Below are 56,115 nucleotides of genomic sequence, written 5' to 3'. Positions count from 1 at the left end.
TGTCGCCCTTCTTCACGTTCCCGCCCGGGATCGCGTCCTTGACGGTAGCGACGACGACGTCACCGACGCCCGCGTAGCGCCGGCCCGAACCGCCGAGCACACGGATGGTGAGAATCTCTTTCGCACCCGTGTTGTCGGCGACGCGCAGCCGGGACTCCTGCTGGATCACGTCTATCTCCTGATCGTCTGCCGGTTCCCGGCAGGGTCAACGCCCGAGCGGGGCGTGCCCTGCCGAGCCTGGCGGAACTGTCCTGGGGGTTCCCAGGCTGATTTGCCGAGCCAGCTCCGTTGCGGAACTGCCTACTTCGCCTTCTCGAGGATCTCGACGATGCGCCAGCGCTTGGTCGTGGACAGCGGCCGGGTCTCCATCAGGAGGACACGGTCGCCGACCCCGGCGGCGTTCTGCTCGTCGTGAGCCTTGAGCTTGTTGGTACGGCGGATGACCTTGCCGTACAGCGCGTGCTTGACGCGGTCCTCGACGGCGACGACGACGGTCTTGTCCATCTTGTCGCTGACGACCAGACCCTCACGGGTCTTGCGGAATCCGCGCTCCTGGCTCTTCTCAGTCACATTCGTCTCGCTCATCAGGCGCTCTCCACCGTCTCGATGCCCAGCTCGCGCTCACGCATCAGGGTGTAGATCCGGGCGATGTCCTTACGGACGGCCTTCAGCCGGCCGTGGTTCTCCAACTGCCCGGTCGCCGCCTGGAAGCGGAGGTTGAACAGCTCTTCCTTGGACTCGCGAAGCTTGCCGAGAAGCTCCTCGTCGCCCAGCTCACGCAGCTCGGAGGCCTTGGTCCCGGCCGCCATCACGACTCACCTGCCTCGCGCCGAACGATGCGGCACTTCATCGGAAGCTTGTGGGCGGCGCGGGTGAGCGCCTCCTTGGCAATCTTCTCGTTCGGGTAGGACAGCTCGAACATCACGCGCCCCGGCTTGACGTTCGCGATCCACCACTCCGGAGAACCCTTACCGGAACCCATGCGGGTCTCGGCGGGCTTCTTCGTCAGCGGACGGTCCGGGTAGATGTTGATCCAGACCTTGCCGCCACGCTTGATGTGACGGGTCATGGAGATACGAGCTGCCTCGATCTGCCGGTTGGTCACATAGGCCGCGGTGACGGCCTGGATCCCGTAGTCCCCGAACGTGACCTCGGTGCCACCCTTGGCCATGCCCTTGCGCTTCGGGTGGTGCTGCTTACGGTGCTTGACCCTGCGCGGGATAAGCATGGCGTCAGCCCTCCTTCCCGGCAGCGCCGGGCTCTGCCGCCGCACCGGCGGGCGCCACGGCCTCGGCCTTGGGGGCCTCGGCAGGAGCACCCTGCTGCTGCGGCTTGCGTCCGCGACCGCCACGCTCGCCACCACGACGGGGGCGGTCGTTGCCACCGCCACGCGACGGGCGGTTGCCCGCACGGGCTGCGGCGTTCTCGGCGCGGACCTCAGCGATGTTCTTGACGTCACCCTTGTAGATCCACACCTTCACGCCGATACGGCCGAAGGTGGTCCGGGCCTCGAAGAAGCCGTAGTCGACGTTCGCCCGGAGGGTGTGCAGAGGCACACGGCCCTCGCGGTAGAACTCCGAGCGGGACATCTCGGCGCCGCCGAGACGGCCACCGCACTGGATCTTGATGCCCTTGGCCCCGGCCTTCATCGTCGTCTGCATGCTCTTGCGCATCGCACGGCGGAAGGAGACGCGGGAGGAGAGCTGCTCGGCGACGGCCTGGGCCACCAGCTGCGCATCGGTCTCGGGGTTCTTGACCTCGAGGATGTTGAACTGGATCTGCTTGCCGGTCAGCTTCTCCAGGTTGCCCCGGAGCCGGTCTGCCTCCGCACCGCGGCGGCCGATGACGATGCCGGGACGCGCGGTGTGCACGTCGACCCGGACACGGTCACGGGTGCGCTCGATCTCCACCTTGGAGATGCCGGCCCGCTCCATGCCCTGCGTGAGCATCTTGCGGATCGCGACGTCTTCCTTGACGTAATCCTTGTAGAGCTTGTCGGCGTACCAGCGCGACTTGAAGTCGGTGGTGATACCGAGGCGGAACCCGTGCGGGTTTACCTTCTGGCCCATTACCGGGTTCCTTCCTTGCTGCTCACGACCACGGTGATGTGGCTCGTCCGCTTGCGGATCCGGTAGGCGCGGCCCTGGGCGCGCGGCCGGAACCGCTTCAGGGTCGGGCCCTCGTCGACGTAGGCCTCGGAGATGACGAGGCTGTCGGCGTCCGGGTGGTCGTAGTTGTGGGCGGCGTTGGCGATGGCGCTGTCCAGCACCTTGCCCACCGGCACGCTCGCGGCCTGCGGGGCGAAACGCAGGACCGCCTGAGCCTCCGTGGCAGGCATGCCACGAACGAGGTCCACCACCCGGCGGGCCTTCATGGGCGTGACGCGCACATAGCGCGCCTGGGCCCTGGCTTCCATGGTTGTCCCTTCGGTGTCAGTCATAGTCTTCACACCCCGCCATCAACGACGACGTGACTTGCGGTCGTCCTTGACGTGGCCGCGGAAGGTGCGGGTCGGCGCGAACTCGCCGAGCTTGTGGCCGACCATCGACTCGGTGACGAACACCGGGACGTGCTTGCGGCCGTCGTGCACCGCGATCGTGTGGCCGAGCATGGCCGGGACGATCATCGAGCGGCGGGACCAGGTCTTGATGACGTTCTTGGAGCCCGCGTCGTTCTGCACGTCCACCTTCTTGATCAGGTGGTCGTCGACGAAGGGCCCCTTCTTGAGACTGCGCGGCATCTAAAACCCGCCTCCTAGCGCTTCTTGTTCGTCTTGCGGCGGCGGACGATGTACTTGTTGCTGGCCTTCTTCGGCGAGCGCGTACGGCCCTCCTTCTGACCCCACGGGGAAACCGGGTGGCGGCCACCGGAGGTACGACCCTCACCACCACCGTGCGGGTGGTCGATCGGGTTCATGACCACGCCGCGGACGGTCGGGCGGACGCCCTTCCAGCGCATGCGGCCGGCCTTGCCCCAGTTGATGTTCGACTGTTCGGCGTTGCCGACCGCGCCGACGGTGGCGCGGCAGCGGACGTCGACCAGGCGGATCTCACCGGACGGCATGCGCAGGTGGGCCATGCGGCCCTCCTTCGCCAGCAGCTGCACGGAGGCACCCGCGGAACGGGCGAACTTCGCGCCGCCGCCGGGCCGCAGCTCGATGGCGTGGATGGTCGTACCGACCGGGATGTTGCGCAGCGCCAGGTTGTTGCCCGGCTTGATGTCGGCCCCGGGACCGTTCTCGACGCGGGTGCCCTGCTTGAGGCCGGCGGGCGCGAGGATGTAGCGCTTCTCGCCGTCGGCGTAGTGCAGCAGCGCGATGCGCGCGGTGCGGTTGGGGTCGTACTCGATGTGCGCGACCTTGGCCGGCACGCCGTCCTTGTCGTGCCGACGGAAGTCGATCACACGGTAGGCGCGCTTGTGGCCACCGCCCTGGTGGCGAACGGTCACACGACCGGCGTTGTTACGGCCGCCCTTGTTGTGCAGCGGGCGGACCAGCGACTTCTCCGGCGTGGACCGCGTGATCTCGACGAAGTCGGCGACACTGGCGCCACGACGGCCCGGAGTCGTCGGCTTGTACTTGCGGATACCCATTTCTCAGTCCTCGTCCGATATCGGACAGTCCTGCCTCCGTCAGGAGACCGGACCGCCGAAGATGTCGATACGGTCGCCCTCGACGAGGGTCACCACGGCGCGCTTGGTGTCCGCGCGCTTGCCGTAACCAGTGCGGGTGCGCTTGCGCTTGCCCTGCCGGTTGAGCGTGTTGACCGCGCTGACCTTGACCGAGAAGACCGACTCGACGGCCTGCTTGATCTGGGTCTTGTTCGCGCGCGGGTCGACGATGAAGGTGTACTTGCCCTCATCCAGCAGTGCGTAGCTCTTCTCCGAGACCACCGGCTTGATCAAGATGTCACGGGGGTCCGTGAACGTCTTGCTGGTGACGGTGGCCGTGCGTGCCTCGGCGGCGGTGCTCTCGCTCATCAGGCGTCGCTCCCTTCGAGCTCAGAGGTGGCGGCCTTCTGCGGGCCGGCCACGAAGGACTCGAAGGCGGCCTTGGTGAAGACCACGTCGTCGGAGACCAGTACGTCGTAGGTGTTCAGCTGACCCGGCTCCAGGGTGTGCACCTGGGGCAGGTTGCGAGCCGACAGCCACGCGTGCTCGTCGCCGCGCTCGGCGACCAGGAGCACGTTCTTGCGCTCGCTGACCTTGCCCAGCAGCGTCTTGGCGGCCTTGGTCGAGATCTCGTTCTCGACCAGCCCGGAGACGACGTGCACCCGGCCGTGACGGGCACGGTCGGAGAGGGCACCGCGCAGGGCGGCGGCCTTCATCTTCTTCGGGGTCCGCTGCGAGTAGTCACGCGGCACGGGGCCGTGCACGATGCCACCGCCGGCGAACTGCGGGGCGCGGGTCGAACCCTGACGGGCCCGGCCTGTGCCCTTCTGGCGGTAGGGCTTGCGGCCACCGCCGCGCACCTCGCCACGGGTCTTGGTCTTGTGCGTGCCCTGGCGGGCAGCTGCCAGCTGGGCGACGACGACCTGGTGGATCAGCGGAACGCTGACCTGCACGTCGAAGATCTCCGAGGGGAGCTCGACGGTCCCGGTCTTGTCGCCGGCCGGCGAAAGGATGTCAACGGTAGTCATGGTTTACCTCAGGCCCCCTTGGCCGCGGTACGGACCAGGACGAGGCCGCCGTTCGGACCGGGAACCGCGCCCTTGATGAGCAGCAGGCCCTTCTCCGCGTCAACGGCATGGACGGTCAGGTTCTGGGTGGTGACCCGCTCGTTGCCCATGCGGCCGGCCATCTTGGTGCCCTTGAAGACACGGCCGGGGGTGGCGCAGCCGCCGATGGCGCCAGGCTTGCGGTGGTTGCGATGCGCGCCGTGCGACGCCTTGGCGCCGTGGAAACCGTGACGCTTCATGCCACCGGCGAAGCCCTTGCCCTTGGACTTGCCGGTCACGTCCACCTTGCCGCCGGACTCGAAGGTCTCGGCGTTGATCTCCTGGCCGAGGGTGTACTCGCCGGCGTCGGCGGTACGCAGCTCGACGAGGTGACGGCGGGGAGTGACGTCGGCCTTGGCGAAGTGGCCCTTGAGGGGCTTGTTCACCTTGCGCGGGTCGATCTCGCCGAAGGCGATCTGGACGGCGTTGTAGCCGTCCCTGTCTGCGGTGCGGACCTGGGTCACGACATTGGGCCCGGCCTTGACGACGGTCACGGGCACGACACGGTTGTTGTCGTCCCAGACCTGGGTCATGCCGAGCTTCTCGCCCAGGACACCCTTGATCTGCTTAGCCATCTTCTTCCCGCACCCCTCAGAGCTTGATCTCGATGTCGACGCCGGCCGGGAGGTCCAGGCGCATCAGCGAGTCAACGGTCTTGGGCGTCGGGTCGAGGATGTCGATCAGACGCTTGTGGGTACGCATCTCGAAGTGCTCGCGCGCGTCCTTGTACTTGTGCGGCGACTTGATGACGCAGTACACGTTCTTCTCAGTGGGCAGCGGCACCGGGCCCGCGACCGACGCACCAGTGCGGGTCACCGTCTCGACGATCTTCTTCGCCGAGTTGTCGATGACCTCGTGGTCGTAGGCCTTGAGCCGGATGCGGATCTTCTGTCCCGCCATGGCTACTTCGTAGTCCTGTCTCTCGTAACGCTCTGGAACCCATGAGTCCCGTCCTCCGCCGACTTCCGACCCACGCGGTCGGGCGTGTCGACTTCCTTCCAATAAGCAGAGCCTTCCCGCGACGAACCGCGGAGATTTCTCTGGAGAGAAAGGATTCGGGGGTACGGACCCACCGGGTGCCTGGTTGGAAGCCCCTCCTGCACTTCCCGGAAGATTCCCGTACTTCCACCCCTGACGAGGGGCGACGAATACGCTGGGACTCGCTTCCGGTCCTCCCGGCGGGAGGCGCGCAGCATCGGCACTCAACCGAGCAACCTGGACAGTGTGCCACAAGGCGTTTGGCTCATGCCAATCGGGGGGACCGTCCCGCCCCCGGCGCTCCCGCCCGAGGTGAACACCCCGCGGAACGGCCTCACCGGTGCGAAGAGTTCAGCACTTCGAGTGTCCGGTCGATGTGCTCGCGCGTGTTGGAGAGATGTGGCGAGAGTCTTATGTTGCCTTCCCGGACGGCCACGTGTATGCACTCGGCGGCCAGGGCCGCGGCCGTACCGTCCACCGCGTCACGCCGGTGCCGGAGCACCACCAGAGTGGAGCGCTCCTCTCCCGGCGCTTCCGGCCCGACCACTTCGTACAGATTCCGGTCCAGACCGTCCAGCAGCCGCCGCACGAGCCGCAGGCCGTGAGTATGCACTGCCCGCGCACCCAGCGCGGCGAGCAGCTCGACCGAACTCCGCCAGGCGGCGTTGTTGAGGAAATCGGCCGGGCAGAAGATGTCGAGCCCGCGTACTCCGAGATCCTCGATCGTGTATCTGCGCATGTGCCCGAGGCTCCGTCCGCGCTGCTGGGCGAGCCAGTAGACGCGGCGCGGCTCGATCATGCCCGCCAGCACCGGGCTGAGCCAGCTGAAGCCGGTGCCGTACGGACCGCACATCCACTTGTATCCGCACGAGACCAGCGCATCGAGCTGCGCCCCGGCGACGTCCACGGGGCGCGCACCCACCGCCTGTGAACCGTTCACCACGAAGAGGACACCGGCCTGCCGACAGAGCGCTCCCAGCCTCTCCAGGTCCGCCACCGCACCCGTGAAGGAATCGACCCATGTGAGCGCGAGCACCCGCGTGCGCGGCGTCAGCGCCCGCACCACCCGTTCGGGATCGATTCGTCCGCGCGGGCCGCGCCGCACGAACCGGACCCGCACTCCGTGGTGTTGCTGCGCGAGCCAGGGCAGCACGGTCGCCGGATAGTCGCCGTCGACGCACAGCACCTCGTCCCCACGCCTCCACCCGAGCCCGTAGGCGATGAGGTTGAGCCCGTGGGACGTGCTGTCGCCGAGCACGATCTCGTCCGGGCGTCCGTTGACGAACGCGGCCAGCAGAGAACGCAACTCCTCCGGGCGCTCGGTGAACGCCTCGTCCGGGATACGGTGCGGGACGGACTTCTCACGCGCCGCCTCCGCCGCCGCACGTACGGCAGCCGCCGGCATCGGGCCCTGGTGCGCGGTGTTCAGCCACACGTGCTCGCCCGGATCGCTGAAGTACTGCGTGTAGTCATGCTGTTGTGCCTGCGCTGACGGACCCGCCGACGGGGGCTGCTGCTCCATGCCGTCCCCGCTCAGACACCGTCCGCCGCGGACCGCGCGGCGCACGAGACGAGGCAGTCAACGCCACGGCACACCGCGTGCTCGCACAGGCGGCAGATACGGCGTGCGGCGGCGGGGTCACGGGGCAGCAGCGGGAGCAACCCCCGCAGCGCCTCGAGAAGTCCGGATGCCTGATCGGGCGGCAGGCGCCTCACGACGCCCTCCAGCACATGCCGCCTGGCGCGCAGCATTCCTTCGGCGGCGGACTCGCCGGTCGCGCTCAGGCGCAGCCCGCGGGTACGGCCGTCCGGTCCCGGCCCGCGCAGGAGCAGCTCCGCCTTCACCAGCCGCCCCACCACCCGCACGCATCCGGAATGCGTCATACCCAGCGTCGCCGCCAGGTCCGAGACGGACTGTCCCGGACGTGCGCCGACCGTGAGGACCGCCGCCACGGCCGCCGAGTCGAGACCGGAGGACTCGCGCAGAGCCTCGTCGAGCAGATCGTTCAGGCCCACCGTCAGGGCACCGAGCCAGTTCGCCGTCAGTGTCGTCACGAAGGAAGCATGACACAAACATATGTCTGGCGCATACATCTCGGCCGGAGGCTCCGCCTGTGTGTGCTACGCGCGCAACTCCACCGCCTCCGCCGCGCCCGGGCTTCGGGCCGTGTCCGTACCCGGCACCGGTTCCGCGGCGTCCGCGCCGAGCCCGACGATCCGGTTGTCCCTGTCGACGTGCACCACCGAGGGCCGCAGCGCCCGCGCCTCGGCGTCGTCGACCTGCGCGTAGCTGATGAGGATGACCAGATCACCGGGGTGCACGAGGTGGGCGGCGGCACCGTTGATGCCGAGGACGCCGGAGCCCCGTTCGCCCTCGATGACGTACGTCTCCAGCCGTGCCCCGTTGGTGATGTCGACGATGTGGACCAGCTCGCCCGGGAGCAGGTCGGCGGCGTCCATCAGTTCGGCGTCGACCGTGACCGAACCGACGTAGTGCAGGTCGGCCTGGGTCACCGTGGCCCGGTGGATCTTGGACTTGAACATGGTGCGCAGCATGATCGCTCCCGCGGGAAGAAAGGTCGCGCCCTGTGAGCGAGGTGCGCGCCGGCCCGTCCATCGTAGGGGTGTTCCCGGCGCGAACAGCAGCGCGCGGGGCGGATCTCACACTCCACGCAAGCGAAAGAGGGCCCGTACGACCGGAGTCGTACGGGCCCTCTCCCCCGGCCGGAGCCGGGAACGCTCAAGGCACCGGGATCACTTGGTGATCTTGGTGACCTGGCCGGCGCCCACGGTACGGCCACCCTCGCGGATGGCGAACTTCAGGCCCTCTTCCATGGCGACGGGCTGGATGAGCTGAACACTCATCTCGGTGTTGTCGCCCGGCATGACCATCTCGGTGCCCTCGGGGAGGGTCACGACGCCGGTCACGTCGGTGGTGCGGAAGTAGAACTGCGGGCGGTAGTTGTTGAAGAACGGGGTGTGCCGACCACCCTCGTCCTTCGACAGGATGTACGCCTGCGCCTCGAACTCCGTGTGGGGAGTGACCGAGCCCGGCTTGATGATGACCTGGCCGCGCTCGACGTCCTCACGCTTGATGCCACGCAGGAGCAGACCGACGTTCTCACCGGCCTGGCCCTCGTCGAGCAGCTTGCGGAACATCTCGATGCCGGTGACGGTCGTCGAGGTCTTGGTCTCCTTGATGCCGATGATGTCGACATTCTCGTTGACCTTGAGCACACCACGCTCGATACGGCCGGTGACGACCGTGCCGCGGCCGGTGATGGTGAAGACGTCCTCGATGGGCATCAGGAACGGCTTCTCGACGTCACGCTCGGGCTGCGGGATCGCACCGTCGACGGCGTCCATCAGCTTGACGATGGCGTCGCCCCACTCCGCGTCGCCCTCGAGGGCCTTGAGCGCGGAGACCTTGACGACGGGAACCTCGTCACCCGGGAACTCGTACTCCGAGAGCAGCTCACGGACCTCGAGCTCGACGAGCTCCATGATCTCCTCGTCGTCCACCATGTCCGCCTTGTTGAGGGCGACCACGATGTAGGGAACGCCGACCTGGCGGGCCAGGAGCACGTGCTCCTTGGTCTGCGGCATGGGGCCGTCGGTGGCGGCGACCACGAGGATGGCGCCGTCCATCTGCGCGGCACCGGTGATCATGTTCTTGATGTAGTCCGCGTGACCCGGGCAGTCGACGTGCGCGTAGTGACGGTTCTCCGTCTGGTACTCGACGTGGGCGATGGAGATCGTGATACCGCGCTGGCGCTCTTCGGGCGCCTTGTCGATGTTCTCGAACGCCGAAGCCTGGTTCAAGTCCGGGTACTTGTCATGCAGCACCTTGGTGATCGCCGCGGTAAGAGTGGTCTTACCGTGGTCGATGTGACCGATGGTGCCGATGTTGACGTGCGGCTTAGTCCGCTCGAACTTCGCCTTCGCCACTGGGGTCCTCCTGTGGACTGGTGCTGTACACCCCCCACATTCTGCGGAGGGGTTCAGGTGGTCGAAATGAACTGGCCAGGACCCCGAGGGGGTTGCCCTTGACCCGTTCGCTTGGGGGCGGGCGATCGGGGCCCGGCACAGACCACGGACGAACCGTACGGTCTGTACCGGAGTGCCCCGAATGCCTTTGCTACAGCCTAAGGGTTGAGGAACGCGGAGTTACTCGCCCTTGACCTTCGCGATGATCTCCTCGGCGACGCTCCTGGGAACCTCGGCGTAGGAGTCGAACTGCATGGAGTAGTTGGCACGGCCGGAGGTCTTGCTGCGCAGGTCTCCGACGTAACCGAACATCTCCGACAGCGGGACCAGGCCGGTGACGAGCTTGGCGCCACTCCTGTCGTCCATGGACTGAACCTGGCCACGACGGGAGTTGATGTCGCCGATCACATCGCCCATGTAGTCCTCGGGCGTGGTGACCTCGACCTTCATCATCGGCTCCAGCAGTGCCGGGCTCGCCTTCCGCGCGGCCTCCTTGAACGCCATCGAACCGGCGATCTTGAAGGCCATCTCGGAGGAGTCGACGTCGTGGAAGGCACCGTCGAGCAGCGTCACGCGTACGCCGGTCAGCGGGTAACCCGCCAGCACACCGAACTCCATGGCCTCCTGGCAGCCGGCGTCCACGGACGGGATGTACTCCCGCGGGATGCGGCCACCGGTGACCTGGTTGACGAACTCGTAGCCGTCACCCTCGAGCGGCTCGACGGAGATCTGCACCTTCGCGAACTGACCGGAACCACCGGTCTGCTTCTTGTGGGTGTAGTCCACCTTGTCGACCGTCTTGCGCAGCGACTCGCGGTACGCGACCTGCGGCTTGCCGACGTTGGCCTCGACCTTGAACTCACGCTTCATACGGTCGACCAGCACGTCCAGGTGCAGCTCGCCCATACCCGCGATGATGGTCTGGCCGGTCTCCTCGTCGGTCTTGACCTGGAAGGACGGGTCCTCCTCGGCCAGCCGCTGGATCGCGACGCCCAGCTTCTCCTGGTCGCCCTTGGACTTCGGCTCGATGGCGACCTCGATCACCGGAGCCGGGAACTCCATCGACTCCAGGATCACCGGGTTGCTCGCGTCGCAGAGGGTCTCACCGGTGGTGGTCTGCTTCAGACCCATGACGGCGACGATGTCGCCGGCGCCCACCGACTCGATCTCCTCACGCTTGTTCGCGTGCATCCGGTAGATCTTGCCGATGCGCTCCTTCTTGCCCTTCACCGAGTTCATCACCTGCGAGCCGGTGACCAGCCTGCCGGAGTAGACGCGGATGAAGGTGAGCTTGCCCAGGTGCGGGTCGCTCGCGATCTTGAAGGCGAGCGCCGACATCGGCTCCTCCTCGGAGGGCTTCCGCGAGAGGACCTCTTCCGAGTCCTTCACGGAGTGCCCCTCGATGGCCTCCACGTCGAGCGGGGAGGGGAGGTAGCGGGCGATCGCGTCCAGCAGGGGCTGCACGCCCTTGTTCTTGAACGCGGTCCCGCAGAAGACCGGGGTGACGGTGATCGTGCCCTCGGCGCCGGTGGAGGCGAGGGTGATGCGGCGGATCGCCGTGTAGAGCTGGTCCTCGGTGGGCTCCTGGCCCTCGAGGTACAGCTCCATCATCTCCTCGTCGTTCTCCGCGACGGCCTCGAGCAGCTTGCCGCGCCACTCGTCGGCGGCCTCGGCGTGCGTGGCCGGGATGTCGACGGTGTCGTACATCTCGCCCATCTTCGCCTCGGGCGACCAGACCATGGCCTTCATGGTGACGAGGTCGACGACGCCCTTGAAGTCCGACTCGGTCCCGATCGGGATCTGCATCACCAGCGGCACCGCACCGAGGCGGTCCACGATCATGTCGACGCAGCGGTGGAACTCCGCGCCGGTCCGGTCGAGCTTGTTGACGAAGCAGATGCGCGGCACGCCGTACCGGTCCGCCTGGCGCCAGACGGTCTCGGACTGCGGCTCGACGCCGGCCACACCGTCGAACACCGTCACTGCACCGTCGAGCACACGCAGCGCACGCTCCACCTCGACGGTGAAGTCGACGTGGCCGGGAGTGTCGATGATGTTGATGGTGTAGTCGACGTCGTTGAGCGGCCAGTGAGTGGTCGTCGCGGCGGACGTGATCGTGATGCCGCGCTCCTGCTCCTGGGCCATCCAGTCCATCGTGGCAGCGCCGTCGTGGACCTCACCGATCTTGTAGCTGCGACCGGTGTAGAAGAGGATCCGCTCGGTGGTCGTCGTCTTGCCCGCGTCGATGTGGGCCATGATCCCGATGTTCCGGACCTTGGCCAGGTCAAGTGAAGTGGTAGCCATAAGGCTTCAGTCTTCTCTCGGTCTCGATGGGGTCTGCGACTACCAGCGGTAGTGCGCGAAGGCCTTGTTGGACTCGGCCATCTTGTGGGTGTCCTCGCGCTTCTTCACCGCTGCGCCGAGGCCGTTGGAGGCGTCGAGCAGCTCGTTCAGAAGGCGCTCGGTCATGGTCTTCTCGCGGCGGGCGCGCGAGTAGCCCACGATCCAGCGCAGCGCGAGCGTGGAGGAACGGCCGGGGCGGACCTCGACCGGAACCTGATAGGTGGCGCCACCGACGCGGCGGGAACGGACCTCGAGGGTCGGCTTCACGTTCTCCAGCGCGCGCTTGAGGGTGATGACCGGGTCGTTGCCGGTCTTCTCCCGCAGGCCCTCCATGGCGCCGTAGACGATGCGCTCGGCGGTGGAGCGCTTGCCGTTCAGCAGCACCTTGTTGATGAGGGAGGTCACCAGAGGAGAACCGTAGACCGGGTCGATGATGACCGGGCGCTTCGGGGCGGGGCCCTTACGAGGCATGCTTACTTCTCCTTCTTGGCGCCGTAGCGGCTGCGAGCCTGCTTGCGGTTCTTGACGCCCTGCGTGTCGAGGGAGCCGCGGATGATCTTGTAGCGAACACCCGGCAGGTCCTTCACACGGCCACCGCGCACGAGCACGATGGAGTGCTCCTGCAGGTTGTGACCCTCACCCGGGATGTAGGCCGTGACCTCGATCCCGCTGGTCAGACGCACACGCGCGACCTTACGCAGGGCCGAGTTCGGCTTCTTCGGGGTGGTGGTGAAAACACGCGTGCAGACGCCGCGGCGCTGAGGGGAACCCTCGAGGGCGGGCGTCTTGTTCTTCTCGACCTTGTCCTGCCGGCCTTTGCGGACCAGCTGCTGGATCGTAGGCACCGTTTCTCCGGTTTCTGTGTGCCGTCTCGGTAAAGCTAACCTGGGCCACTCTCCCGACCCACGAGGTCGGGTGTGTCGAAGACTGCGAAGTCCCGCGCGAAGGCGAGGGCCTCTCAGGTGAGAAGCATGCAGATTCCGGTGCCGCCGACTCCGCTTCCCGAGCGTCAGATCGCCTACGGGAGCGCAGGGGGTACCCCAGGCACAAGGTCAGAGCGTACCTACCGCGTCGTCCCCGGTCAAAACAAGTATCTACGCGGCCGACCAGCAGCTCACAGACGCCCTCACCCCACGATGAACAGCATCATCAGCGCGCCCATCGCGATCCAGAGCCAGCCCAGCACGAGCCCCGTCGTCGCGGCGCCGTCGCCCTGCTCACCGGTGCGTCTGATCTCGGCCCGCGCCTTGTGCCCGAGGATCACCGCGGGGATCGCCGCGACCCCACACACCACGGGCGAGACGAGCCCGCAGACCAGTGCCGCGGTCGCCGCAGAGTTCTGCGGCCGGTGCGGCGGGGCGTACGGCACGACCGGCTGCTGCTGGAAAGGCACCACCTGCCCCTGCGGAAGGGGGCGGTGATAGGTGGGCGGCATGGCGCTCGGGCCGTTGGGCACGTCACCGGTCAGCTGCTGGAGCTCCTCGATCGTACGCGCGCCCACTGCCCGACCCAGTCGGTAGTCGTACTCGTCCTTGGTCAGCCTGCCCTCGGCATAGGCCGCCTTGAGGACGTCGCTCGCCCGTTCACGGTCCGCGTTCCCGGCCAGCATCCACACCACCCCCTTGAGGCTTCATGATGCACCGAGGGCGGTCACCCCGACAGGGATGACCGCCCTCTGTAGCAGAGCTATGACCTCAGGTTGGCCGGCACGGCCTGCCCGAGCCCGCCATGGACTCAGGCGTTGTACGGACCGTAGTCGTAGTCCTCCAGCGGTACCGCCTGGCCGGAGCCGGTGCCGAAGGGCGAGTAGTCGATGTCGTCGTAGCCGACGGCCGAGTACATCGCGGCCTTGGCCTCCTCGGTGGGCTCGACCCTGATGTTGCGGTAACGGGACAGGCCCGTACCGGCAGGGATGAGCTTACCGATGATGACGTTCTCCTTGAGACCGATGAGGGAGTCCGACTTGGCGTTGATCGCCGCGTCGGTGAGCACCCGCGTCGTCTCCTGGAAGGACGCCGCCGACAGCCACGACTCGGTGGCCAGCGAAGCCTTGGTGATACCCATCAGCTGCGGACGGCCGGAGGCCGGGTGGCCGCCTTCCGCCACGACCCTGCGGTTCTCACCCTCGAACTTCGTACGCTCCACCAGCTCGCCCGGCAGCAGCTCCGCGTCGCCGGACTCGATGATCGTCACACGGCGCAGCATCTGCCGGATGATGATCTCGATGTGCTTGTCGTGGATCGACACACCCTGCGAGTTGTAGACCTTCTGGACCTCGCCGACCAGGTGCACCTGGACCGCGCGCTGCCCGAGGATGCGCAGCACGTCGTGCGGGTTGGTGGCACCCACCGTCAGCGCCTGGCCGACGGTGACGTGGTCGCCCTCGCCCACCATCAGCCGTGCGCGCTTCGAGACGGCGTACGAGGTCTCGTCCGAGCCGTCGTCCGGGGTGACGACGACCTTCTTGGTCTTCTCCGTCTCCTCGATACGTGCCCGGCCGGCCGACTCGGAGATCGGTGCGACGCCCTTGGGCGTACGGGCCTCGAACAGCTCGACCACACGCGGCAGACCCTGCGTGATGTCGTCACCGGCCACACCACCGGTGTGGAAGGTGCGCATCGTGAGCTGGGTGCCGGGCTCACCGATCGACTGGGCGGCGATGATGCCGACGGCCTCGCCGATGTCGACCAGCTTGCCGGTGGCCAGCGAACGGCCGTAGCACATGGCGCAGGTGCCGACGGTCGACTCACAGGTGAGGATCGAGCGGGTCTTGACGGTCTCGACGCCGTGCCGCACCAGCTCGTCGATGAGCACGTCGCCCAGGTCCGTGCCGGCGGGGGCCAGCACCTTGCCGTCGACGACGATGTCCTCGGCGAGGCAGCGCGCGTACACGCTGGTCTCCACGTCCGCGGCCTTGCGCAGCACGCCGTCGGCGCCCTTGGCCGCGATCTCCAGCTTGAGGCCGCGGTCGGTGCCGCAGTCCTCCTCGCGGATGATCACGTCCTGGGAGACGTCGACGAGGCGTCGCGTCAGGTAACCGGAGTCGGCGGTACGCAGGGCGGTGTCCGCGAGACCCTTACGGGCACCGTGCGTGGAGATGAAGTACTCCAGCACGGAGAGACCCTCGCGGAACGACGCCTTGATCGGCCGCGGGATGGTCTCGTTCTTCGCGTTGGACACCAGACCGCGCATACCCGCGATCTGACGCATCTGCATCGTGTTGCCGCGGGCACCCGAGGCGACCATCATGAAGATCGGGTTCGTCTTCGAGAAGTTCTCGCTCATCGCCTCGGAGACCTCGTTGGTCGCCTTGGTCCAGATCGCGATGAGCTCCTGGGTGCGCTCGTCCTTGGTGATCAGACCGCGCTCGTACTGCTTCTGGACCTTCTCGTCCTGCGCCTCGTAACCGGCGATGATCTCCGGCTTGGCGTCGGGGACGACGACGTCCGTGATGGCGATGGTGACGCCCGAGCGGGTCGCCCAGTAGTAACCGGCCGACTTCAGGTTGTCCAGCGCCGCGGCCACGGTGACCTTCGGGTAGCGCTCGGCCAGGTCGTTGACGATCTGGGAGAGCTCCTTCTTGCCGACCGAGTACTCCACGTACGGGTACTCCTCGGGCAGCAGCTCGTTGAAGAGCGCGCGTCCCAGGGTCGTACGCAGCCGGAAACCGTCGCCGGGCTGCCACTCGGGCTCACCCTGCTCCGGCAGCGGCGGTGCCCACTCCGCCGGCGGCACGGAACCGACCGGGAAGCGGATGTCGATCTCCGCCTGCAGGGAGAGCTCCCCGGAGTCGAACGCCATGATCGCTTCGGCGGTGGAGTTGAACGACCTGCCGTCGCCCACCGTCTCGCGCTGCTCCTCGGTGGTGGTGAGGAAGTACAGCCCGAGCACCATGTCCTGCGTCGGCATGGTCACGGGGCGGCCGTCGGCCGGCTTGAGGATGTTGTTCGAGGACAGCATCAGGATGCGGGCCTCGGCCTGCGCCTCCGCCGAGAGCGGCAGGTGCACGGCCATCTGGTCACCGTCGAAGTCCGCGTTGAACGCGGTGCACACGAGCGGGTGGATCTGAATGGCCTTGCCCTCGACGAGCTGCGGCTCGAAGGCCTGAATGCCCAGGCGGTGCAGCGTGGGCGCACGGTTCAGCAGCACCGGGTGCTCGGCGATGACCTCTTCCAGCACGTCGTAGACGACCGTACGGCCGCGCTCGACCATGCGCTTCGCCGACTTGATGTTCTGCGCGTGGTTGAGGTCGACCAGGCGCTTCATCACGAACGGCTTGAAGAGCTCCAGCGCCATGGCCTTCGGCAGACCGCACTGGTGCAGCTTGAGCTGCGGGCCGACGACGATCACGGAACGGGCCGAGTAGTCGACGCGCTTTCCGAGCAGGTTCTGCCGGAAGCGGCCCTGCTTGCCCTTGAGCATGTCGGACAGCGACTTCAGCGGACGGTTGCCGGGACCCGTGACCGGGCGGCCGCGGCGGCCGTTGTCGAAGAGCGCGTCCACAGCCTCCTGCAGCATCCGCTTCTCGTTGTTCACGATGATCTCGGGGGCACCGAGGTCGAGAAGCCGCTTGAGGCGGTTGTTGCGGTTGATGACGCGGCGGTAGAGGTCGTTCAGGTCGGAGGTCGCGAAGCGGCCACCGTCCAGCTGCACCATCGGACGCAGGTCCGGCGGGATCACCGGCACGCAGTCCAGGACCATGCCCTTGGGGCTGTTGCTGGTCTGCAGGAAGGCCGAGACGACCTTGAGGCGCTTGAGCGCCCGGGTCTTCTTCTGGCCCTTGCCGGTGCGGATGATCTCGCGGAGGCGCTCGGCCTCCTCGTCCAGGTCGAAGGTCTCCAGACGCTTCTGCAGCGCCGCGGCGCCCATGGAACCGTCGAAGTACGTCCCGAAGCGGTCACGCAGCTCACGGTAGAGCAGCTCGTCACCCTCCAGGTCCTGCACCTTGAGGTTCTTGAAGCGGGACCACACCTCGTCCAGACGGTCGATCTCCCGCTGCGCGCGGTCGCGGAGCTGCTTCATCTCGCGCTCGGCGCCCTCGCGCACCTTGCGCCGTACGTCCGCCTTGGCTCCCTCGGCCTCGAGCTCGGCCAGATCGGCCTCCTGCTTCTTGGCGCGGGTCTCCAGGTCGGCGTCGCGGCGCTGTTCGATCTGCTGGCGCTCGACACCGACGTGCGCCTCCAGGGAGGGCAGGTCGCGCGTACGGCGCTCCTCGTCGACGTACGTGATCATGTACGCCGCGAAGTAGATGACCTTCTCCAGGTCCTTCGGGGCGAGGTCGAGCAGGTAGCCCAGCCGCGACGGGACGCCCTTGAAGTACCAGATGTGGGTGACGGGTGCGGCCAGTTCGATGTGGCCCATCCGCTCACGGCGCACCTTGGCGCGGGTCACCTCGACGCCGCAGCGCTCACAGATGATGCCCTTGAAGCGGACGCGCTTGTACTTGCCGCAGTAGCACTCCCAGTCCCGGGTGGGGCCGAAGATCTTCTCGCAGAAGAGTCCGTCCTTCTCGGGCTTGAGCGTGCGGTAGTTGATGGTCTCGGGCTTCTTGACCTCGCCGTGCGACCACTGACGGATGTCGTCGGCGGTGGCCAGGCCGATCCGCAGTTCGTCGAAGAAGTTGACGTCGAGCACTCTCGTCAATCCCTCTCAGGGTTGTGTCGATGAATGGTCTGAACGGGGTTTGGAGGTGGTGTGCCTCCAGGCCCCCAGGGCCGAGGGGGAGGCCGGAACGCCTGGTGAACGCGTCCCGGCCAGACCCGTCAGACCTCTTCGACGCTGCTCGGCTCGCGCCGGGACAGGTCGATACCGAGCTCCTCCGCCGCGCGGAAGACGTCCTCGTCGGTGTCACGCATCTCGATGGACATGCCGTCGGAGGACAGCACCTCCACGTTGAGGCAGAGCGACTGCATCTCCTTGATGAGCACCTTGAACGACTCAGGGATGCCCGGCTCGGGGATGTTCTCGCCCTTGACGATGGCTTCGTAGACCTTCACGCGGCCGGTGACGTCGTCGGACTTGATGGTGAGGAGCTCCTGCAGCGCGTACGCGGCGCCGTACGCCTCAAGGGCCCACACCTCCATCTCACCGAAGCGCTGACCACCGAACTGCGCCTTACCACCCAGCGGCTGCTGGGTGATCATGCTGTACGGACCGGTCGAGCGTGCGTGCAGCTTGTCGTCGACCAGGTGGTGCAGCTTGAGGATGTACATGTAACCGATCGAGATCGGGTCCGGGAACGGCTCGCCGGAGCGGCCGTCGAACAGGTGCGCCTTGCCGGACGGCAGCACCATCCGGTCGCCGTCCCTGTTGGGCACCGTGGCCTGGAAGAGGCCGGCGATCTCGTCCTCACGGGCGCCGTCGAAGACGGGGGTGGCCACGTTGGTGCCGGCATGGACGTCGTCCGCGCCGATCTGCTGCAGCCGCCGCGCCCACTCGGCGTCGACACCCTCCACGCTCCAGCCCTGGGAGGCGAGCCAGCCCAGGTGGATCTCCAGTACCTGTCCCGGGTTCATGCGGGACGGGACGCCGAGCGGGTTGAGGATGACGTCGACCGGGGTGCCGTCCTCCAGGAACGGCATGTCCTCGACGGGAAGGATCTTGGAGATGACGCCCTTGTTGCCGTGACGGCCGGCGAGCTTGTCCCCGTCGGTGATCTTCCGCTTCTGCGCCACGTACACGCGCACCAGCTGGTTCACACCCGGGGGCAGTTCGTCGCCCTCCTCGCGGTCGAAGACGCGGACGCCGATGACCTTGCCGGTCTCGCCGTGCGGGACCTTGAGGGAGGTGTCGCGGACCTCGCGCGCCTTCTCGCCGAAGATCGCACGCAGCAGCCGCTCCTCGGGAGTCAGCTCGGTCTCACCCTTCGGGGTGACCTTGCCGACCAGGATGTCGCCCGCCTCGACCTCGGCGCCGATACGGATGATGCCGCGCTCGTCGAGGTCGGCGAGGACCTCCTCGGAGACGTTCGGGATGTCCCGGGTGATCTCCTCGGGGCCGAGCTTGGTGTCACGGGCGTCGACCTCGTGCTCCTCGATGTGGATCGAGGAGAGGACGTCGTCCTGCACCAGCCGCTGGCTGAGGATGATCGCGTCCTCGTAGTTGTAGCCCTCCCAGGGCATGAAGGCGACCAGCAGGTTCTTGCCGAGCGCCATCTCACCCTCCTCGGTGGAGGGGCCGTCGGCCAGCACCTGGCCCTCGATGACGCGGGAGCCCTCGTCGACGAGCACCTTCTGGTTGAAGGAGGTGCCCTGGTTGGAGCGGGTGAACTTGGCGACGCGGTACGTGGTGTACGTGCCGTCGTCGTTGGCCACCGTCACGTAGTCGGCGGAGACCTCCTGGACGACACCGTCCTTCTCGGCCTTGATGACGTCACCGGCGTCGACCGCGCAGCGGTACTCCATGCCGGTGCCGACCAGCGGCGACTCGGCCCTGATGAGCGGCACGGCCTGCCGCATCATGTTCGACCCCATGAGCGCGCGGTTGGCGTCGTCGTGCTCGAGGAAGGGGATCATGGCGGTCGCGACCGACACCATCTGGCGCGGCGAGACGTCCATGTAGTCCACGTCGTCGCCCGGGATCAGGTCGACCTCGCCGCCACGCCGGCGGATCAGCACCCGGTCCTCGGCGAACCGCATCTCCTCGGTGAGCGGCGCGTTCGCCTGCGCGATGACGAAGCGGTCCTCCTCGTCGGCCGTCAGGTAGTGCACCTCGTCGGTGACGACTCCGTCGACGACCTTGCGGTACGGCGTCTCGACGAAGCCGAAGGCGTTGACGCGGCCGTACGAGGCCAGCGAACCGATCAGACCGATGTTCGGGCCTTCGGGCGTCTCGATCGGGCACATGCGGCCGTAGTGCGAGGGGTGAACGTCACGGACCTCGAAGCCGGCCCGCTCACGGCTCAGACCGCCCGGGCCCAGCGCCGAGAGGCGGCGCTTGTGGGTGAGCCCGGAGATCGGGTTCGTCTGGTCCATGAACTGGGACAGCTGGCTGGTGCCGAAGAACTCCTTGATGGAGGCCACGACCGGCCGGATGTTGATCAGGGTCTGCGGCGTGATGGCCTCGACGTCCTGAGTGGTCATCCGCTCACGGACGACGCGCTCCATACGGGCGAGCCCCGTACGGACCTGGTTCTGGATCAGCTCGCCGACGTTGCGCAGACGGCGGTTGCCGAAGTGGTCGATGTCGTCGGTCTCGATGACGATCTGGTCGCCCTCGGCGGAGGTCGTCTCCGTCTCGCCCGCGTGCAGCTTGACCAGGTACTTGATCGTCGCGATGACGTCGGCGGTGGTGAGCACGCCGGAGTCCAGCGGCTCCTCGCCGCCGAGCTTCTTGTTGATCTTGTACCGGCCGACCTTGGCCAGGTCGTAGCGCTTGGGGTTGAAGTAGAGGTTCTCCAGCAGCGTCTGCGCGGCCTCACGCGTCGGGGGCTCACCCGGACGCAGCTTGCGGTAGATGTCGAGCAGCGCGTCGTCCTGGCCCTGGGTGTGGTCCTTCTCCAGGGTGGCGCGCATCGACTCGTACTGGCCGAACTCCTCGAGGATCTGCTCGTTCGTCCAGCCGAGCGCCTTGAGCAGCACGGTCACGGACTGCTTGCGCTTGCGGTCGATGCGCACACCGACCATGTCGCGCTTGTCGACCTCCATCTCCAGCCAGGCACCCCGGGACGGGATGATCTTGGCGGAGTAGATGTCCTTGTCGGACGTCTTGTCGATGGAGCTGTCGAAGTAGACACCCGGCGAGCGGACGAGCTGCGAGACCACGACACGCTCGGTGCCGTTGATCGCGAAGGTGCCCTTGTCGGTCATGAGCGGGAAGTCGCCCATGAAGACCGTCTGGGACTTGATCTCGCCGGTCTCGTTGTTGGTGAACTCGGCGGTGACGAAGAGCGGAGCCGCGTACGTGAAGTCGCGCTCCTTGCACTCGTCGATCGAGTTCTTCGGGGGCTCGAAACGGTGGTCGCGGAAGGTCAGCGACATCGACCCGGAGAAGTCCTCGATCGGGGAGATCTCCTCGAAGATCTCCTCCAGGCCGGACTTGGTGGGGACGTCGTTTCCGCTCTCCAGCGCAGCCTCGACCCGGGACTTCCAGGCTTCGTTGCCGAGCAGCCAGTCAAAACTCTCGGTCTGGAGTGCGAGGAGATTGGGAACCTCGAGAGGCTCCTTGATCTTCGCGAAAGAAATACGCAGCGGGGCGGTGCTGGCGCCGTTGTTCGAATTGGCAGTCGAGGCGGTGCGCGAGGCGGCCAAGAGGGGGTCCTTCCGAGGGCTCGGACTCTCTACGCGCATACCGGTGGCCCCTGGTGACGGGCAGGGAGCAGCTAACAGGCAGCGCAAAGGGTCAGTGTAGCCTCAAGGCCCACTGATGTCCAGAGCAGATTTCCGGGACCGGGTGGCGTCCCGGTCTCCGCCTCCAGCCGGTGGCAATCTCTCCTCCGGGAGGGGATCCCCCCTTGTTGTTCATCTCTGCCGCGGCCCGCCCCCGACGGCCTCGGTTCGCCGGGGCGGAACGTGCTTGCCGCAACACTTCCCGCTTCGTCTCCGATCCATGCCTCGGAACACGGATCGATGTACGACGCGTCCAGAGAATCGCGTGCCTGATGCCGTTCGTCAAGGGCCCCACGGCACCGACGATCACCATACGCGTCCGTTCCCGGAGGTCGGGGACCCCGCATGGCACAAGCGAGGGGCGACCACCCGGCTGGGTGATCGCCCCTGGCTGTGGGGTCCGTCGGACCCCACGGATCACTTGACCTCGACGGAGGCGCCGGAGTTCTCGAGGGACTCCTTGGCCTTGTCGGCGGCGTCCTTGGAAACCTTCTCGAGGACCGGCTTCGGGGTGCCGTCCACGAGCTCCTTGGCCTCCTTCAGACCCAGCGAGGTCAGCTCACGCACGACCTTGATGACCTGGATCTTCTTGTCGCCGGCGCCGGTGAGGACGACGTCGAACTCGTCCTGCTCCTCGACCTCCTCGGCGGCGCCGCCACCCTGGCCGGGCGCGGCGACGGCGACGGCGGCCGGCGCGGCGGCCTCGACGTCGAACTTCTCCTCGAACTTCTTCACGAACTCGGAGAGCTCGATGAGGGTCATCTCGCTGAACTGCTCGAGCAGCTCGTCCTGGCTGAGCTTCGCCATGATGGCGGTCCTTCCACTAGTTCGGCTGGTGCCGGGTGTACGTATCGGCGGGCTTTCGGCCCGCTGCGGCCGGATGCAGTCGCCTGCCCGGCCTCGACGGGAGCCGAATTACTCGGCACCGCCCTGCTCGACCTTGCTGCGCAGCGCGTCCGCGGTACGGACGAACTTCGTCAGCGGGGCCTCGAAAGTCGCCGCGGCCTTGGCCATGGACGCCTTCATGCCGCCGGCCAGCTTGGCGAGCAGCACCTCGCGGGATTCGACCTCCGCGAGCTTCTTGAGGTCGTCGGCGTTGTAGAGCGCGCCGTCGACCATGCCGCCCTTGATGACCAGGGCGGGGTTGTCCTTGGCGAAGTCACGGAGACCCTTCGCCGCCGCGACCGGGTCACCGGTGACGAAGGCGACGGCCGACGAGCCCACGAAGAACTCGTCGAGCTCGTTGATCCCGGCGTCGTTCGCCGCGATCTTGGTCAGCGTGTTCTTCACCACGCGGTACTGGGCGTTGTCACCGAGCGAGCGGCGCAGCTGCTTGAGCTGAGCCACCGAAAGCCCCGTGTACGCGGTGACCACTGCGGCGTTGGAGTCACGGAACTTGTTCGTGATCTCCTCGACGGCGGCGATCTTGTCGGGAGCGACCTGGTCCCTCGCCATGAGCCTCGGCCTCCTTCCGGGTGATGAGGACCGCTCGGAAGGGGCTGGAACAACGAAACGCCCCAGCGCAGGCGCGTGGGGCGTGGCTCGGCCGCAAGACGGCAGGCGTCTCGGCGGGAGCTTCCTCATCACCTACGCGGGTCGTCCGCGGCTAGCGGATCCTTCGGCCACCGTGCTCCTTGAGTGAGCACAGCGACGACCAGCGGTCTTTGGCTTTGTACGAGATTACGCGAAGCCCCCGTCAGCACCAAATCCGCCGCCGGGGGCCCCGCGTTCGTGCACCTTCCGGTCCGTCACCGCTCGCACTGGACCGGGCCGGCTGTCAGCTCTGGCTGCCCAGCATCTGCTCGAAGGGCAGCGTGTCGGAGGCGGGCGGCTCCTCGACGGAGACCTTCGTGCCGTAGTCCGTGTAGTGGACGGTGGAGTCCATGTCGCCGTACTTGCCCTTGGCCTTCTCCTGCTTCTTCACCAGCAGATCGTCCTCGTCGATCCACAGGTCGACCGTCTCGGTCTTGAACCCCTGCTGTTCGAGCTGGTCGGCGAGCTGGTCCAGCTCCCTCTCACTGAGGTTCTTGGACTGCATCCGTGCCAGTTCGGAGACCTTGATGGTGCCGCTGTAGTGGTCGGTGCGCACGCCCTTGACGTTGTCGGTCCCGACCTTCTTCACCTTGCCGCTGGCGAGCAGCAGGTCGACGGAGCGCGCGGGGTTGTTGTTCTGCATCTGGTCCTTGACCAGTGCGCCCGACGGCCCGCCCTGCTCGGCCAGCTTGTCGTAGTCGTACTTCACCCAGTGCTTGCCCTTGCCGGACGACGCCGCGAACTCGTCACCGAGATTGATGTACATGGCGTCTTCGGTGTAGCGCGCCGGCATCGGCTTCCCGCTGGAGGGCATACCGCTGCCGGAGCCCTTCTGGGTCACGGTCATCTCGGCGGTGGTCCCGCCGCCGGACCAGTCGATGGACCCCTCCGACCTGGTGGACATCTCACCCTGCGGCGTTCCCTGCGTCTGGTCGGAGACGACCTTCGCCGAGTTCTGCTCCTGGGTGCTCTCCGATGCCTGCTTCAGGTCGGCGAGCGCCGCCTCCACGGGCGAGAGCTTGGCCTTGTCCTTCGACCCGCCGCTCCCGCCGTCACCGCTGTCGGAGCTCCCGCCGCAGGCGGTGAGTCCGGCCATCAGAACAACTCCGGCTGCCGCCGCGGCAATTCGACGCTGACGCATGTGATGATCCCCCATGAATATGTGCACTTGTACGACCTGAGCAGACCTTATCCCGTACACGGCACCGCCGTACAACGCCCGCGGGCCCCGCTCTGCGGAGAGAGCGGGGCCCGCGGGGGCACATCGGCGGCCGTTCGCGGTCGAGCGGGGCTCAGACGGCGGCGGGGTCCTCCTCGACGAGGAGGTTCCGGGTGCGGTTGGGGTCGACGGGGATGCCGGGGCCCATCGTGGTGGTGATGGCCGTCTTCTTGACGTAACGCCCCTTGGCCGCCGACGGCTTCAGCCGCTGGATCTCCTCCAGGGCGGCGGCGTAGTTCTCCACGAGCTGGCTGTCGTCGAAGGACGTCTTGCCGATGATGAAGTGGAGGTTCGCGTGCTTGTCGACACGGAACTCGATCTTGCCGCCCTTGATGTCGTTGACCGCCTTGGTGACATCGGGCGTGACGGTGCCGGTCTTCGGGTTCGGCATCAGACCACGCGGACCGAGCACGCGGCCGAGGCGGCCGACCTTGCCCATCAGGTCCGGGGTGGCGACGACGGCGTCGAAGTCCAGGCGGCCGCCCGCGACCTCCTCGATCAGCTCGTCGGCGCCGACGATGTCGGCGCCCGCGGCCTCCGCGGCAGCTGCACGGTCACCGGTCGCGAAGACCAGGACCCGGGCGGTCTTACCGGTGCCGTGCGGCAGGTTCACGGTGCCGCGGACCATCTGGTCGGCCTTGCGCGGGTCGACGCCCAGACGCAGGGCGACCTCGACGGTCGCGTCGAACTTCTTCGTGGAGGTGTCCTTGGCGAGACGCACGGCCTCGAGCGGGGCGTAGAGACGCTCCCGGTCGATCTTGGCGTCCGCGCTGCGGAAGTACTTGCTGCGCTTCACTACTGCTCCTGACAGTGACGTCAGCCGGCTGCCGCCGGGTGACGGTACGGAGTCGTGGTCGGGGCCGGCGCGTGGCCCTCCCACATGGCTTGCTGGGCCTGGGGGCTCAGCCCTCGACCGTGACGCCCATGGAACGGGCGGTACCGGAGATGATCTTCTCGGCCTGGTCCAGGTTGTTGGCGTTCAGGTCGGGCATCTTCGTGGTGGCGATCTCACGCACCTGGTCACGAGTGATCTTCGCGACCTTCTTGACGTGCGGCTCGCCGGAGCCCTTGTCCACGCCCGCGGCCTTCAGGATCATCTTCGACGCCGGCGGCGTCTTGGTGATGAAGGTGAAGGAGCGGTCCTCGTAGACAGTGATCTCCACGGGGATGACCCAGCCGCGCTGCGACTCGGTCGCCGCGTTGTAGGCCTTGCAGAACTCCATGATGTTGACGCCGTGCTGACCCAGCGCCGGGCCGACCGGCGGCGCCGGGTTGGCCGCGCCGGCCTGGATCTGGAGCTTGATCAGCCCCGAAACCTTCTTCTTCTTCTTGGGAGGCATGCTCTCTCCGGGTCCTTGTGAGAGGTGATTCGTCCTCCGCCCGTCATACGGCTGGAGGCATACCGCACCACGATAGCCCGTACCGTGGTGAGCGCTGAAACCGGCAGCTCACGCGATACCCGCGAGCGGGGTGCGCCGAACTGCCGGAAGCCGGTGCGAGGAGGCTCAGTTCTTCTGGATCTGGTCGAAGCTCAGCTCGACCGGTGTCTCCCGGCCGAAGATCTCGACGAGTCCCTTGACCTTCTTCGAGTCGGCGTTGATCTCGTTGATCGTCGCCTGCAGCGTCGCGAACGGGCCGTCGGTGACGGTGACCGAGTCGCCGACCTCGAAGTCGAGCACCTGGACCTCGACCTTGCGGCCGGGACCGCCGGCGGGCTTGCCCTCCTCCTCGGCCGCGGCGGCCTTGGCGGCCTTCTCCTCGGCCTCCGGGGCGAGCATCTTGACGATCTCGTCGAGGGTCAGCGGGTAGGGGTCGTAGGCGTTGCCGACGAAGCCGGTCACACCGGGGGTGTTGCGGACAACGCCCCAGGACTCGTTGGTGAGGTCCATCCGTACGAGGACGTAGCCCGGCAGCTTGTTCTGCCGGACGGTGCGGCGGTCGCCGTTCTTGATCTGGACGACCTCTTCCTGCGGCACCTCGGCCTGGAAGATGAAGTCCTCGACGTTGAGGGAGACGGCGCGCTGCTCGAGGTTGGTCTTCACGCGGTTCTCGTAGCCGGCGTAGGTGTGGATCACATACCACTCGCCGGGGAGCAGGCGCAGCTCGTCCCGGAGCTCGGCGACGGGGTCGGCCTTCTCCGGTTCCTCGGCCTCCGCCGCAGCGGCCTCGCCCTCGCCCTGTGCGGCGGCGTCCTCGGCGGTCTCGGCGATCTGGTCCGACTCGAGGTGGACGGCTGCCTCCTCGGCCGTGGCCTCCGCTGCGTCCGTCCGGTCCGAACTCTCATCCGCCGCCTCGACGATGTCGCGTGCGGTGTCGTCACCCTCTGCGGGCTCGACGGCATCGTTCAGGTTCGGATCAGACACGGTGGCTGCTTCTTCCTGGCTTCAAGGGCTCGAACGTACGAAAGGCGCCGCGTGTGGCATCTGTCGCGGGCTCAGCCGAAAACGTACTTCATGACCTCGGTGAACCCGTAATCGATCACAGTCACCAGACCGATGACGATGACCACGAAAATGATCACCACGGTGGTGTACGTCGACAGCTGGTGCCGGGTGGGCCAGACGACCTTGCGGAGTTCGGCGACGATCTGCCGGTAGAACAGCGCGAGCCGGCCGAAGGGGCCCCTCTTGGCCCGCTTGCCCCCGCGGCGCGGCTTCTTGCCGTCCGACGACCCTCCGGGTTCAGGGACCTCGGTGGTGTCCGTGATCTCCGTCACTCATCCTCACCTGATCCGGGTCGTTGCCATGCGGCGTCCGGCCCGGCCGCACGGCGGTGCAATTCAGTACGTACGCGTGCACACACACCTCGGTCGCGGTGTGTGGAGCAGGGCCGGAGGGACTCGAACCCCCAACCGCTGGTTTTGGAGACCAGTGCTCTTCCAATTGAGCTACGACCCTTTGTGATTCCCCAACTTACCGCATCGGAACGACTGCTCGGTGTCCGTGCATCCGACGGCACAGCTCGGGGCCAACGACGTAGGAGTGTACGTCCTCCCGGGCCGGGCGTCGAACAGGTAGGGCCGCCCGCCCCTCACTCCCCGGTGCCGGACGCCGGAGCCGTCTGGGAACATGCCCTTATGAGCGCTCCAACGCCACCTGCACAGTCTGCACAGTCACCCACCGAACGACGTGTCTCGGCCCGTGTGGGGTCGATCTCCGAGTCCGCGACGCTCGCCGTGGACGCCAAGGCGAAGGCCCTCAAGGCCGCCGGGCGTCCGGTGATCGGTTTCGGCGCGGGCGAACCGGACTTCCCGACGCCCGGCTACATCGTGGACGCGGCGGCCGAAGCCTGCCGCGACACCAGGAACCACCGCTACACGCCCGCCGGCGGCCTCCCCGAGCTGAAGACCGCGATCGCCGCGAAGACCCTGCGCGACTCCGGCTACGAGATCGAGCCGGCCCAGGTCCTGGTCACCAACGGCGGCAAGCAGGCCATCTACGAGTCCCTCGCCGCCACGCTCGACCCGGGCGACGAGGTCATCGTCCCGGCGCCTTACTGGACCACCTACCCCGAGTCGATCCGGCTCGCGGGCGGTGTCCCGGTCCCCGTCGTGGCCGACGAGTCGACGAACTACCTGGTCGGCGTGGAGCAGTTGGAGGCCGCGCGCACGGAGCGGACGAAGATGGTGCTCTTCGTCTCCCCCTCCAACCCGACCGGCTCCGTCTACCCGCGCGACCAGGTCGTGGCCATCGGCGAGTGGGCGCTGGAGCACGGCCTGTGGGTGATGACGGACGAGATCTACGAACACCTCGTCTACGGCGACGCGGAGTTCACCTCGCTCCCGGCCGCCGTGCCCGCGCTGCGGGACAAGTGCGTGGTCGTCAACGGCGTGGCCAAGACGTACGCCATGACCGGCTGGCGCGTGGGCTGGGTCATCGGTCCGAAGGATGTCGTCAAGGCCGCCACGAACCTCCAGTCCCACGCCACGTCGAACGTCAGCAACGTGGCGCAGGTCGCCGCCTTCGCCGCCGTCTCGGGCGACCTGGAGGCGGTCGCGGCGATGCGCACGGCCTTCGACCGGCGCCGTCGCACGATCGTGCGAATGCTGAACGAGATCGACGGTGTGGTATGCCCGGAGCCCGAGGGCGCCTTCTACGCGTACCCCTCGGTCAAGGGGCTGCTGGGCAAGGAGATCCGCGGCAGGCGCCCGGCGACGAGCGTGGAGCTGGCGGAGCTGATCCTGGAGGAGGCGGAGGTCGCGGTCGTACCGGGCGAGGCCTTCGGCACCCCGGGCTATCTGCGTCTGTCCTACGCGCTGGGCGACGAGGACCTGGCCGAGGGCGTGTCCCGGATGCAGAAGCTGCTCGGTGAGGCGCGCGGCTGAGGCGCCGCGCCCCGTCATGTGCTGGTGAGGCGGTCCCCCGGGCAGGTGCCCCGGGGGACCGCCTTCACGTTCGGGCAAGACCTCGTTCAGGGAATGCGACTACCCCTCCGCCGGGCACGTACGGCAGGATCTGTGGATGGCTGTCCGAGACCTGCGCACCCTGCCCAAGGCCCATCTCCATCTGCACTTCACCGGTTCGATGCGGTCCGGCACGCTGCTGGAACTCGCCGACAAGTACGGCGTGCACCTGCCGGCGGCCCTGAGCGGCGGCGAGCCGCCCAGGCTGCGGGCGACGGACGAGCGCGGCTGGTTCCGCTTCCAGCGGCTCTACGACATCGCGCGCTCCTGCCTGCGCACGCCGGAGGACATCCAGCGGCTGGTGCGCGAAGCCGCCGAGGAGGACGTAAGGGACGGCTCGCGCTGGCTGGAGATCCAGGTCGACCCCACCTCGTACGCGCCCCGGCTGGGCGGTCTCATCCCCGCGCTGGAGATCATCCTGGACGCGGTCGAGAGCGCGGCACGGGAGACCGGGCTGGGCATGCGGCTGGTGGTCGCGGCGAACCGGATGAAACACCCCCTCGACGCCCGTACGCTCGCCCGGCTCGCGGTCCGCTTCCGGGACCGAGGGATCGTCGGCTTCGGGCTCTCCAACGACGAACGCCGCGGATTCGCCCGCGACTTCGACCGGGCCTTCGCCATCGCGCGGCACGGCGGTCTGCTGGCGGCGCCGCACGGCGGTGAGCTGTCCGGGCCGAGCAGCGTCCGCGACTGCCTGGACGACCTGCACGCCGCCCGCCTGGGGCACGGTGTACGGGCGGCCGAGGACCCGGTGCTGCTCGCGCAGCTGGCCGAGCGGAACGTCACCTGCGAGGTCTGCCCCGCCTCGAACGTCGCGCTGGGCGTCTACGACAAGCCCGAGGACGTGCCGCTGCGGACGCTGTGGGACGCCGGCGTGCCGATGGCGCTGGGCGCCGACGACCCGCTGCTGTTCGGCTCACGCCTCGCCGCGCAGTACGGCATCGCGCGGGAGTCGCACGGCTTCACCGACCCCGAACTGGCGGAGCTGGCACGGCAGTCGGTGCGGGCGGCCTCGATGCCTCACGACGTGCGCAAGCAGGTGCTGTCCGACGTGGACGGCTGGCTGGGCGGCGGCCCGGCGTCCGGCGCCCCCTGACACACGCGGGGCGTGGGCGGGTGCGAAGACGCACGCGGGGGCGGGTGACCGCTCGCGCGCGCGGGGCCTGTACTCAGGGAGCCCCCGGGGCGGGCGGTACGGTCCGTACGCCCCTACAGAGCGCAGCCGACGGTCACGGGTTCGTTCACGAGTGTCACGCCGAAGACCTCCCGCACGCCGTCCCGCACCTCGCGGGCGAGCGCCAGCAGGTCGGCTGTGGACGCCTCCCCGCGGTTGGTGAGCGCGAGGGTGTGCTTGGTGGAGATACGGGCGCGGCCCGCCCCGTAGCCCTTGGTGAACCCGGCCCGGTCGATGAGCCAGGCCGCGGAGGTCTTCGTACGGCCCTCCCCCGCCGGGAACGCGGGCACGGCGACGTCGGCGCCCAGCCGCTCGGCGGCGCGTCCGGTGAAGGCGGCGAACTCGGCGTCGTCCAGCACGGGGTTGGTGAAGAAGGACCCCGCCGACCACGTGTCGTGGTCCTCGGGGTCGAGCACCATGCCCTTGCCCGCACGGAGCTTCAGCACGGTCTCCCGGGCCGCCTGCGCGGACACGCGGTCACCGGGCTCGACGCCGAGGGCGCGGGCCGTCTCGGCGTACTTGACCGGCGCGGACAGACCACCGGCGTCCTCCAGTTCGAAGCGGACCCGGAGGACGACGTAACGGTCCGGGTCGGCCTTGAACCGGCTGTGGCGGTAGGAAAAGCCGCACTCGGCGTTCGGGACGGTGACCGTCCCGCCGCTGCTCCGGTCGTAGGCGACGACCTCGGTGACGGTCGAGGAGACCTCCTGCCCGTACGCGCCCACGTTCTGGATGGGCGTCGCACCTGCGGAGCCGGGGATGCCGGCCAGGCACTCGACGCCCGCGAGCCCCGCCTCGACGGTGCGGGCGACCGCATCCGACCAGTTCTCGCCCGCGGCGAGTTCCAGACGGGTGCCCGAGAGCCGGAAGCCGGTGGTGGCGATGCGCAGGGCGGTGCCCGGGAAGCCCTCGTCCGCGACGACGAGGTTGCTGCCGCCGCCGACGATCAGCAGCGGGGTGCCGGCGGCGTCGGACTCGCGGACGGCGGCGATCACTTCGTCGTCGGTGGTCGCCGTACGCAGGCGGGCGGCCGGGCCGCCGAGCCGGAAGGTGGTCAGCGGGGCGAGGGGGGCGTCATGGAGTTCCTGCACGCGCTCAAGCGTACGAGAGGGCACGCCGGGCCACGGCACTCCCGTCCCGGGCCGCGTCCTGTCCTGCCCGGCCTGCCCGGCCCGACCTGTCCGGTCCTGCTCTTGGCTGTGTACGGTTTCCCCGCTCCCGGCCCGCGGGCGGGGCGGGGCGGTGGGACCGGTTCAGGCCAGGCGGACGACGGCCCGGGAGACGCCGAGCACCTTCTGGCCGGCGCTCATCACCGTCAGGTCCACACGCACGGTGCGCGCCTCGTCGTCCAGCTTGGCGGCGACCTTCGCGGCGACCTCGATCTCGGCGCCCTTCTCGTCGTCCGGTACGACGACCGGCCGGGTGAAGCGCACCCCGTACTCGACGACGGCCGCCGGATCGCCCGTCCAGTCGGTGACCACACGGACGGCCTCCGCCATGGTGAACATGCCGTGCGCGATGACGTCCGGCAGGCCCACCTCCTTGGCGAACCGCTCGTTCCAGTGAATGGGGTTGAAGTCCCCGGAGGCGCCGGCGTAGCGCACAAGCCGCTCCCGGTCGACGGGGAAGGTGCGCGAGGGCAGCTCGGTGCCGACTTCGACGTCGGCGTACGCGATCTTCGCTGACATCCCGATCAGCCTCCCCTTGTCTCCGGTGCGGGGGCCTCCGCCTCGGCCCCGCGGGCCACGAGCTTGGTGTGGGCGGTCACCACCAGCTCGCCCGAGGCGTCGTGCACGTCGCCGCGTACGTCGAGGATCTCGTTGCCCGCCATCGACTTGACGGCCTCGATGGTGGTGGACACCGAGAGCCGGTCCCCCGCCCGCACGGGCCGTGCGTAGACGAACTTCTGGTCGCCGTGCACCACCCGGCTGTAGTCCAGGCCCAGCTGCGGGTCCTCGGTGACCTGCCGGGCCGCGCGGAAGGTGATGGCGAAGACGAACGTGGGCGGGGCGATCACATCGGGGTGGCCCAGCGCTTCGGCGGCTTCGCGGTCCGTGTAGGCCGGATTGTCGTCCCCGACGGCCTCGGCGAACTCGCGGATCTTCTCGCGGGCGACCTCGTAGGGGCGGGTGGGCGGATAGCTCCGCCCGACGAAGGACTGGTCGAGCGCCATGGAGCGCGGCACCTCCTGGAAGCCGGCGGGTGGTGGGCCATGGGCCCCGGGCCCCGTGAGTTCACGGCCCGGGCCGCCGGGCTCGGGCCGGGGGCGGCCGGAACCGTTCGTACGGAACGACGCGAGGCCGCCCCCGGTCGGGGACGGCCTCGTCGAACGGCCTGGTTCAGCGCGTCTCGCGGTGCGCCGTGTGCGAGTTGCAGCGCGGGCAGTGCTTCTTCATCTCAAGACGGTCCGGGTTGTTGCGCCGGTTCTTCTTGGTGATGTAGTTCCGCTCCTTGCACTCCACGCAGGCCAGCGTGATCTTCGGGCGGACGTCTGTGGCAGCCACGTGAGTGCTCCTTGACGGACAGATGGGCCAGAACGCAGGAAGAGTAGCCGATCGAAGGACCGAACCCACAATCGGCTACATTCGGTGAAGTAGCGGTGACCGGACTTGAACCGGTGACACAGCGATTATGAGCCGCTTGCTCTACCGACTGAGCTACACCGCCACGATGCGCGGAAACCCACCATCCGATGGGGGGATCTCACACATCAGAGCCCCAAAACGGAATCGAACCGTTGACCTTCTCCTTACCATGGAGACGCTCTGCCGACTGAGCTATTGGGGCGAGCGGTGAAGACATTACACGCCCGGCAGCCAAAGGTGAAATCCGTATCGCGCCCGCACACGGCCTTTCCGGAGCCCGCACCCACGTGGGTCGCCCCCCGTCCGGAAGACCCCAACACCCCCTCGCACCACGTCAGTACGACTATTCGCCTCTTCCTCGCCGGTGCCCCCGGAGCGCCCTACTCTCGACTCACGCTGCGTGATCATGATCATCCGCCGATGTGGGGAGTGCGATGGCCGACAGCCAGCCACAGGGCCCGGGGGACGGCGACGGCCCCCGGGACGAGCCTCGTGACGCGAACGGGAGACCCGGCCGGGACTCCGCCGCCCACGACGCCTCCGGCAACGGCGCATCCCAGGACGGCGGGGACCGCGACGGAGGCGGCGCCGTGGACGGCGACGGCCGCGCGAGCACGGACGGCGCGGACGGCGACGCAAGCCCGAGCGGCGGCACAAGCCCGGACGACGGCACAGGCGCGAACGGCAGCACAGGCGCGAACGGCGGCACGCCCGGAGCTCCGGACAGAGGCGCGGCCAGGGGCGGAGGCGCCCGGCCCCGGGGCCGCACCCCGGGCAAGGGCCGCTCCGGCGCGCAGCGGGGCACCGGCGGTCCCTCCCGGGACGGCACCCCTCGTGAGGGCACTTCCCACGACAGAGCCGCCGACACCGCCGCGGCCCGCACCATCATGCTGTGCGGCGCCCGCCTCGCCGACGGCCGCACCGTCGACGTCCGGCTGGGCGACGACCGTATCGAGGCGGTCGGTACGGCGGGCAGCCTCGCGAGGGGACCGCAGCCCGCGGGCGCCTCACGGGTCGACCTCTCCGGTTTCCTGCTGCTCCCCGCGCCGGCGGAACCGCACGCGCACTACGACACCGCGCTGACAGCCGTCTCCCCCGCCTCCGACGGCCCTCCCCGCAGCGCCCCGGAGGACGTGCAGCGGCGTACGACCGAGGCGGCGCTGCTCCAGCTCGGGCAGGGCGCGACCGCCACCCGCACCCATGTGCACATCGGCGACGTGGCGGGGCTGCGCTCGCTGGAGGCGGTGCTCCAGGCGCGTCGGGCGCTGCGCGGACTGGTGGAGCTGAGCACCGTCGCCGTCCCGCGGCTGCTGACCGGTGTCGCCGGGGCAGACAACCTGTCGATGCTGCGGGACGCGGTGAAGATGGGCGCCACGGTCATCGGCGGCTGTCCCGACCTCGACCCCGATCCTGGCGGCTACGTGGACGCCGTGCTGGAGGTCGCGGCAGAGCACGGCTGCGGCGTCGACCTCCACACCGACGGTGACGACCCGGCCCGTCTGTCCCGGCTGGCCGCCGCCGCGGGCGGGCTGCGCCCCGGCGTCGCCATCGGGCCGTGCGCCGGACTGGCCCGGCTGCCGCACAAGTCGGCGGCCCGTACGGCGGACAGGCTCGCCGCGGCCGGTGTCACGGTCGTCGCCCTGCCGCAGGGCAACTGCGGTGTGATGGAGCGCCCCACACCGGCCGCCCCCTCGCGTGTGGCGCCGGTGAGACTGCTCACCGCTGCCGGCGTGGCGGTGACCGCGGGCAGCGGGGCGCTGCGGGACGCCGCCTGCCCCGTCGGCAGGGGCGACCCGCTGGAGGCCGCGTACCTGCTGGCGTCGCACAGCGAGGCACGCGTGGAGGCCGCCTACGAGGCGGTCTGCGGACAGGCGCGCGCGATGATGGGCCTGCCCGAGGTGCGGGTGGAGGCGGGCTTCCCGGCGGAACTGCTGGCCGTGCGGGGTACGGAGCTGGCGGGGGCGCTGTCCCTCGCTTACAGCCGTGTCGTGGTGCACCGGGGGCGGGTGGTGGCGCGCACGAGCGCGGTGCGGGAGTTCTGCGACTTCACGGGCACCTCGGAGTTCGATCTGCCGCGGCAGTCGCAGGGCTGACGGCCGGTCACCCCCGGGTGGCGGGGCAGCGGCAGCGGATGGGCGTACGGTCGGGGCATGCGCACAGTAATCGCTGGTGGACACGGTCAGATCGCGCTGCGGCTGGAGCGGCTGCTCGCCGGGCGCGGAGAAGAGGTGGCGGGCATCATCCGCAAGCCTGAGCAGGAGGAGGACCTGCGGGCGGCGGGTGCCGAACCTGTCGTCTGCGACCTGGAGTCGGCCTCCGTGGAGGAGGTCGCGGCACATCTGGAGGGCGCCGACGCGGTGGTCTTCGCGGCCGGAGCGGGGCCGGGCAGCGGCACGGCGCGGAAGGAGTCCGTGGACCGCGCGGCAGCCGTCCTCCTCGCGGACGCGGCGGAACGCGCGGGCGTACGGCGCCACATCGTCGTCTCCGCGATGGGGGCCGACGCCGGACTCACCGAACCGCCGCCCGGGACCGACCCCGTCTTCGCCGCGTACCTGCGCGCGAAGGGCGCCGCGGACGACGCCGTACGGGCACGCGGGAGCCTCGACTGGACGGTGCTACGGCCCGGCAAGCTCACCGACGCTCCCGGCACCGGACTGGTACGGCTCGAGGAGCGGACCGGTCGGGCGGAGGTGCCGCGGGACGACGTGGCGGCCGTACTGGCGTCCCTGCTGCACGCGCCCGGCACGGCGGGTATGACGCTGGAGCTGATCAGTGGCGGGACGCCGGTCGACGAAGCGGTCGGAAGCATCGCCGGCAGTTGACACCGGGGCCGGCGGCGGGCCCAGCCGCCGCCCCGGTGTCAACTGCCGGGGCGGCGGCGCAGCTTGGCGAGTTCGGCGTTGAACTGCGCACCGCTGAGCAGCGCGAGGTTCGACATCCACAGCCACACCAGGAAGACGACGATCCCCGCGAGCGGCCCGTACATCCTGTAGTACGTGCCGACGTGCGAGACGTAGAGCGCGAAGCCCAGCGAGGCCACGAGCCAGAGCAGCACGGCGACCACCCCGCCCGGCATCTGGTTGCGCACACCGCGCGTCCCGGCGGGGCCCGAGCGGAAGAGGATCAGTACGAGTACGGCTGCCAGGCAGACCAGCAGCGGCCACTTCATCGTGCTCCATGCCTCGGCGGCCACCTTGCCCCTGCCGAGCGTCTCCCCGGCCGTACGGGCGAGTTCGCCGCTGAGCACCAGCACGAACAAGCTGGAGATCAGCAGCGCCAGCAGCGTCAGGGCGGTGAGCACGATGCGCGGAGCCGCACGCCTCAGCGGACGCGTGTCCTCCACGCCGTGCATGGCGTGCAGGGCACGGCGGAAGACGCTCAGATAGCTGGAGGCGGACCACAGGGACCCGGCCGTGCCGAAGACGGCGAGCAGCCAGGCGGCGGTGCGCTGCCCCGCCATGTCCCTCAGCACTCCCGCGATGAGGTCGCCGGGCTGGGCGGGCAGCAGGGTGGTCACGCGGTGAATGAGTTCCTGCGTGGCGCCCGTACCGGCGAGGCCCATGGCCGAGACCGTGACGAGCAGCGCCGGGAAGACGGCCATCACGCCGTAGTAGGTGAGCGCCGCGGCCCAGTCGGTGACGTCGTCGTTCCAGATGGAGACTGGCGTACGGCGCAGGGCCCGGCGGCAGTCCGCAGGGCTGACGGTGCGGCCCGGCCCGGCTGCCGGGGAGGCGGCGGACGCCGGGCCGGCCGCGTCGGTGCCCGCCGGTGGTGACGCAGCCGCGGGTGACGCAGCCGGTGATGGTGACGCAGCCGGTGGTGACGCCGCCTCCGGTGTCTGCGACGGATCAGTGCGCACGCCGTGACCCGGGTGTTCCGTGGCTGTCATCCGTTTCCGTTCGTCCTGCTCGTTGCCGTGCCGTCCGGTCCCTGGCGTGCTTGCCGCACCGCGTGTGTGCTCATCCGTCTTCTCCGGCTCCCCTTCTCCGGCTCCCCCTCTCCGCCGCTGTCCGCACACGCGTCCGGTGCGTCGTGCTGGTACACGCCTGGCCGGGAGCACGGTCCCGGAAACCTCGGCCCGGCGGGAAGTGCGGAGCAGGCCGGCGTCAAGGTCACCGGCCACCCCTTCCGGGCGGCCCGCAGGCGGGCGCCTCTCGCTCCCCCGGCCGTCTGCGCACCCGTACGCGCACGGGTGGCGGACGGCGCCCCGCCGGGCGTGGTCTTTCGAAGACGCTCCGACCAGGCAGAACGTCTCCGGTCGCAGATTGCCGCAAATGTGCTCAGACTGAGTGATAAGCACCTGAACAGGTGAAGCCATACTTTGCAGAAGGAGGGTCCCGACATGGCCACTCACGCCAGTGGAGCGCATGCGGGTACCGCCGCGCGCACTTCCGGCAGGACGATGATGGTCAGCGGCTGGACGATGCTGGCCAGCGTGCTGATGATCTTCGGTGGACTGCTCGCCGTGTCCTCTGGTGTCGCAGCTCTGCGCGAGGACGCCGTCTTTGCGACCACGCAGAACTACGCCTTCGAGTACAGCCTGACGGGCTGGGGCTGGGTCCACCTCATACTGGGCGCCGTGATCGTCGTCGCCGGGTTCGCGCTGCTCGCGACGGGGGCCATGTGGGCCCGCGTCGTCGGCGTGGCGCTGGCCGGCCTCGGGATGATCGCGAGCTTCATGTGGCTGCCGCACTACCCCTTGTGGGCCGTCATCACTCTGGCCATCGACGTCTTCATCATCTGGGCGCTGTGCGCGGGCATGGGATCCGGTGCGGGTACCGGCTCCGGCGCCGGCACCCGATCACGGGCCTGACCCGCCCGCGAAGCGGCGGCCCCGGACCGGACGTGCCGGCCCGGGGCCGTTCCATGCCACGGCACGCGCGGCAGTGCGGACCCGGCCGGCACGGAAATGCCCGGCCGCCGGTGCGCTCCCGGGTCCGACACTCCCCGAGGAGACCCGATGGCGTGAACCGGGCCGCGCCGACCCTCTGCTGGAGCGCGGGGCGCTCAACGCTGCGTGCCCGCACGGCGGTTCACCCCTTCACCACCCGTTCGGACGGCGTTCCCGCGAGCGCCGTCCGAACGGGTACGGCCTCGCCCGTGCCGGCCGCTTCACCGGGCCACTGCTTAGGCAAGCCGGTGACAAACAAGGCCGCCGCCGGTGCTCTCACGAGTATGTTCGTACGCACCGCGCGCAGAAGGAGACCAACCATGACGCACGCAAGCGGCATGCCGCCGACCGCTCCCCCCGCCCCCTCGGACGCACGTTCAAGGCGCCGCAAGAGCCCGATGAAGGTCGTACTGTCCGTGGTCCTGTGGCTGCTACAGGTCGGTCTCGCGGTGCAGTTCGTCCTCTTGGGCGCCATACCCGCACTGACCGCCGACCCCGGGGCCGTGAGCACCTTCGAGGACATCGGCTTCGGCACGTGGTTCATGTACCTGACCGGCGCCCTGGAGTTGCTCGGCGCCATCGGGCTCGTCACCCCATGGTTCTCGGGGCTGGCGGCCATTGGGCTGGTGGGTGTGATGTCGGGAGCGATCCTCACCCACGTACTCCTCATGGACGGCAAGGGCGCCGAGGCGCCGCTCATGCTCCTCGTACTGTCCCTCGTCGTCGCCGTGGGCCGGTGGGGAACGGTGAGGGACCTCCTCGACCGGGTACGGGGAGGCGGCGGCCGGGCCCGCGCCCGGCGCTGAAGTCCGCAGCCCTCAGGCGCTCTTGGCGCCTTCGGCCCTACGCCCGCGCACCTGTGCCGGACGCCCTCGTGTGGCGGCGTCCCAGGGGCGAGAAGAACCGGCCTCCGACCTGTCTCACCGGTCGGAGGCCGGTTCTTCGTCCGTGCTCCACCCGGCGCCGGCAACGGGAAGCCCACGGGTGGTCCGGGACAGCCCGGCCGAATGCCGGTGACCGGGCGATGATTTCCGAACCTTGCCGCGGCGGACACCGGACGGCGGAGCGCCGCGGGAAGGTGTCAGGCACTTCACCGTGCCACTGGACGGTTCCTTGGCGGGCCGGACCATTCGACGGGCTGGATGAAAGGGCTTCTTGTCCCGCCCGGTTGTCCCGTCCCGGCCTCGTCGGGTTCTTCAGCGATGGCAATGGAACCAGGCCCCCGACGCGTGTTGCCGGGCCGTGAGTGACGTCCGGAGACTGTTGTGCCGAACCGTCGGAGAAGACGGACGGTTCGGCGACGCGCCGGTTCTCACGCGGGCGCGGAGGGCGCATTCACCCCTCACATTGTGCGCGTGTCTACTTTCCCCGTTCCGCGCGCTCCATCGTTCGGGGGGTTACTCCTTCCGAGTCTTGTTCCCGCTGTTCAGTCACCGCATTACTTGAGGGACTCGTTCCTCTTCGACTGCCCCCCATCGGCGCTCACCGGCCCTGAGAAGTGCGCTTCGGCGCCCTTCTCCATCCGGCGGATCGGCGGCAGGCGGGCAGCAGGGGCGGCGCGAACAGGGTCAGATTCTACGAGGGAGACGAAAGAATGGCCTCTACCAGATCCATCGTCAAGTCGCTCCTCAGTACCGGCATGGCCGTCCTCCTGTGGGCGACCGGTCTCGCCGTATCGTCACCGGCCGCAGCGCTGGCGGTGATCGTCGTGGGAACCCCGAGCGCATCGTGTCCGAACCCCCAGCACGCGACCATTCAAGCCGCGGTCGACGCCGCTTCGGCCGGGGACACCATCCGCGTCTGCGCCGGCACGTACAACGAAGCAGTGACCGTGAACAAGTCGTTGCTCTTCCGCGGAGCGCGAGCGGGTGTCGACGCACGCGTCGGCCGCACGAATCCCGCACAGGAGTCCATCGTCCAGCCCCCGGCCGGGTCCACCGGCTTCACCGTCACCGGCGGAGTGAACGACGTCACCATCGACGGCTTCACGGTCCGCGACTCCACTGCCGACGGGATCGACACGCTGACGGGAGGCAGCGGCTTCACGATCGTCAACAACATCATCACCGGCAACCGGATCGGCATCAACTTCCGTTCCCCCGGCACGATTTCCAGTCCGTCAGTGATTCGCCAGAATCGGCTGGTGGACAACAACAACAGCCTGCCGCAAGGTGGAACCGGCGTCTTCCTGGGCGGCGGCCAGGGCACCAACTTCACTTCGATCACCCAGAACCGCTTCAGCGGCCACGTCAACGCTGATGTCAACACCCAGGGAGTCCTGGACGGCAGCGACCCCGCGGAAGAGCTGAGCATCACCGGCAACGCAAGCGTGGACAGCTCCACATTCCTCGTGCTGATCAATGCCGACGCCCCCAGGGTGACCACGAACCAGATCACGAAGAACTCCGCACTTCCCGCCGGCAGCGCAATGCTCATCGACTCGAACACCGATCAGGCGAGGATCCAGGGAAATACCATCACCGGCGGCGCCGGCACCGGGATCAATGTGACAGCACAATTCGGCTCGCTGGAGCCCAGCACCAATCTGAACGTCAGGGGGAATGTGATCAACTCCCGCACCAATGGCGTGAGCATCAGCGGACTGGACTCCGGCACGTTCTCCGGCAACATCGCCCAGAGAAGCAGCAACAACGGAATTCAGGTGAATTCGTCGGTGACACCGGCCGTCCCGCTGGTGTTCAGCGGCAACGTCGCCACAGGCAGCAGCGTATGGGACGCCAACGACGACACCAGCGGCGGCGGCACCGCCGGCACGGCCAACACCTGGACGGGGAACGTGTGCCCCAAGGATGACCCGAACGGAATCTGCGTCTGAGGACGGCTCGGACCCGGTCGGCACCCGCGGTGCCGGCGGGCCTGCTCCAGGTCCGCCGGCACCGACCCGGACACGCGATCGCAGGCTGGCACCCCTCCCCGCACGAGGGGTGCCCTTCGCTCCATGAAATCCCGGCTCACGTATCCGTGCACCGGTCCCGTCCGTCCGTCATCTCCTCAGGCGTTTCCCTGCCGGGGAAGACCTTGCGGGCGACAGCGCCGCAGTTCGGCAGACGGCTTCCCGCTGACGAGTTCGTCCGCGACCAGACGGCCGACCGTCGGTGCCAGGGTGATGGCCGAGTGCATGACAGCGACGTAGACGGACCGGTCCTGAGCGGCGTATCCCACGATCGGTCCGTGCGCGGGCATGGGACGTCTGCCGATGCGACAGCCCAAGGGGAGACAGGCGTCACCGCCGGTGAAGGCCGCTCGCAGACGCCGTAGCACGCGCTGTTGAACCTGCTCCAGCGAGGCCGCCGGCTCGCCCCCGGCGTATGGCACTGTCAGCAGGAGGTGGCCGTCGCGAACCTCACGGACCTCGAACTCCGGGCAGGCCACAATGGTGTTGACCAGGCCGGGTGGCGCGGTGAGACGCATCAGGCAGGCCGGGGAAGCGGCTACGGGAAGATCGACTTGCAGCGGCTCGGAGAGCTTGGTGACGTTGGTTCCGGCGGCGAGTACGACTGTCTCGGCAGGGTGAAAACCGACCGCCGACAGTGCTCCCACGGCGAGTGAGCCCGCCATCCTGAGGGACGTCACCGCAGCTCCGTAGACCACTTCCGCCCCGTGCGCACAGGCGGCGTTCACCAGTGCCTCGGTCATCGCCGCCGGGTCGACGCCTGCGTCGCCGGGGGTGTGAACGGCCTGTTCGGGAGGGGTTCGCAGGTGAGGCTCCAGCGCTGCGACATCGCGTCGCCCGATCACGTGCCGGCCAGGCCCCGGCCGTACATCCCGCGGAGCGTCGGTCCAGGTCAGAGACCCGGTCCAGCGCACCGTGACCTCCGACAGCTCGGCCTCCAGCCGCCGGAAGTCCGTGAGGACGAATTCGCGCAGGTCCCGTGCTCCGCCCGGCCAGTCACCTCCCGCGTTCCCGATCCAGGCGAAGGAGTCACCTGTCACCCCCGTGGCGGGTGATGGCCCCTGGTCGAGCAAGGTCACAGCTACTCCCCGGCGTGCCAGGTGGTAAGCGACCGAAGATCCGACGACACCCGCACCGACAACGACGACAGCTGACATGACCCCTCTTCGGTGACGCGACGGCCGGCCACACCGGGCTCGTGGCTCTCAGGGCACAGTCGGGTTGCCGCGGCGACGCCGCAACGGAATTACGTGCGGCCCTTCTTCTTTCAGTCACCCGCGGGGCGGGCGACAGAGCCGACCGTGCGGAGTGCCGGAGGGGAATGGGACTCCGCAGATGTGCCATTCACGTGCCGGATCGGGACGGGGAACGGCGGGGAGCTGCGGTGTCTCGCAGTGACAGCAGAAGGGACCGGCCTCTGACCCGTGTTGCTGGTCAGAGGCCGGTCCTCGTCTGTGGCGGCGCTAGGATTCGAACCTAGGAAGGCTGAGCCGGCAGATTTACAGTCTGCTCCCTTTGGCCGCTCGGGCACACCGCCTGGGATCGCTGCCCGGCCCGCCCTGAAGCGGTGCTCCGCGGCAACGGTGTAAACCATACCCGATGGCGGGGGGTGGTCCGCCACCCGGTTGATCAGGGGTGCCGGCGGTGCTCAGTGGCTAGGCTGACCCGGCGGTTCGCACGGCGGGCCGCGTCTCTGACGGATCTATTTGCGAGGAGCCAACTCACCATGGCCGACTCCAGTTTCGACATCGTCTCGAAGGTCGAGCGGCAGGAGGTCGACAACGCCCTCAACCAGGCCGCCAAGGAGATCTCACAGCGCTACGACTTCCGCGGGGTGGACGCCTCGATCGCGTGGTCGGGCGAGCGGATCGAGATGCGGGCCAATGCCGAGGAGCGGGTGAAGGCCGTCCTCGACATCTTCCAGTCAAAGCTGGTCAAGCGCGGGATCTCCCTGAAGGCTCTGGACACGGGCGAACCTCAGTCGTCCGGCAAGGAGTACAAGATCTCCGCGTCGCTGAAGGAGGGCATCGCTCAGGACGACGCGAAGAAGATCGCGAAGGTCATCCGGGACGAGGGCCCCAAGGGGGTCAAGGCCCAGGTGCAGGGCGACGAACTGCGCGTCTCGTCCAAGAGCCGCGACCATCTGCAGGAGATCATCACGCTGTTGAAGGGCAAGGACTTCGACTTCCCGCTTCAGTTCGTCAACTACCGCTGACCGGCCCACGGCCTTCGAAGACCCCGCCGTGCGCGCCCGTGCGGCGTCGGCGGGGTCGGCGGGGCCGGTCGGACCGACGGGCGCTCCTCGTGGCCGTCACTGGCGTCTTCCTGCCAGACGCTCCAGCCTGGCCACCCGCTGAGCCATCGGCGGGTGGGTGGAGAACAGCCTGGACATGCCCTCGCCCCGCCGGAACGGGTTGGCGATCATCAGGTGGCTCGCGGTCTCCAGCCTCGGTTCGGGAGGCAGCGGCAACTGCTGTGTGCCCGCCTCCAGTTTGCGCAGCGCCGAGGCAAGGGCGAGGGGGTCGCCGGTGAGCTGCGCGCCGGACGCGTCCGCCTCGTACTCCCGGGAGCGGGAGACGGCGAGGTGGATGACGGTGGCCGCCAGCGGACCCAGGATCATGATCAGCAGCATTCCGACGAGCCCCGGTCCGTCGTCGTCGTCGCCGCGCCCGAAGGGGATCAGCCAGGCGAAGTTGACGAGGAACATCACCACGGAGGCGAGGGCCCCCGCGACGGAGGAGATGAGGATGTCGCGGTTGTAGACGTGGCTGAGTTCGTGGCCGATGACACCGCGCAGCTCACGCTCGTCGAGGAGGCGCAGTATGCCGTCGGTGCAGCAGACGGCGGCGTGACGCGGGTTGCGGCCGGTGGCGAAGGCGTTCGGAGCCTGGGTCGGTGAGATGTACAGCCTCGGCATCGGCTGCCGCGCGGCCGTGGAGAGTTCGCGGACCATGCGGTACAGCTCAGGGGCCTCGAACTCGCTGACGGGACGGGCCCGCATGGCGCGCAGAGCGATCTTGTCGCTCCTCCAGTACGCGTAGCCGTTGGTGCCCAGCGCCACGAGGAGGGCGAGCAGCAGTCCCGTACGCCCGAAGAAGCCGCCGACGACGAGGATGACGGCGGAGAGTCCCCCCAGGAGCAGAGCTGTCCGCAGCCCGTTGTGCCGGTGCACAGTACGCCCTCCAGTGGTGCAGCAGGGGAACCCTGAGCCGGGGTGGTCACGCAACGGTCCGGTGGACCCTCTCGCCTGGTCAACGCGAGTAGCAGGACAACAGTTCCCCGCCGGCGCGCGGTGTGAAGCGGCCCACGGGCCGCCCGGGGGACGGGCACGCGGGCCCGTGCGGCGCGGGGCCGGCTGCCGCTACCGCAGGCCCTCTGCGGCGAAGGTGAGCACCGCGTCCGGGTAGAGGGAGAGCGCGATCCCGGCGGCGGCGGTCAGGGCGATGGCGACGGCCAGGGGGGCGGCGATCCGGGGGCGCGGCCGCTCCTCGCCCGCCGCAGCCGTCACCGCCGACGTCACCGCGGCCGTCACCGTCGACGTCGAGGTCGCCGCCTCCGAGCTCCCCGCCGTGCCGGCCGTGTCCGCCGCGCCGGCCGTGCCGGCCGTACCCGCCTGGGCGGTCTCCGCCGCCTGCGGGGAGCCCGTACGGAAGACCAGCGCGGTCCACCGCAGGTAGTAGTAGAGCGCGATCACCACATTGAGGGCCATGACGACGGCGAGCCAGCCCAGCCCGTTCTCCACTGCCGTGGAGAAGACGGCGACCTTCGCGAAGAGGCCGATGACACCCGGCGGCAGTCCGGCCAGGCACAGCAGGAAGAAGCCGAGGGCGAGCGCGGCCAGGGGGTGCGCGGCATAGAGGCCGCGGTGGTCCTCCAGCCGGTTGGCGGCGCTGGTGCGGCCGACGTGGGCGACGACGGCGAAGGCTCCGAGGTTGACCGCCGCGTACATCAGCAGATAGGCGACCGCGGCACCGGCCGCGGAGAGCGCCTGCCCCGGGTTCGGTCCGGCGTCCGGTGCGGCGGCGGCGAGCGGCACCAGCAGGTATCCGGCCTGTCCGACGGAGGACCAGGCGAGCAGGCGTACGGCGCTGTGTGCGGTGTCGGTGCGCTGTCGCAGCGCGGCGGCGTTGCCGGCGGTCATGGTCACGGCCGCCAGTACGGCCAGGGCCGGGCCCCAGAGCTCCGCGCGGGAGGAGAAGGCCTGGAGGAGGAGCAGCACGAGGCCGGAGAGGCCGGCCGCCTTGCCGACGACGGAGAGGAAGGCGGCGACCGGCACGGGCGCGCCCACATAGGTGTCGGGGACCCAGAAGTGGAAGGGGACGGCGGAGGCCTTGAAGGCGAACCCGACGAGGGTGAGTGCGATGCCGGCGGTGCCCAGGGCGTCCAGCTGCGGGTCGGTGCCGGTGAGGCCGTCGCTGATCCCGTCGAAGTGGAGGGTGCCGGTGACGGCGTAGAGGAAGCTCGCCCCGAGGAGTGTCACGGCGGTCGCGGTGACGGAGGAGAGGAAGAACTTCAGGGCGGCCTCGGCCGAGAGTCTGCTGCCGCGCCGCAGCCCGACGAGGGCGAAGGCGGGCAGGGAGGCGACCTCCAGGGCGATGACGAGGGTGACCAGGTCGCGGGATGCGGGTACGAGCGCGGCTCCGGCGGTGGCGGACAGCAGCAGGAACCAGTACTCGCCGGCGGGCAGCTCCAGGTCGCGCACCACCGGCATCGAGATGAGCACGGTGACGAAAGCCGCGCCCAGCACGAGGAACTGCAGGACGAGCGCGAGCGTGTCCGCCGAGTAGCTGCACGCGCCTTCCGTGCCGGGCAGGCAGAAGGTCTCCAGGTCGCGGGTGCGCAGGAACAGCAGGGGAAGCGCGGCCAGCAGCAGCCCGGCGGCGGCGGCCGGCCCGAGCAGCCGCTTGCCGCGCTCGGGGAGGAAGAGGTCGGCGACGAGGACGGCCAGTCCCGCCACGGCCGCGATGGTGGGCGGCGAGACGGCCAGCCAGTCGACGGACTGTACGGACTGCTCTGCCCCCTGGGCGAGGACGGTCATCGGGTCACTCCTGGCAGGAGGTTCTGCACGGCGGGATCGGTGAGGCCGAGGAGGAGGGCGGGCCACAGCCCGGCGGCGACGGTGAGGAGGACGAGGGGCGTCCAGGCCGCGTACTCGAAGCCGCGGACGTCGGCGAGGCGCGCGGTCACCGGGCGCGCCCGGTCGGGCCCTGTCTGCTCAGCGGGCTCCTGCCCCAGCTCCCGGCGCTCGCGGCTCTCGTCGTCCCTTCCCGCCTCCTCGCGCGGGTCGCCCATGCACACGCGGCGTACGACGATGAGCATGTAGGCGGCGGTCAGCAGGGTGCCGAGGCCGCCGACGGCCATGAAGGTGACGAAGGCGGGCCGGCTGAGTCCTTCCCCGGGGTTCAGCGCGCCGAGCAGGGCGAGCATCTCGCCCCAGAAGCCGGCGAGTCCGGGCAGGCCCAGCGAAGCGACGGCGCCGAAGGCGAGCAGCCCGCCGAAGCGGGGCGCGTTGCCGTACAGGGCACCGCCCGTGTCACCCGCGAGGGTGTCGAGGTCGCTGGTGCCGGCGCGGTCCTTGAGGGCACCGACGAGGAAGAAGAGCAGCCCGGTGATGAGGCCGTGCGCGACGTTCGCGAAGAGCGCGCCGTTGACGCCGGCCGGCGTCATCGTCGCGATGCCGAGCAGCACGAACCCCATGTGGCCGACGGAGGAGTAGGCGATGAGCCGCTTGAGGTCGCCCTTCGCGCCGCGGCGTGCGAGGGCGAGGCAGACCAGGGACCCGTAGACGATGCCGACGACGGCGAAGGCCGCCAGGTAGGGGGCGAAGGTCCGCATGCCCTCGGGTGCGACGGGGAGCAGGATGCGGACGAAGCCGTAGGTGCCCATCTTCAGCAGGACGCCGGCCAGCAGCACGGAGCCGACCGTCGGTGCCGCGGTGTGGGCGTCGGGGAGCCAGCTGTGCAGCGGCCACATCGGGGTCTTCACGGCGAGTCCGGCGCCGACGGCGAGCACGGCGAGGATCTGGGTGGTGCGGGTCAGGCCCGGGTGGCTGTCGGCGGCGAGTGCCACCATGTCGAACGTGCCGCCCTTGAAGCCGAGCAGCAGGAGGCCGAGCAGCATCACGACGGAGCCGAGCAGTGTGTAGAGGATGAACTTCCAGGCGGCGGGCCCGCGTTCCGCGCCGCCCCAGCGGGCGATGAGGAAGTACATCGGGACGAGCACCGTCTCGAACGCCAGGAAGAACAGGACGAGATCGAGCGCGGCGAAGGTGGCGAGCGTGCCGGCCTCCAGCAGGAGGATGAGGGCGACGAACGCCTGCGGGCCGCCTGCCCGGCGCGCGGGCGGCCCGCCCTGCGGAGCGCGGTCGGCCTGGGGCGCGGACTGCGCGGACGGCCCGGCGCCGGCGCCGTAGCTGTGCAGCGCGCAGAGGAAGGTGAGCAGGGCGGTCAGTACGAGCAGCGGCAGGGAGACGCCGTCGATCCCGAGATGGAGTCGGATACCGAGGGAGGCGATCCAGGCGACGTCCGACTCTGCCTGCATGGTGCCCGGCCGGTCCGTGTCGAAGCCGAGGGCGAGCACGACGGATGCGGCGAGCACGGCGCCGGTGACGGTGACGCCGTGCCGCAGCACCGCCTGCCCGGGGTCGCGTCCCTTGAGCCCGGGGGGCGGCGGCAGTACGGCGGCCGCGGCCCCGGCGAGCGGGAGGAGGACGACGGCGACGAGGAGCGCCTGCATGACGGTGTTGCTGACGTTGATCACGGTCGGGCCCCTCCGGCTGCTGCGGCGACGAGTACGACGGCCACGGCGAGCACCAGGGAGCCCACGGCCAGCGCGCTGAGGTACGTCTGCGCGTTGCCGGTCTGCGTCCGCCGTACGAGCGAGCCCAGGAGGCGGGGGCCGAGGCCCGCGCCGCGTACGTAGGTGTCGACGACGGTTCTGTCGAGGAAGCGGGCGAGGCGCCCGGCGGCCTGCGTCGGGCGTACGAACAGGGCGGTGTTGACGGCGTCCAGACGGAAGCCGTGCGCGGCGGTGCCGTGCAGCCGGCCCAGAAGCAGCCGGGAGGGGTCCGCCGGGTCGCGGGCCTCGGCGATGTCGCCGTAGGCGGGTTCGTGCGTGGCGATGGCCTCGGCCTCGGAGAGCGCGGGGTCACCGCCGGGGTGTGCGGCGACGGCGCCCATCGGCGCGCGGGAGGCTGCCGGGGAGGTGGTGTGCCGCCACGCGCCGTAGGTGACCAGCACGCCGACGAGGGCGACACCGGTGGCGAGTACGGATGTGGCGAGGGTGGGGGCGAGGGAGCCGCCGCCGAACCAGTCGGGCAGTACGCCGTAGGCGAGCCCGAGTCCGAGGGAGGGCACGGCGAGCAGCCACAGCACGAGGTTCATCAGGAGCGGTTCGCGCCCGTGCTCCTCGGCGGACGTGCGCGGGCCCTCGCCGCGGAAGGCGAGGAGCCACAGCCGGGTCGCGTACGCGGCGGTCAGCAGCGCGCCCAGCATGCCCGCCACGAGGACGATCCAGCCTGCCGCGGGCGGGACGCCGGCGGCGTGCGTGTCGCCGAACGCCGCGTGCTCCGCGGCGCCGAGCACCGCCTCCTTGGAGAAGAAGCCGCTGAAGGGCGGGAGGGCGGCGAGGGCGAGCAGACCGACCGTCATCGTCCAGTAGGCGTCGGGCGCGATCCTGGTGAGGCCGCCCATGCGGGACATCGCCGCGAGCGAGTTCGTGCCGGCGGCGTGGATGACGACGCCGGCGGCGAGGAAGAGCAGGGCCTTGAAGGCTCCGTGCACGAGCAGGTGGAAGACGGCCGCCCCTCGGTCGGCTACGGCCAGGGCGCCTGCCATGTAGGCCAGTTGACCGATGGTGGAGTAGGCGAGCACGCGTTTGATGTCGTCCTGGGCGAGCGCGGAGAGCCCCGATCCGACGATGGTGACCGCCGCCATGAGGGCCAGCACGACGAGCGCGGCGGTGGAGGCGGTGAAGACGGGCAGCAGCCGGGCGACGAAGTAGACGCCCGCGGCGACCATCGTGGCGGCGTGGATCAGCGCGGAGACCGGCGTGGGCCCTGCCATCGCGTCGGGCAGCCAGGTGTGCAGCGGGAACTGCGCGGACTTCCCGGCCACTCCGGCGAGCAGCAGCAGCGCGATCACGGTGGGGTGGCTCAGCTCGAACTCGGCGAGCTGCGAGGTGAGTTTGCCGGTGATGGTGCTGATGCGGAAAGTGCCGGCCTCGGTGGCGAGCACGAGGATGCCGATCAGGAAGGGCACGTCACCGAGCTTGGTGATCAGGAACGCCTTCAGCGACGCGGCGCGAGCGGCCTGGGTCTCCCAGTAGTGCCCGACGAGGAAGTACGAGCAGATGCCCATGATCTCCCAGCCGACGAGCAGCACGATGAGGTCGTCCGCGTAGACGACGAGCAGCATGGCGGCGGTGAAGAGGGAGACGAAGGCGGCGTAGCTCGCGTAGCGCGGGTCGTCGCGGAGATAGCCGGTGGAGTACAGCTGCACGCAGGAGGCGACGACACCGACGAGGACGGCGACGAGGACGGCGAACCCGTCCAGGTGCAGGGCGAGTTCGACGGGCAGGGCGGCATCGCCGGTGGGGGCGAGTTCGGTGGCCGCCTTCAGCGGTGCGCCGCCCGACTGCCGCACGGCCACGATGACGGCGAGCACCGTCGCGAGCAGCGTGGGCAGTACGGCCAGGGGCTGGACGAAGCCGGGTGCGCGGCGTCCGAGCAGGAGACCGGCGACGGCGCCGAGGAAGGGCAGCAGCGGGACGAGAGCGGCGAGGGTCGTGGTGCTCACGCGGTCTGCCTCCCGCTGTCGGTGGTGGGCTTCACACTTGCCGTGCCGCCGGTTCCGTCGTCCGGCGCGCCTGCTGCTTCCGCATCCCCGGCAGGTCTCTCGGCGAGGTCCCGCAGCCCGTCGATGCCGGAACTGCCGCGGTTGCGGTAGACGAGCAGCACGATGGCGAGACCGATGCCGATCTCTGCGGCGGCGACGGCGATGGTGAACAGGGCGAGCGCCTGGCCGGTGTGCAGGGTCTCCCGCAGCCATACGTCGAAGGCGACGAGGTTGAGGTTGACCGCGTTGAGCATCAGCTCGACCGACATCAGCATCAGGATGGCGTTGCGGCGCGCGAGGACGCCGTAGAGGCCCGTGCAGAACAGGAGCGCGGCGAGTACGGCCGGGTAGGCGAGATGCATCAGCGCTGCTCCTCCTTCGTTCCGCCGTTGCCGCGCCGGGAGAGCACGATCGCGCCGACGAGCGCCGCGAGAAGCAGCACGGACAGCGCCTCGAACGGCAGGACCCAGGCGCGGAAGAGCGCTTCCCCGGTGACTCTCGTCGAGCCCTGGGCGGAGGCTTCCGCGGAGGTGCCGAGGTCGATCCAGGTCGTGCGGAAGGCGTCGACGACGAGCGTGACGAGAGTGGCCGCGGAGACCAGGGCGACCGCGAGCGCGACCGGGCGGTTGCCGGAGTCGGCGTCCGGGGAGCGGCCTATCGGCGCCCTGGTGAGCATCAGCCCGAAGAGCAGGAGCACGACGACCGAGCCCACGTAGATGAGGACCTGCACCCAGGCGATGAACTCCGCGGTCAGCAGCAGGTATTCGACCGCGACGCCGCCCAGCGCCGCCACCAGCCACAGCGCCGCGTGGACGAGCTGTTTCGTGGTGACGGTGACGATCGCGGCGCCGAGAGTGGCCAGTCCGACCAGGACGAAGACGATCTCGACGCCGGTCGGGGAGAGGAAGCCGGGGTGGGCGGCTGCGGCGAGGTTCACGCGTCGCCCTCCCGCTCGCCGGGGCCGGAACGGCCGGACCCGCCGGACGGACCGGACCCGTCGGACGGACCGGACCCGCCGGGCTGCGCCTGCTCCGTCTCCGCCGTTTCCACCGTCCCCGCCGTTTCCACCGTCTCCGCCGCCTCCGCCCGCTCGGCGGCTGCGAGTTTGTCCGCCGACTTGCGGGCCGCGGCCAGCTCCTTGGGCTCCTCGGCCGCCGGGTCGAGCGCCGGCGGCTCGGGCACCGTCCACATCCAGTCCCTGAGCTTGTCCCGCTCGTGGGTGAGCTCCCGGATGTCGGTCTCGGCGTACTCGAACTCCGGTGACCAGAACAGCGCGTCGAACGGGCAGACGTCGATGCAGATGCCGCAGTACATGCACAGGGCGAAGTCGATGGCGAAGCGGTCCAGGACGTTGCGGCTGCGCTCGCGGCCGCCCGGCGCGGCAGCGGGCATCGTCTCCTTGTGCGAGTCGATGTAGATGCACCAGTCGGGGCACTCGCGGGCGCACAGCATGCAGACCGTGCAGTTCTCCTCGAAGAGTCCGATCACGCCTCGGCTGCGCGGCGGGAGTTCGGGCTGCACGTCGGGATAGTGCGCGGTGACCGAACGGCGGGTCATCGTACGCAGCGTGACTGCCAGCCCCTTGGCGAGTCCGGAGCCGGGCACGGGCATTACTGGATCACCACCTTGACGACGCCGGTGACGGCGATCTGGAGGAGGGCGAGGGGGACGAGCACGGTCCAGGCCACCCGCTGGATCTGGTCCTCACGCAGCCGCGGGTAGCTCACCCGCAGCCAGATGACGACGAACGCGAGCGCGGCGGTCTTCAGCAGGGTCCACACCCAGCCCAGCCCGTCGGAGAACGGGCCGTGCCAGCCGCCCAGGAACAGCACGGCGGTCAGCGCGGAGAGCACGACGATGCCCGCGTACTCGGCGAGCAGGAAGAGCGCGAAACGCAGACCGGTGTACTCGGTGTAGGCGCCGAAGATGATCTCGGAGTCGGCGACGGGGGCGTCGAAGGGGGGCCGCTGCAGTTCCGCGAGACCAGCGGTGAAGAAGACCAGTCCACCGATGATCTGCCAGGGCAGCCACCACCACTGCCAGGCGTCGAGGATGCCGGGGAGCGAGACGGTGCCGGCAGCCATCGCGACGGAGGCGGCGGCGAGCAGCATCGGCAGTTCGTAGGCCATCAGCTGTGCGGCGGTGCGGAGTCCGCCCAGCAGCGAGTACTTGTTGGCCGACGCCCAGCCGCCCATGAGCGAGCCCAGCACTCCCACGCCCATCACGGCGAGCACGAAGAAGACGCCCGCGTCGACGACCTGGCCGACCATGTCGCCGTCCCCCACGGGAATCACGATCAGCACCACGAGATAGGGCAACAGCGCGACGGCGGGCGCCAGTTGGAAGATCCTCCGGTCCGCGCCGCTGGGCACGATGTCTTCCTTCTGGGCGAACTTCACACCGTCGGCGACGAGTTGCGCCCAGCCGTGGAAGCCGCCCGCGTACATGGGACCGACACGGCCCTGCATGTGGGCCATCGCCTTGTGTTCGGCCTGTCCCACCAGCAGCGGCAGCACGAGGAACGCCAGAAGGACGGCCAGCAGCCTCCACAGGACGTCGACCACATCCATCAGGCGCCACCCTCCGCCGGTCCGCGTTCATCGCCTCCGCCGGCGTCACGTCCGTCGCCGCGGTCGCGGTCACGGTCGCCCACGTCGTCGCCGCCGTCGCGGTCACCCACGTTGCCGCCGCTGTCGCCGCCGGAGCCGTCGCGCTCGCCGGAGGCCGGGCGCGCATCGTGCCACGGCGCGTCGGACGCGGGTGTGCCGGGTGTCCGGCCCCGGCGCTCCCGGGGCGAGGACGGTGCTTCCCCGGCCTGTTCCCGTCCGGCCACTTCCCGTCCGGCCACTTCTCGTCCGGCTTGTTCCGGGCTCCCGTCCGCCGCCGCGTCCTCGGCGGTCTCCGCGCCCGACCCGCCGCCGCGCTGACTCGCCGACCCGGTGCTCGCGGAGCGCGTACGCCGCGCGGGGCGCTCCCCCGCCGCACGAGCGCCCGCCGCGCCGCCTGCACGTCCACGGGACGGCCGGGACGGTACGGGCGGCAACTTGCCCTTCATCGGGCCCCATTCGTTCGGGTCCGGAACGCCCGGCGGCAGCATCTGGCGCCGTTTGGGGCCGCCGTGGTCGGACTCGCCGGGCTCCTTCGCACCCGGCCACGCCTTGGCCACGCGGGCCGCGAGGACGAAGTCCTTGCGCAGCGGGTGCCCTTCGAAGGTGTCGGGCAGCAGCAGCGGCACCAGACGGGGGTGGCCGGCGAAGTCCACGCCGAACATCTCGTGGGTCTCACGCTCGTGCCAGGCCGCACCCGCGAAGACGCCGGTGGCGGTGGGCAGTACGGGCGTCTCGTGCGGCACGGTCGTACGCAGCAGCAGCCGGTGCACGGCACCGTCCGGCGTGGGCCCTGTGGGCACCGCGACGACGTGTGCGCACACCTGGAACCCGGTGCCGGGTTCGTCCACGGCGCTGAGCCAGTCGAAGAAGCGGCAGCCGAGAGTGTCCCGTGCCGTCTCCAGCGCGGGAAGCCACGACGTCGCGGGGACGTCGACGGTCAGCAGCCCGTACGCCTCCTCGGCGCGCGCGCCCTCGCCGAACAGCGTCTCCGTCCCCTGCGGCAGCCAGCCCGCACGCGCGGGGGCGGCGCCGCCCTCTCCGGGCCCCGCCGCCTCGCCGGAACGCTCTGCCTCACCGGGCTCGTTGGCCTCGCTCACCAGCTGCTCACCTGCTGCTCTCCTCCGGACCCGTCCCGTTGCCGTCCCCGTCCGACTGCGGCGACGAACCCGACTGCGGCTCCGACGGCGGCTGCGGCTGCGGCGGTGCCACCAGGCCGCCCGTGAGTGCCGCGGCCGGCGGCCGCCCCGAGGCACCGGCCGTGTACCGCTCGGCCGTCGACTCCCGCGCGATCTTCTCCTGAAGCTTCAGCACGCCCTGGAGCAGCGCCTCGGGACGGGGAGGGCAGCCGGGCACGTACACGTCGACGGGGATGATCTGGTCGACGCCCTTCGTCACGGAGTACGAATCCCAGTACGGGCCGCCGCAGTTGGAGCAGGCGCCGAAGGAGATCACGTACTTGGGCTCCGGCATCTGCTCGTACAGCCGCTTGACGGCGGGTGCCATCTTGTCCGTCACCGTGCCGGACACGACCATCAGGTCCGCCTGCCGCGGTCCCGGTGCGAACGGGATGACGCCGAGCCGGATGAAGTCGTGCCGGGCCATGGAGGCCGCGATGAACTCGATGGCGCAGCAGGCGAGTCCGAAGTTGAAGACCCACAGGCTGTAGCGGCGCCCCCAGTTGAGGATCACCTTCATCGGCTCGGGGGCGAGCCTGGCCAGCGGCCCCAGCGTCGGGGGCGTCTTCGGGACGGAGGGGGTGGGGAGGTCTGTGGTCGTGTTCGTCACGTCCATTCCAGGACGCCCTTCTTCCATGCGTAGAGCAGTCCGACGGTGAGGAAGCCGAGGAAGACGAACATCTCCACCAGTGTGATGCCGCCGAAGCCGGGTTCGGCGAAGACGGTCGCCCACGGGAAGAGGAAGACCGAGTCGACGGCGAAGATCACATAGAGAAAGGCGTAGACGTAGTAGCGGATCTGCGTATGGGCCCAGCCCTCTCCGACGGGGTCCACTCCGCATTCGTACGTCAGGAACTTCTCCTGCGTCGGCACCACGGGCCTCAGCAGCCGCCCGGCGCCGAAGGCCACGGCGACGAAGAGCACTCCGACCACCGCGACCAGCCCGACGACCGAATAGCCGTGGAAGTAGTCCGGCACGTCTGCCCGTCCTCACTCGCTGTGTTTGAAGTGCGCGGTCCCGGCGGAGAGCGCGGAGACCGCTTCCGCCGATCGGTACGGAGGGAGTCTAGGGCGTACCCGCGAACTTTCACCGGGCAGGACCGCCGAGCGAAACTCATGCCGCGAGTGCCCCTTTATGGGGCCCTTGCCACCGGAAACCGCCTCTTGCCATGCCGCACGCAGCGGCAGAGAATCACAACGCGTCTATCGGGGACCTGACCAATTCCCGGATTCTCTCGGGAACTTGGAAGTCCGGGTGTCATGCCCCTGACTACGCGCGCAACCCCCCACGAGAGGAAGACACCGTGCAGAAGAACCGACGCAAGCTGTTCGGAAGAATCGTCGCAGGCGTCGCCGTCACGCTCGCCGCGATGAGCCTGCAGCCCGCCGGCGCCGCCATGGCCGCGACGCCCGACGAGCCCAGCACCAGGATCGTCGGAGGCTCCCCCGCCGAGCAGGGTGAGTTCCCCTGGATGGTCCGTCTGTCGATGGGCTGCGGCGGCTCCCTCTACACCCAGGACATCGTGCTCACCGCCGCCCACTGCGTGGACGGCAGCGGCGAGGACACCAGCATCACCGCCACCGGCGGCGTCGTCGACCTCGAGGACTCCGCCAAGGTCGAGGTGAACTCCACCGAGGTCCTGCAGGCGCCCGGCTACGACGGCACCGGCAAGGACTGGGCCCTGATCAAGCTGGCCGAGCCGATCGACCAGCCGACCCTGCCCATCGCCGAGGACGCCTCCCTCAACGAGGGCGAGTTCACCGTCGCCGGCTGGGGTGCCGACTCCGAGGGCGGCCAGCAGCAGCAGAACCTGCTCAAGGTCAACGTGCCCTTCGTCGACGACGCCACCTGCAAGGGTGCCTACGCCGAGCTGGTCGAGGACGAGGAGCTGTGCGCCGGCCTCATGGACGAGGGCGGCATGGACAGCTGCCAGGGCGACTCCGGCGGCCCGATGTTCCGCAAGGACGAGGCCGGCGAGTTCGTCCAGGTCGGCATCGTCAGCTGGGGCGAGGGCTGCGCCCGTCCCGGCAAGCCCGGTGTCTACACCGAGGTGAGCACCTTCGCCGCGGACATCAAGGCCGCGGCGGCCGACCTGGGCTGACGCCCCGGGAAGCCTGAACGACTCACGCCGGCGCCCGCGTGTACGCCTCCGTACGCGCGGGCGCCGTCATGCGCGCACCCTGCCGGCGACAGACCCCGGGGGAGGGCAGGCGGCAGACGGCTGCCGACGTCCGGCCGCGGGAGCTGCGGGACGACTTCGCCGGACCCGGCGAGGTGGGGTTATCCCCACGTCGCCGGGTCCTCCGTACCCCATGGCGCCGGCCATCGCGCAGGGGCAGTCTTGGCCCATGACCGTCAGTGCACACCCTTCAGGGCACGGGGAGACCCCGTACGGGTACGGCTCACACTTCCACGAGAGCACGGACGGCCCGCCCGGGGACGGACCGCTGCCCCCGCCCCGCCCCGTGCTCGACGCCCAGACCTGGCGCGAGATCGCCCACCTGCTGACGAATCTGCCGGTCGGGATGGTGGGCTTCTTCTACATCGCGGTCTGCATCTACCTCAGCGCTCTGCTGTCCGTCACGGTGATCGGGCTGCCGCTGCTGGCCGTCACCCTGCTCGGCTGCCGCCAGCTCGGACGGTTCGAGCGCATGCGGGCCCGCGCGCTGCTGCGCGTGCGCATCGACGAGCCCAGTGCTGCGCGGCCCCACAGACCGGGCTTCCTCTCCTGGCTGTGGGCGCAGCTGAAGGACTCGGTGGCCTGGCGGCACGCGCTGTACCACTTCATCCGCCTGCCCTGGGGGTGGTTCACCTTCGGGCTCACCCTGCCCGCGCTCTTCGTGGGCTGGCCGGTGCTGCCGTGGCTGGCACGCGGACTGTCCAATGTGGACCGTGCGCTGGTGCGTACCCTGCTCTCCCCGTCGGACGAGCTGGAGCGGCGCATCGCCGAGCTGGAGTCGGATCGTGGTTCGGTGGCCGACACCGCCGCCGCCGACCTGCGCCGCATCGAACGCGACCTCCACGACGGCGCACAGGCCCGCCTCGTCGCCCTCGCCATGGACCTCGGCCTCGCCAAGGAGAAACTCCTCGAAGACCCCGAAGCCGCCGCCAGAATGGTCGGCGAAGCCCACGGCGAAGTGAAACTCGCCCTCCAGGAACTACGCGACCTCGCCCGAGGCATCCACCCCGCCATCCTCACCGACCGCGGACTCGGCCCCGCCCTGTCCGCACTCGCAGCACGCTGCACCGCCCACGTCACCGTCACCGTCGACCTCGACCGACGCCCCGCCCAAGCCATCGAAGGCATCACCTACTTCACCGTCTCCGAACTCCTCCAGAACATCAGCAAACACTCCCGCGCCCACACCGCCCGCATCGACGTCTGGAGAACCGGCGACCGCCTCCTCCTCCAAGTCACCGACAACGGCC

Annotated in this window: 56 protein-coding genes and 4 tRNA genes (1 of these 60 only partly in view); 10 read left to right on the top strand and 50 right to left on the bottom strand. The window is 69.4% G+C overall.

Features of this window, described 5'->3' with window-relative positions; all coding sequences use genetic code 11:
- The 30 genes from rplN to H343_RS0124215 all read right to left on the bottom strand — a co-directional run.
- Window positions 1-169 carry the start of a 50S ribosomal protein L14 gene (rplN, locus tag H343_RS0124360; protein ID WP_028433256.1) on the bottom strand. The gene continues 200 nt to the left of window position 1, outside the view, so 169 of the gene's 369 nt are visible here — the first part of the coding sequence; it begins with the start codon at window positions 167-169; the stop codon falls past the left edge of the window.
- Between the two features lie 131 nt (window positions 170-300).
- Window positions 301-585: a 30S ribosomal protein S17 gene (gene rpsQ, locus H343_RS0124355; RefSeq protein ID WP_028433255.1), complete on the bottom strand. Its 285-nt coding sequence runs from the start codon at window positions 583-585 to the stop codon at window positions 301-303.
- Window positions 585-809, bottom strand: coding sequence for a 50S ribosomal protein L29 (gene rpmC, locus H343_RS0124350; protein ID WP_028433254.1), 225 nt, complete (start codon window positions 807-809; stop codon window positions 585-587). Before rpmC ends, rpsQ begins: the two co-directional genes overlap by 1 nt.
- On the bottom strand, window positions 809-1,228 hold the full coding sequence (gene rplP, locus H343_RS0124345; protein ID WP_028433253.1) for a 50S ribosomal protein L16: 420 nt from the start codon (window positions 1,226-1,228) through the stop codon (window positions 809-811). The genes rpmC and rplP overlap by 1 nt, the downstream gene beginning before the upstream one ends.
- Window positions 1,229-1,232: 4 nt before the next feature.
- Window positions 1,233-2,069, bottom strand: a complete 837-nt coding sequence (rpsC, locus tag H343_RS0124340; RefSeq protein WP_028433252.1) for a 30S ribosomal protein S3 — start codon at window positions 2,067-2,069, stop codon at window positions 1,233-1,235.
- Complete coding sequence (gene rplV / locus H343_RS0124335) at window positions 2,069-2,416, bottom strand: 50S ribosomal protein L22 (RefSeq protein ID WP_037904979.1); 348 nt, start codon at window positions 2,414-2,416, stop codon at window positions 2,069-2,071. The genes rpsC and rplV overlap by 1 nt, the downstream gene beginning before the upstream one ends.
- A 42-nt stretch (window positions 2,417-2,458) precedes the next feature.
- Window positions 2,459-2,740, bottom strand: coding sequence for a 30S ribosomal protein S19 (gene rpsS, locus H343_RS0124330; RefSeq protein WP_028433250.1), 282 nt, complete (start codon window positions 2,738-2,740; stop codon window positions 2,459-2,461).
- Window positions 2,741-2,754: 14 nt separating this feature from the next.
- Window positions 2,755-3,591: a 50S ribosomal protein L2 gene (gene rplB, locus H343_RS0124325; protein ID WP_028433249.1), complete on the bottom strand. Its 837-nt coding sequence runs from the start codon at window positions 3,589-3,591 to the stop codon at window positions 2,755-2,757.
- A gap of 39 nt (window positions 3,592-3,630) precedes the next feature.
- Window positions 3,631-3,978 carry a 50S ribosomal protein L23 gene (rplW, locus tag H343_RS0124320; protein ID WP_028433248.1) on the bottom strand — a complete coding sequence of 116 codons (348 nt, stop codon included), beginning with the start codon at window positions 3,976-3,978 and terminating at the stop codon, window positions 3,631-3,633.
- Window positions 3,978-4,637, bottom strand: coding sequence for a 50S ribosomal protein L4 (rplD, locus tag H343_RS0124315; RefSeq protein ID WP_028433247.1), 660 nt, complete (start codon window positions 4,635-4,637; stop codon window positions 3,978-3,980). The genes rplW and rplD overlap by 1 nt, the downstream gene beginning before the upstream one ends.
- Window positions 4,638-4,645: 8 nt before the next feature.
- Window positions 4,646-5,290, bottom strand: a complete 645-nt coding sequence (gene rplC / locus H343_RS0124310; protein ID WP_028433246.1) for a 50S ribosomal protein L3 — start codon at window positions 5,288-5,290, stop codon at window positions 4,646-4,648.
- 16 nt (window positions 5,291-5,306) lie between these two features.
- Entirely contained in the window at window positions 5,307-5,615 is a 309-nt protein-coding gene (gene rpsJ / locus H343_RS0124305; protein WP_016909683.1) for a 30S ribosomal protein S10, read from the bottom strand.
- 412 nt (window positions 5,616-6,027) lie between these two features.
- Window positions 6,028-7,215 carry an aminotransferase class V-fold PLP-dependent enzyme gene (locus H343_RS32645; RefSeq protein WP_158679612.1) on the bottom strand — a complete coding sequence of 396 codons (1,188 nt, stop codon included), beginning with the start codon at window positions 7,213-7,215 and terminating at the stop codon, window positions 6,028-6,030.
- A gap of 11 nt (window positions 7,216-7,226) precedes the next feature.
- A complete protein-coding gene (locus tag H343_RS0124295) occupies window positions 7,227-7,748 on the bottom strand; it encodes a MarR family winged helix-turn-helix transcriptional regulator (RefSeq protein WP_028433245.1) in 522 nt (173 codons plus the stop codon).
- A gap of 66 nt (window positions 7,749-7,814) precedes the next feature.
- Window positions 7,815-8,249 (bottom strand): aspartate 1-decarboxylase, encoded by a 435-nt coding sequence (panD, locus tag H343_RS0124290; RefSeq protein WP_028433244.1) that lies wholly within the window; start codon window positions 8,247-8,249, stop codon window positions 7,815-7,817.
- 198 nt (window positions 8,250-8,447) lie between these two features.
- Window positions 8,448-9,641, bottom strand: coding sequence for an elongation factor Tu (gene tuf / locus H343_RS0124285; RefSeq protein WP_028433243.1), 1,194 nt, complete (start codon window positions 9,639-9,641; stop codon window positions 8,448-8,450).
- Between the two features lie 219 nt (window positions 9,642-9,860).
- On the bottom strand, window positions 9,861-11,984 hold the full coding sequence (gene fusA, locus H343_RS0124280) for an elongation factor G (protein WP_028433242.1): 2,124 nt from the start codon (window positions 11,982-11,984) through the stop codon (window positions 9,861-9,863).
- Between the two features lie 39 nt (window positions 11,985-12,023).
- Window positions 12,024-12,494, bottom strand: a complete 471-nt coding sequence (gene rpsG, locus H343_RS0124275; protein WP_028433241.1) for a 30S ribosomal protein S7 — start codon at window positions 12,492-12,494, stop codon at window positions 12,024-12,026.
- 2 nt (window positions 12,495-12,496) lie between these two features.
- Window positions 12,497-12,868 carry a 30S ribosomal protein S12 gene (rpsL, locus tag H343_RS0124270; protein ID WP_003948652.1) on the bottom strand — a complete coding sequence of 124 codons (372 nt, stop codon included), beginning with the start codon at window positions 12,866-12,868 and terminating at the stop codon, window positions 12,497-12,499.
- Between the two features lie 281 nt (window positions 12,869-13,149).
- Window positions 13,150-13,632 (bottom strand): DUF1707 and DUF4190 domain-containing protein, encoded by a 483-nt coding sequence (locus H343_RS0124265; protein ID WP_028433240.1) that lies wholly within the window; start codon window positions 13,630-13,632, stop codon window positions 13,150-13,152.
- Between the two features lie 125 nt (window positions 13,633-13,757).
- The gene (locus tag H343_RS0124260; protein WP_028433239.1) at window positions 13,758-17,657 is read right to left on the bottom strand and encodes a DNA-directed RNA polymerase subunit beta'; all 3,900 of its coding nucleotides are present in this window, start codon (window positions 17,655-17,657) and stop codon (window positions 13,758-13,760) included.
- Between the two features lie 128 nt (window positions 17,658-17,785).
- Window positions 17,786-21,271 (bottom strand): DNA-directed RNA polymerase subunit beta, encoded by a 3,486-nt coding sequence (gene rpoB, locus H343_RS0124255; RefSeq protein ID WP_028433238.1) that lies wholly within the window; start codon window positions 21,269-21,271, stop codon window positions 17,786-17,788.
- 495 nt (window positions 21,272-21,766) lie between these two features.
- The gene (gene rplL / locus H343_RS0124250; protein ID WP_028433237.1) at window positions 21,767-22,156 is read right to left on the bottom strand and encodes a 50S ribosomal protein L7/L12; all 390 of its coding nucleotides are present in this window, start codon (window positions 22,154-22,156) and stop codon (window positions 21,767-21,769) included.
- Between the two features lie 108 nt (window positions 22,157-22,264).
- Window positions 22,265-22,804, bottom strand: a complete 540-nt coding sequence (gene rplJ, locus H343_RS0124245) for a 50S ribosomal protein L10 (RefSeq protein ID WP_028433236.1) — start codon at window positions 22,802-22,804, stop codon at window positions 22,265-22,267.
- Between the two features lie 322 nt (window positions 22,805-23,126).
- Window positions 23,127-24,023, bottom strand: coding sequence for an SCO4651 family lipoprotein (locus H343_RS0124240; protein WP_037904973.1), 897 nt, complete (start codon window positions 24,021-24,023; stop codon window positions 23,127-23,129).
- Between the two features lie 151 nt (window positions 24,024-24,174).
- On the bottom strand, window positions 24,175-24,897 hold the full coding sequence (gene rplA, locus H343_RS0124235) for a 50S ribosomal protein L1 (RefSeq protein ID WP_028433234.1): 723 nt from the start codon (window positions 24,895-24,897) through the stop codon (window positions 24,175-24,177).
- 106 nt (window positions 24,898-25,003) lie between these two features.
- The gene (gene rplK, locus H343_RS0124230; protein WP_028433233.1) at window positions 25,004-25,441 is read right to left on the bottom strand and encodes a 50S ribosomal protein L11; all 438 of its coding nucleotides are present in this window, start codon (window positions 25,439-25,441) and stop codon (window positions 25,004-25,006) included.
- A 165-nt stretch (window positions 25,442-25,606) separates the two neighbouring features.
- The gene (nusG, locus tag H343_RS0124225; RefSeq protein WP_028433232.1) at window positions 25,607-26,464 is read right to left on the bottom strand and encodes a transcription termination/antitermination protein NusG; all 858 of its coding nucleotides are present in this window, start codon (window positions 26,462-26,464) and stop codon (window positions 25,607-25,609) included.
- Between the two features lie 71 nt (window positions 26,465-26,535).
- Window positions 26,536-26,817: a preprotein translocase subunit SecE gene (secE, locus tag H343_RS0124220; protein WP_028433231.1), complete on the bottom strand. Its 282-nt coding sequence runs from the start codon at window positions 26,815-26,817 to the stop codon at window positions 26,536-26,538.
- Window positions 26,818-26,925: 108 nt separating this feature from the next.
- Window positions 26,926-26,998 (bottom strand) — tRNA-Trp (locus tag H343_RS0124215).
- Window positions 26,999-27,243: 245 nt separating this feature from the next.
- Here H343_RS0124215 and H343_RS0124210 point away from each other — a divergent pair.
- Together H343_RS0124210 and H343_RS0124205 are read left to right on the top strand one after the other, a co-directional pair.
- Window positions 27,244-28,425: a pyridoxal phosphate-dependent aminotransferase gene (locus H343_RS0124210; protein ID WP_158679611.1), complete on the top strand. Its 1,182-nt coding sequence runs from the start codon at window positions 27,244-27,246 to the stop codon at window positions 28,423-28,425.
- Window positions 28,426-28,561: 136 nt separating this feature from the next.
- Window positions 28,562-29,599 (top strand): adenosine deaminase, encoded by a 1,038-nt coding sequence (locus H343_RS0124205; RefSeq protein WP_037904970.1) that lies wholly within the window; start codon window positions 28,562-28,564, stop codon window positions 29,597-29,599.
- 113 nt (window positions 29,600-29,712) lie between these two features.
- Here the strand turns inward: H343_RS0124205 and H343_RS0124200 are convergent, their stop codons facing one another.
- From H343_RS0124200 to H343_RS0124175, 6 genes are all read right to left on the bottom strand, one after another.
- The gene (locus H343_RS0124200) at window positions 29,713-30,768 is read right to left on the bottom strand and encodes a UDP-N-acetylmuramate dehydrogenase (RefSeq protein ID WP_028433228.1); all 1,056 of its coding nucleotides are present in this window, start codon (window positions 30,766-30,768) and stop codon (window positions 29,713-29,715) included.
- Window positions 30,769-30,930: 162 nt separating this feature from the next.
- On the bottom strand, window positions 30,931-31,365 hold the full coding sequence (locus H343_RS0124195; protein WP_028433227.1) for a MaoC family dehydratase: 435 nt from the start codon (window positions 31,363-31,365) through the stop codon (window positions 30,931-30,933).
- Window positions 31,366-31,370: 5 nt separating this feature from the next.
- Window positions 31,371-31,850: a MaoC family dehydratase N-terminal domain-containing protein gene (locus tag H343_RS0124190; RefSeq protein WP_028433226.1), complete on the bottom strand. Its 480-nt coding sequence runs from the start codon at window positions 31,848-31,850 to the stop codon at window positions 31,371-31,373.
- Between the two features lie 166 nt (window positions 31,851-32,016).
- Window positions 32,017-32,181, bottom strand: coding sequence for a 50S ribosomal protein L33 (rpmG, locus tag H343_RS0124185; protein WP_003956487.1), 165 nt, complete (start codon window positions 32,179-32,181; stop codon window positions 32,017-32,019).
- A 90-nt stretch (window positions 32,182-32,271) separates the two neighbouring features.
- Window positions 32,272-32,344, bottom strand: a tRNA-Met gene (locus tag H343_RS0124180).
- Window positions 32,345-32,391: 47 nt separating this feature from the next.
- Window positions 32,392-32,464, bottom strand: a tRNA-Thr gene (locus tag H343_RS0124175).
- A gap of 685 nt (window positions 32,465-33,149) precedes the next feature.
- Here H343_RS0124175 and H343_RS32640 point away from each other — a divergent pair.
- Both H343_RS32640 and H343_RS0124165 read left to right on the top strand, forming a co-directional pair.
- A complete protein-coding gene (locus H343_RS32640) occupies window positions 33,150-34,355 on the top strand; it encodes an amidohydrolase family protein (RefSeq protein ID WP_106958941.1) in 1,206 nt (401 codons plus the stop codon).
- Window positions 34,356-34,412: 57 nt separating this feature from the next.
- The gene (locus H343_RS0124165; RefSeq protein ID WP_028433225.1) at window positions 34,413-35,084 is read left to right on the top strand and encodes an SDR family oxidoreductase; all 672 of its coding nucleotides are present in this window, start codon (window positions 34,413-34,415) and stop codon (window positions 35,082-35,084) included.
- Window positions 35,085-35,122: 38 nt separating this feature from the next.
- Here H343_RS0124165 and H343_RS32635 read toward each other — a convergent pair whose 3' ends face one another.
- Window positions 35,123-36,151: a YihY/virulence factor BrkB family protein gene (locus tag H343_RS32635; RefSeq protein WP_078506079.1), complete on the bottom strand. Its 1,029-nt coding sequence runs from the start codon at window positions 36,149-36,151 to the stop codon at window positions 35,123-35,125.
- Window positions 36,152-36,604: 453 nt separating this feature from the next.
- Between H343_RS32635 and H343_RS0124155 the strand changes: the two genes are divergently transcribed.
- The 3 genes from H343_RS0124155 (at window position 36,605) to H343_RS0124145 (ending at window position 39,989) form a co-directional block, all read left to right on the top strand.
- Complete coding sequence (locus tag H343_RS0124155; RefSeq protein ID WP_028433224.1) at window positions 36,605-37,075, top strand: DUF7144 family membrane protein; 471 nt, start codon at window positions 36,605-36,607, stop codon at window positions 37,073-37,075.
- A 398-nt stretch (window positions 37,076-37,473) separates the two neighbouring features.
- Window positions 37,474-37,959: a DoxX family protein gene (locus H343_RS0124150; protein WP_051265963.1), complete on the top strand. Its 486-nt coding sequence runs from the start codon at window positions 37,474-37,476 to the stop codon at window positions 37,957-37,959.
- Window positions 37,960-38,792: 833 nt separating this feature from the next.
- Window positions 38,793-39,989, top strand: a complete 1,197-nt coding sequence (locus H343_RS0124145; RefSeq protein WP_158679610.1) for a right-handed parallel beta-helix repeat-containing protein — start codon at window positions 38,793-38,795, stop codon at window positions 39,987-39,989.
- A 176-nt stretch (window positions 39,990-40,165) separates the two neighbouring features.
- On the opposite strand, the gene H343_RS0124140 is transcribed toward H343_RS0124145, so the two are convergent.
- Window positions 40,166-41,224: an FAD-dependent oxidoreductase gene (locus tag H343_RS0124140; protein WP_028433221.1), complete on the bottom strand. Its 1,059-nt coding sequence runs from the start codon at window positions 41,222-41,224 to the stop codon at window positions 40,166-40,168.
- A 298-nt stretch (window positions 41,225-41,522) separates the two neighbouring features.
- Window positions 41,523-41,604 (bottom strand) — tRNA-Tyr (locus H343_RS0124135).
- A 189-nt stretch (window positions 41,605-41,793) separates the two neighbouring features.
- Here H343_RS0124135 and H343_RS0124130 point away from each other — a divergent pair.
- A complete protein-coding gene (locus tag H343_RS0124130; RefSeq protein ID WP_028433220.1) occupies window positions 41,794-42,282 on the top strand; it encodes a YajQ family cyclic di-GMP-binding protein in 489 nt (162 codons plus the stop codon).
- Window positions 42,283-42,378: 96 nt separating this feature from the next.
- On the opposite strand, the gene htpX is transcribed toward H343_RS0124130, so the two are convergent.
- The 11 genes from htpX to H343_RS0124075 form a co-directional block, all read right to left on the bottom strand.
- Window positions 42,379-43,239 (bottom strand): zinc metalloprotease HtpX, encoded by an 861-nt coding sequence (htpX, locus tag H343_RS0124125; protein ID WP_028433219.1) that lies wholly within the window; start codon window positions 43,237-43,239, stop codon window positions 42,379-42,381.
- Window positions 43,240-43,428: 189 nt separating this feature from the next.
- The gene (locus H343_RS0124120; RefSeq protein ID WP_028433218.1) at window positions 43,429-45,105 is read right to left on the bottom strand and encodes an NADH-quinone oxidoreductase subunit N; all 1,677 of its coding nucleotides are present in this window, start codon (window positions 45,103-45,105) and stop codon (window positions 43,429-43,431) included.
- Window positions 45,102-46,802, bottom strand: a complete 1,701-nt coding sequence (locus tag H343_RS0124115) for an NADH-quinone oxidoreductase subunit M (RefSeq protein WP_199778989.1) — start codon at window positions 46,800-46,802, stop codon at window positions 45,102-45,104. The genes H343_RS0124120 and H343_RS0124115 overlap by 4 nt, the downstream gene beginning before the upstream one ends.
- Before the next feature lie 20 nt (window positions 46,803-46,822).
- Window positions 46,823-48,862 carry an NADH-quinone oxidoreductase subunit L gene (locus H343_RS0124110; RefSeq protein WP_028433216.1) on the bottom strand — a complete coding sequence of 680 codons (2,040 nt, stop codon included), beginning with the start codon at window positions 48,860-48,862 and terminating at the stop codon, window positions 46,823-46,825.
- The gene (gene nuoK / locus H343_RS0124105; protein WP_028433215.1) at window positions 48,859-49,263 is read right to left on the bottom strand and encodes an NADH-quinone oxidoreductase subunit NuoK; all 405 of its coding nucleotides are present in this window, start codon (window positions 49,261-49,263) and stop codon (window positions 48,859-48,861) included. Before nuoK ends, H343_RS0124110 begins: the two co-directional genes overlap by 4 nt.
- The gene (locus tag H343_RS0124100; RefSeq protein ID WP_028433214.1) at window positions 49,263-49,838 is read right to left on the bottom strand and encodes an NADH-quinone oxidoreductase subunit J; all 576 of its coding nucleotides are present in this window, start codon (window positions 49,836-49,838) and stop codon (window positions 49,263-49,265) included. The genes nuoK and H343_RS0124100 overlap by 1 nt, the downstream gene beginning before the upstream one ends.
- Window positions 49,835-50,512, bottom strand: coding sequence for a NuoI/complex I 23 kDa subunit family protein (locus H343_RS32630; protein WP_037904964.1), 678 nt, complete (start codon window positions 50,510-50,512; stop codon window positions 49,835-49,837). The genes H343_RS0124100 and H343_RS32630 overlap by 4 nt, the downstream gene beginning before the upstream one ends.
- Window positions 50,512-51,474, bottom strand: coding sequence for a complex I subunit 1 family protein (locus tag H343_RS0124090; protein WP_028433213.1), 963 nt, complete (start codon window positions 51,472-51,474; stop codon window positions 50,512-50,514). The genes H343_RS32630 and H343_RS0124090 overlap by 1 nt, the downstream gene beginning before the upstream one ends.
- Window positions 51,471-52,607: an NADH-quinone oxidoreductase subunit C gene (locus tag H343_RS34520; protein ID WP_078506078.1), complete on the bottom strand. Its 1,137-nt coding sequence runs from the start codon at window positions 52,605-52,607 to the stop codon at window positions 51,471-51,473. Before H343_RS34520 ends, H343_RS0124090 begins: the two co-directional genes overlap by 4 nt.
- A 7-nt stretch (window positions 52,608-52,614) precedes the next feature.
- Window positions 52,615-53,301, bottom strand: a complete 687-nt coding sequence (locus H343_RS32620) for a NuoB/complex I 20 kDa subunit family protein (protein ID WP_051265961.1) — start codon at window positions 53,299-53,301, stop codon at window positions 52,615-52,617.
- Window positions 53,292-53,663 (bottom strand): NADH-quinone oxidoreductase subunit A, encoded by a 372-nt coding sequence (locus tag H343_RS0124075; protein ID WP_028433212.1) that lies wholly within the window; start codon window positions 53,661-53,663, stop codon window positions 53,292-53,294. Before H343_RS0124075 ends, H343_RS32620 begins: the two co-directional genes overlap by 10 nt.
- A gap of 392 nt (window positions 53,664-54,055) precedes the next feature.
- Here H343_RS0124075 and H343_RS0124070 point away from each other — a divergent pair, with 392 nt between their 5' ends.
- Both H343_RS0124070 and H343_RS32615 read left to right on the top strand, forming a co-directional pair.
- Entirely contained in the window at window positions 54,056-54,787 is a 732-nt protein-coding gene (locus H343_RS0124070; RefSeq protein WP_078506082.1) for a serine protease, read from the top strand.
- Between the two features lie 247 nt (window positions 54,788-55,034).
- On the top strand, window positions 55,035-56,115 hold a 1,081-nt coding region (locus H343_RS32615), incomplete at its 3' end, for a sensor histidine kinase (RefSeq protein ID WP_078506077.1).

Source organism: Streptomyces sp. TAA204 (genome assembly GCF_000424965.1).
This window is presented reverse-complemented; position numbering and strand designations above follow the sequence as displayed.

Bases quoted from the DNA above. Each gene is read 5' to 3' on its own strand.
- rpsQ (WP_028433255.1), bottom strand. From the start codon at position 585: ATGAGCGAGACGAATGTGACTGAGAAGAGCCAGGAGCGCGGATTCCGC.
- rpmC (WP_028433254.1), bottom strand. From the start codon at position 809: ATGGCGGCCGGGACCAAGGCCTCCGAGCTGCGTGAGCTGGGCGACGAG.
- rplP (WP_028433253.1), bottom strand. From the start codon at position 1,228: ATGCTTATCCCGCGCAGGGTCAAGCACCGTAAGCAGCACCACCCGAAG.
- rpsC (WP_028433252.1), bottom strand. From the start codon at position 2,069: ATGGGCCAGAAGGTAAACCCGCACGGGTTCCGCCTCGGTATCACCACC.
- rplV (WP_037904979.1), bottom strand. From the start codon at position 2,416: ATGGAAGCCAGGGCCCAGGCGCGCTATGTGCGCGTCACGCCCATGAAG.
- rpsS (WP_028433250.1), bottom strand. From the start codon at position 2,740: ATGCCGCGCAGTCTCAAGAAGGGGCCCTTCGTCGACGACCACCTGATC.
- rplB (WP_028433249.1), bottom strand. From the start codon at position 3,591: ATGGGTATCCGCAAGTACAAGCCGACGACTCCGGGCCGTCGTGGCGCC.
- rplW (WP_028433248.1), bottom strand. From the start codon at position 3,978: ATGAGCGAGAGCACCGCCGCCGAGGCACGCACGGCCACCGTCACCAGC.
- rplD (WP_028433247.1), bottom strand. From the start codon at position 4,637: ATGACTACCGTTGACATCCTTTCGCCGGCCGGCGACAAGACCGGGACC.
- rplC (WP_028433246.1), bottom strand. From the start codon at position 5,290: ATGGCTAAGCAGATCAAGGGTGTCCTGGGCGAGAAGCTCGGCATGACC.
- rpsJ (WP_016909683.1), bottom strand. From the start codon at position 5,615: ATGGCGGGACAGAAGATCCGCATCCGGCTCAAGGCCTACGACCACGAG.
- H343_RS32645 (WP_158679612.1), bottom strand. From the start codon at position 7,215: ATGGAGCAGCAGCCCCCGTCGGCGGGTCCGTCAGCGCAGGCACAACAG.
- panD (WP_028433244.1), bottom strand. From the start codon at position 8,249: ATGCTGCGCACCATGTTCAAGTCCAAGATCCACCGGGCCACGGTGACC.
- fusA (WP_028433242.1), bottom strand. From the start codon at position 11,984: ATGGCTACCACTTCACTTGACCTGGCCAAGGTCCGGAACATCGGGATC.
- rpsG (WP_028433241.1), bottom strand. From the start codon at position 12,494: ATGCCTCGTAAGGGCCCCGCCCCGAAGCGCCCGGTCATCATCGACCCG.
- H343_RS0124265 (WP_028433240.1), bottom strand. From the start codon at position 13,632: ATGCTGGCCGGGAACGCGGACCGTGAACGGGCGAGCGACGTCCTCAAG.
- rplL (WP_028433237.1), bottom strand. From the start codon at position 22,156: ATGGCGAAGCTCAGCCAGGACGAGCTGCTCGAGCAGTTCAGCGAGATG.
- rplJ (WP_028433236.1), bottom strand. From the start codon at position 22,804: ATGGCGAGGGACCAGGTCGCTCCCGACAAGATCGCCGCCGTCGAGGAG.
- H343_RS0124240 (WP_037904973.1), bottom strand. From the start codon at position 24,023: ATGCGTCAGCGTCGAATTGCCGCGGCGGCAGCCGGAGTTGTTCTGATG.
- rplK (WP_028433233.1), bottom strand. From the start codon at position 25,441: ATGCCTCCCAAGAAGAAGAAGAAGGTTTCGGGGCTGATCAAGCTCCAG.
- H343_RS0124205 (WP_037904970.1), top strand. From the start codon at position 28,562: ATGGCTGTCCGAGACCTGCGCACCCTGCCCAAGGCCCATCTCCATCTG.
- H343_RS0124195 (WP_028433227.1), bottom strand. From the start codon at position 31,365: ATGTCAGCGAAGATCGCGTACGCCGACGTCGAAGTCGGCACCGAGCTG.
- H343_RS0124190 (WP_028433226.1), bottom strand. From the start codon at position 31,850: ATGGCGCTCGACCAGTCCTTCGTCGGGCGGAGCTATCCGCCCACCCGC.
- H343_RS32640 (WP_106958941.1), top strand. From the start codon at position 33,150: ATGCTGTGCGGCGCCCGCCTCGCCGACGGCCGCACCGTCGACGTCCGG.
- H343_RS0124165 (WP_028433225.1), top strand. From the start codon at position 34,413: ATGCGCACAGTAATCGCTGGTGGACACGGTCAGATCGCGCTGCGGCTG.
- H343_RS32635 (WP_078506079.1), bottom strand. From the start codon at position 36,151: ATGACAGCCACGGAACACCCGGGTCACGGCGTGCGCACTGATCCGTCG.
- H343_RS0124155 (WP_028433224.1), top strand. From the start codon at position 36,605: ATGGCCACTCACGCCAGTGGAGCGCATGCGGGTACCGCCGCGCGCACT.
- H343_RS0124150 (WP_051265963.1), top strand. From the start codon at position 37,474: ATGACGCACGCAAGCGGCATGCCGCCGACCGCTCCCCCCGCCCCCTCG.
- H343_RS0124145 (WP_158679610.1), top strand. From the start codon at position 38,793: ATGGCCGTCCTCCTGTGGGCGACCGGTCTCGCCGTATCGTCACCGGCC.
- H343_RS0124140 (WP_028433221.1), bottom strand. From the start codon at position 41,224: ATGTCAGCTGTCGTCGTTGTCGGTGCGGGTGTCGTCGGATCTTCGGTC.
- H343_RS0124130 (WP_028433220.1), top strand. From the start codon at position 41,794: ATGGCCGACTCCAGTTTCGACATCGTCTCGAAGGTCGAGCGGCAGGAG.
- H343_RS0124120 (WP_028433218.1), bottom strand. From the start codon at position 45,105: ATGACCGTCCTCGCCCAGGGGGCAGAGCAGTCCGTACAGTCCGTCGAC.
- H343_RS0124115 (WP_199778989.1), bottom strand. From the start codon at position 46,802: ATGCAGGCGCTCCTCGTCGCCGTCGTCCTCCTCCCGCTCGCCGGGGCC.
- nuoK (WP_028433215.1), bottom strand. From the start codon at position 49,263: ATGCATCTCGCCTACCCGGCCGTACTCGCCGCGCTCCTGTTCTGCACG.
- H343_RS32630 (WP_037904964.1), bottom strand. From the start codon at position 50,512: ATGCCCGTGCCCGGCTCCGGACTCGCCAAGGGGCTGGCAGTCACGCTG.
- H343_RS32620 (WP_051265961.1), bottom strand. From the start codon at position 53,301: ATGGACGTGACGAACACGACCACAGACCTCCCCACCCCCTCCGTCCCG.
- H343_RS0124070 (WP_078506082.1), top strand. From the start codon at position 54,056: ATGAGCCTGCAGCCCGCCGGCGCCGCCATGGCCGCGACGCCCGACGAG.